This is a genomic window from Gaetbulibacter jejuensis (assembly GCF_039524015.1).
Taxonomy (GTDB): domain Bacteria; phylum Bacteroidota; class Bacteroidia; order Flavobacteriales; family Flavobacteriaceae; genus Gaetbulibacter_B; species Gaetbulibacter_B jejuensis.
The window spans coordinates 57,672-115,342 of sequence record NZ_BAAAGF010000002.1 but is presented as its reverse complement, the minus strand read 5'-3'; the positions used below and the strand labels follow the sequence as shown (position 1 = coordinate 115,342).

58 protein-coding genes (1 of these 58 only partly in view) are annotated in these 57,671 nt (G+C 32.9%); 27 read left to right on the top strand and 31 right to left on the bottom strand.

Annotation, left to right across the window (positions count from 1 at the left end):
• Together dnaJ and ABD011_RS07100 are read right to left on the bottom strand one after the other, a co-directional pair.
• On the bottom strand, nucleotides 1-1,123 hold the 5' portion of the coding sequence (dnaJ, locus tag ABD011_RS07105) for a molecular chaperone DnaJ (RefSeq protein ID WP_343796981.1). It extends 2 nt beyond the left edge of the window; only the first 1,123 of its 1,125 coding nucleotides appear in the window; its start codon is at nucleotides 1,121-1,123; its stop codon straddles the left edge of the window (only 1 of its three bases is visible, at nucleotide 1).
• Nucleotides 1,124-1,128: 5 nt separating this feature from the next.
• Entirely contained in the window at nucleotides 1,129-1,668 is a 540-nt protein-coding gene (locus ABD011_RS07100) for a nucleotide exchange factor GrpE (RefSeq protein WP_343796979.1), read from the bottom strand.
• A gap of 157 nt (nucleotides 1,669-1,825) precedes the next feature.
• Between ABD011_RS07100 and ABD011_RS07095 the strand changes: the two genes are divergently transcribed.
• Complete coding sequence (locus ABD011_RS07095) at nucleotides 1,826-2,470, top strand: YceI family protein (protein WP_129761608.1); 645 nt, start codon at nucleotides 1,826-1,828, stop codon at nucleotides 2,468-2,470.
• 58 nt (nucleotides 2,471-2,528) lie between these two features.
• On the opposite strand, the gene ABD011_RS07090 is transcribed toward ABD011_RS07095, so the two are convergent.
• From ABD011_RS07090 to ABD011_RS07075, 4 genes are all read right to left on the bottom strand, one after another.
• Complete coding sequence (locus tag ABD011_RS07090) at nucleotides 2,529-3,434, bottom strand: TIGR01777 family oxidoreductase (RefSeq protein WP_129761607.1); 906 nt, start codon at nucleotides 3,432-3,434, stop codon at nucleotides 2,529-2,531.
• A gap of 81 nt (nucleotides 3,435-3,515) precedes the next feature.
• Nucleotides 3,516-4,184, bottom strand: a complete 669-nt coding sequence (gene mnmC2, locus ABD011_RS07085; protein WP_343796975.1) for a tRNA (5-methylaminomethyl-2-thiouridine)(34)-methyltransferase MnmC2 — start codon at nucleotides 4,182-4,184, stop codon at nucleotides 3,516-3,518.
• 2 nt (nucleotides 4,185-4,186) lie between these two features.
• A complete protein-coding gene (locus ABD011_RS07080; protein WP_343796973.1) occupies nucleotides 4,187-4,624 on the bottom strand; it encodes a hypothetical protein in 438 nt (145 codons plus the stop codon).
• The gene (locus ABD011_RS07075) at nucleotides 4,625-5,128 is read right to left on the bottom strand and encodes a DUF4920 domain-containing protein (protein WP_343796971.1); all 504 of its coding nucleotides are present in this window, start codon (nucleotides 5,126-5,128) and stop codon (nucleotides 4,625-4,627) included.
• Nucleotides 5,129-5,398: 270 nt separating this feature from the next.
• Here ABD011_RS07075 and ABD011_RS07070 point away from each other — a divergent pair, with 270 nt between their 5' ends.
• On the top strand, nucleotides 5,399-6,463 hold the full coding sequence (locus tag ABD011_RS07070; protein ID WP_187347856.1) for a branched-chain amino acid aminotransferase: 1,065 nt from the start codon (nucleotides 5,399-5,401) through the stop codon (nucleotides 6,461-6,463).
• A 31-nt stretch (nucleotides 6,464-6,494) separates the two neighbouring features.
• Here the strand turns inward: ABD011_RS07070 and ABD011_RS07065 are convergent, their stop codons facing one another.
• Nucleotides 6,495-6,881 carry a pyrophosphohydrolase domain-containing protein gene (locus tag ABD011_RS07065; protein ID WP_131507820.1) on the bottom strand — a complete coding sequence of 129 codons (387 nt, stop codon included), beginning with the start codon at nucleotides 6,879-6,881 and terminating at the stop codon, nucleotides 6,495-6,497.
• Nucleotides 6,882-7,219: 338 nt separating this feature from the next.
• Between ABD011_RS07065 and ABD011_RS07060 the strand changes: the two genes are divergently transcribed.
• The 4 genes from ABD011_RS07060 to ABD011_RS07045 all read left to right on the top strand — a co-directional run bounded on the left by ABD011_RS07060 (nucleotide 7,220) and on the right by ABD011_RS07045 (nucleotide 11,291).
• Nucleotides 7,220-8,245: an SRPBCC family protein gene (locus ABD011_RS07060; RefSeq protein WP_131507823.1), complete on the top strand. Its 1,026-nt coding sequence runs from the start codon at nucleotides 7,220-7,222 to the stop codon at nucleotides 8,243-8,245.
• A complete protein-coding gene (gene crcB, locus ABD011_RS07055; protein ID WP_131507825.1) occupies nucleotides 8,246-8,611 on the top strand; it encodes a fluoride efflux transporter CrcB in 366 nt (121 codons plus the stop codon).
• Between the two features lie 100 nt (nucleotides 8,612-8,711).
• On the top strand, nucleotides 8,712-9,812 hold the full coding sequence (locus ABD011_RS07050; protein ID WP_343796966.1) for a right-handed parallel beta-helix repeat-containing protein: 1,101 nt from the start codon (nucleotides 8,712-8,714) through the stop codon (nucleotides 9,810-9,812).
• Between the two features lie 21 nt (nucleotides 9,813-9,833).
• Nucleotides 9,834-11,291 (top strand): T9SS type A sorting domain-containing protein, encoded by a 1,458-nt coding sequence (locus ABD011_RS07045; protein ID WP_343796964.1) that lies wholly within the window; start codon nucleotides 9,834-9,836, stop codon nucleotides 11,289-11,291.
• Between the two features lie 33 nt (nucleotides 11,292-11,324).
• Here ABD011_RS07045 and ABD011_RS07040 read toward each other — a convergent pair whose 3' ends face one another.
• Nucleotides 11,325-11,924 (bottom strand): DUF1684 domain-containing protein, encoded by a 600-nt coding sequence (locus tag ABD011_RS07040; RefSeq protein ID WP_343796962.1) that lies wholly within the window; start codon nucleotides 11,922-11,924, stop codon nucleotides 11,325-11,327.
• Between the two features lie 234 nt (nucleotides 11,925-12,158).
• Here ABD011_RS07040 and ABD011_RS07035 point away from each other — a divergent pair, with 234 nt between their 5' ends.
• Both ABD011_RS07035 and ABD011_RS07030 read left to right on the top strand, forming a co-directional pair.
• Nucleotides 12,159-13,391 carry an MDR family MFS transporter gene (locus tag ABD011_RS07035; protein WP_343796960.1) on the top strand — a complete coding sequence of 411 codons (1,233 nt, stop codon included), beginning with the start codon at nucleotides 12,159-12,161 and terminating at the stop codon, nucleotides 13,389-13,391.
• Between the two features lie 27 nt (nucleotides 13,392-13,418).
• Nucleotides 13,419-14,384, top strand: a complete 966-nt coding sequence (locus tag ABD011_RS07030) for a YpdA family putative bacillithiol disulfide reductase (protein WP_343796958.1) — start codon at nucleotides 13,419-13,421, stop codon at nucleotides 14,382-14,384.
• A gap of 11 nt (nucleotides 14,385-14,395) precedes the next feature.
• On the opposite strand, the gene ABD011_RS07025 is transcribed toward ABD011_RS07030, so the two are convergent.
• The gene (locus tag ABD011_RS07025; RefSeq protein WP_129761596.1) at nucleotides 14,396-14,839 is read right to left on the bottom strand and encodes an Lrp/AsnC family transcriptional regulator; all 444 of its coding nucleotides are present in this window, start codon (nucleotides 14,837-14,839) and stop codon (nucleotides 14,396-14,398) included.
• 172 nt (nucleotides 14,840-15,011) lie between these two features.
• Here ABD011_RS07025 and ABD011_RS07020 point away from each other — a divergent pair, with 172 nt between their 5' ends.
• The gene (locus ABD011_RS07020; protein WP_343796955.1) at nucleotides 15,012-15,353 is read left to right on the top strand and encodes a hypothetical protein; all 342 of its coding nucleotides are present in this window, start codon (nucleotides 15,012-15,014) and stop codon (nucleotides 15,351-15,353) included.
• A 53-nt stretch (nucleotides 15,354-15,406) separates the two neighbouring features.
• Here ABD011_RS07020 and ABD011_RS07015 read toward each other — a convergent pair whose 3' ends face one another.
• From ABD011_RS07015 to ABD011_RS07000, 4 genes are all read right to left on the bottom strand, one after another.
• Nucleotides 15,407-15,817: a hypothetical protein gene (locus tag ABD011_RS07015; RefSeq protein ID WP_343796953.1), complete on the bottom strand. Its 411-nt coding sequence runs from the start codon at nucleotides 15,815-15,817 to the stop codon at nucleotides 15,407-15,409.
• An 84-nt stretch (nucleotides 15,818-15,901) separates the two neighbouring features.
• Complete coding sequence (locus ABD011_RS07010) at nucleotides 15,902-16,318, bottom strand: immunity 22 family protein (protein ID WP_343796951.1); 417 nt, start codon at nucleotides 16,316-16,318, stop codon at nucleotides 15,902-15,904.
• A gap of 111 nt (nucleotides 16,319-16,429) precedes the next feature.
• A complete protein-coding gene (locus tag ABD011_RS07005; protein WP_343796949.1) occupies nucleotides 16,430-17,521 on the bottom strand; it encodes a toxin-antitoxin system YwqK family antitoxin in 1,092 nt (363 codons plus the stop codon).
• Nucleotides 17,522-17,804: 283 nt separating this feature from the next.
• Complete coding sequence (locus ABD011_RS07000) at nucleotides 17,805-21,248, bottom strand: methylmalonyl-CoA mutase family protein (RefSeq protein ID WP_343796947.1); 3,444 nt, start codon at nucleotides 21,246-21,248, stop codon at nucleotides 17,805-17,807.
• A gap of 541 nt (nucleotides 21,249-21,789) precedes the next feature.
• Here ABD011_RS07000 and ABD011_RS06995 point away from each other — a divergent pair.
• Nucleotides 21,790-22,890, top strand: a complete 1,101-nt coding sequence (locus tag ABD011_RS06995) for an OmpA family protein (protein WP_343796945.1) — start codon at nucleotides 21,790-21,792, stop codon at nucleotides 22,888-22,890.
• A 31-nt stretch (nucleotides 22,891-22,921) separates the two neighbouring features.
• Here ABD011_RS06995 and ABD011_RS06990 read toward each other — a convergent pair whose 3' ends face one another.
• Entirely contained in the window at nucleotides 22,922-24,052 is a 1,131-nt protein-coding gene (locus ABD011_RS06990; RefSeq protein ID WP_343796943.1) for a TlpA family protein disulfide reductase, read from the bottom strand.
• A 172-nt stretch (nucleotides 24,053-24,224) separates the two neighbouring features.
• Here ABD011_RS06990 and ABD011_RS06985 point away from each other — a divergent pair, with 172 nt between their 5' ends.
• The gene (locus ABD011_RS06985) at nucleotides 24,225-24,932 is read left to right on the top strand and encodes a DUF4197 domain-containing protein (RefSeq protein ID WP_131507848.1); all 708 of its coding nucleotides are present in this window, start codon (nucleotides 24,225-24,227) and stop codon (nucleotides 24,930-24,932) included.
• A gap of 16 nt (nucleotides 24,933-24,948) precedes the next feature.
• Here the strand turns inward: ABD011_RS06985 and ABD011_RS06980 are convergent, their stop codons facing one another.
• Nucleotides 24,949-25,455: a hypothetical protein gene (locus ABD011_RS06980; RefSeq protein WP_343796940.1), complete on the bottom strand. Its 507-nt coding sequence runs from the start codon at nucleotides 25,453-25,455 to the stop codon at nucleotides 24,949-24,951.
• A 256-nt stretch (nucleotides 25,456-25,711) separates the two neighbouring features.
• Here ABD011_RS06980 and ABD011_RS06975 point away from each other — a divergent pair, with 256 nt between their 5' ends.
• From ABD011_RS06975 to ABD011_RS06960, 4 genes are all read left to right on the top strand, one after another.
• Entirely contained in the window at nucleotides 25,712-25,888 is a 177-nt protein-coding gene (locus ABD011_RS06975) for a Lacal_2735 family protein (protein WP_129761583.1), read from the top strand.
• Between the two features lie 202 nt (nucleotides 25,889-26,090).
• Nucleotides 26,091-28,490 carry a TonB-dependent receptor gene (locus ABD011_RS06970; RefSeq protein WP_343796937.1) on the top strand — a complete coding sequence of 800 codons (2,400 nt, stop codon included), beginning with the start codon at nucleotides 26,091-26,093 and terminating at the stop codon, nucleotides 28,488-28,490.
• Between the two features lie 10 nt (nucleotides 28,491-28,500).
• Nucleotides 28,501-29,859 (top strand): hypothetical protein, encoded by a 1,359-nt coding sequence (locus tag ABD011_RS06965; RefSeq protein ID WP_343796935.1) that lies wholly within the window; start codon nucleotides 28,501-28,503, stop codon nucleotides 29,857-29,859.
• Nucleotides 29,860-30,017: 158 nt separating this feature from the next.
• Entirely contained in the window at nucleotides 30,018-30,245 is a 228-nt protein-coding gene (locus ABD011_RS06960; protein ID WP_129761580.1) for a Lacal_2735 family protein, read from the top strand.
• Here the strand turns inward: ABD011_RS06960 and ABD011_RS06955 are convergent.
• The 5 genes from ABD011_RS06955 to ABD011_RS06935 all read right to left on the bottom strand — a co-directional run bounded on the left by ABD011_RS06955 (nucleotide 30,214) and on the right by ABD011_RS06935 (nucleotide 34,405).
• Entirely contained in the window at nucleotides 30,214-31,008 is a 795-nt protein-coding gene (locus tag ABD011_RS06955) for an ABC transporter substrate-binding protein (protein ID WP_343796932.1), read from the bottom strand. The genes ABD011_RS06960 and ABD011_RS06955 overlap by 32 nt on opposite strands.
• Nucleotides 31,009-31,041: 33 nt before the next feature.
• Nucleotides 31,042-31,854, bottom strand: a complete 813-nt coding sequence (pyrF, locus tag ABD011_RS06950; RefSeq protein ID WP_335974602.1) for an orotidine-5'-phosphate decarboxylase — start codon at nucleotides 31,852-31,854, stop codon at nucleotides 31,042-31,044.
• Nucleotides 31,855-31,886: 32 nt separating this feature from the next.
• Nucleotides 31,887-32,498, bottom strand: coding sequence for a hypothetical protein (locus ABD011_RS06945; RefSeq protein ID WP_343796928.1), 612 nt, complete (start codon nucleotides 32,496-32,498; stop codon nucleotides 31,887-31,889).
• Nucleotides 32,499-32,552: 54 nt separating this feature from the next.
• Complete coding sequence (prfA, locus tag ABD011_RS06940) at nucleotides 32,553-33,629, bottom strand: peptide chain release factor 1 (protein ID WP_129761577.1); 1,077 nt, start codon at nucleotides 33,627-33,629, stop codon at nucleotides 32,553-32,555.
• Nucleotides 33,630-33,706: 77 nt separating this feature from the next.
• Complete coding sequence (locus ABD011_RS06935) at nucleotides 33,707-34,405, bottom strand: hypothetical protein (RefSeq protein WP_343796925.1); 699 nt, start codon at nucleotides 34,403-34,405, stop codon at nucleotides 33,707-33,709.
• 214 nt (nucleotides 34,406-34,619) lie between these two features.
• On the opposite strand from ABD011_RS06935, the gene ABD011_RS06930 reads away from it, so the two are divergent.
• Both ABD011_RS06930 and ABD011_RS06925 read left to right on the top strand, forming a co-directional pair.
• Entirely contained in the window at nucleotides 34,620-34,907 is a 288-nt protein-coding gene (locus ABD011_RS06930) for a hypothetical protein (RefSeq protein WP_262732575.1), read from the top strand.
• Complete coding sequence (locus tag ABD011_RS06925) at nucleotides 34,904-35,566, top strand: ATP-binding cassette domain-containing protein (RefSeq protein ID WP_343796922.1); 663 nt, start codon at nucleotides 34,904-34,906, stop codon at nucleotides 35,564-35,566. Before ABD011_RS06930 ends, ABD011_RS06925 begins: the two co-directional genes overlap by 4 nt.
• Here ABD011_RS06925 and ABD011_RS06920 read toward each other — a convergent pair.
• The 5 genes from ABD011_RS06920 to ABD011_RS06900 form a co-directional block, all read right to left on the bottom strand.
• Nucleotides 35,563-36,519, bottom strand: coding sequence for a DUF3078 domain-containing protein (locus tag ABD011_RS06920; protein ID WP_129761573.1), 957 nt, complete (start codon nucleotides 36,517-36,519; stop codon nucleotides 35,563-35,565). The two genes, ABD011_RS06925 and ABD011_RS06920, sit on opposite strands and share 4 nt — an antisense overlap.
• Nucleotides 36,520-36,551: 32 nt before the next feature.
• A complete protein-coding gene (locus ABD011_RS06915) occupies nucleotides 36,552-37,730 on the bottom strand; it encodes an AIR synthase related protein (RefSeq protein WP_134201099.1) in 1,179 nt (392 codons plus the stop codon).
• Nucleotides 37,731-37,766: 36 nt separating this feature from the next.
• Nucleotides 37,767-38,462, bottom strand: coding sequence for a Curli production assembly/transport component CsgG (locus tag ABD011_RS06910; RefSeq protein ID WP_343796919.1), 696 nt, complete (start codon nucleotides 38,460-38,462; stop codon nucleotides 37,767-37,769).
• A 226-nt stretch (nucleotides 38,463-38,688) separates the two neighbouring features.
• Nucleotides 38,689-38,832 carry a hypothetical protein gene (locus tag ABD011_RS06905; protein ID WP_161566749.1) on the bottom strand — a complete coding sequence of 48 codons (144 nt, stop codon included), beginning with the start codon at nucleotides 38,830-38,832 and terminating at the stop codon, nucleotides 38,689-38,691.
• Nucleotides 38,833-39,012: 180 nt separating this feature from the next.
• Nucleotides 39,013-41,199, bottom strand: a complete 2,187-nt coding sequence (locus ABD011_RS06900) for a glutamine synthetase III family protein (RefSeq protein ID WP_343796917.1) — start codon at nucleotides 41,197-41,199, stop codon at nucleotides 39,013-39,015.
• A 250-nt stretch (nucleotides 41,200-41,449) separates the two neighbouring features.
• On the opposite strand from ABD011_RS06900, the gene ABD011_RS06895 reads away from it, so the two are divergent.
• Complete coding sequence (locus ABD011_RS06895; protein WP_131507874.1) at nucleotides 41,450-42,466, top strand: glutamine synthetase beta-grasp domain-containing protein; 1,017 nt, start codon at nucleotides 41,450-41,452, stop codon at nucleotides 42,464-42,466.
• A 70-nt stretch (nucleotides 42,467-42,536) separates the two neighbouring features.
• Here the strand turns inward: ABD011_RS06895 and ABD011_RS06890 are convergent, their stop codons facing one another.
• Complete coding sequence (locus tag ABD011_RS06890; RefSeq protein ID WP_343796914.1) at nucleotides 42,537-43,487, bottom strand: calcium/sodium antiporter; 951 nt, start codon at nucleotides 43,485-43,487, stop codon at nucleotides 42,537-42,539.
• Nucleotides 43,488-43,627: 140 nt separating this feature from the next.
• Between ABD011_RS06890 and ABD011_RS06885 the strand changes: the two genes are divergently transcribed.
• Both ABD011_RS06885 and ABD011_RS06880 read left to right on the top strand, forming a co-directional pair.
• On the top strand, nucleotides 43,628-43,987 hold the full coding sequence (locus tag ABD011_RS06885) for a BlaI/MecI/CopY family transcriptional regulator (RefSeq protein WP_129761568.1): 360 nt from the start codon (nucleotides 43,628-43,630) through the stop codon (nucleotides 43,985-43,987).
• Nucleotides 43,988-43,989: 2 nt separating this feature from the next.
• Entirely contained in the window at nucleotides 43,990-45,846 is a 1,857-nt protein-coding gene (locus tag ABD011_RS06880; protein WP_343796910.1) for a M56 family metallopeptidase, read from the top strand.
• 49 nt (nucleotides 45,847-45,895) lie between these two features.
• Here the strand turns inward: ABD011_RS06880 and ABD011_RS06875 are convergent, their stop codons facing one another.
• A complete protein-coding gene (locus ABD011_RS06875; protein ID WP_343796908.1) occupies nucleotides 45,896-47,851 on the bottom strand; it encodes an endonuclease in 1,956 nt (651 codons plus the stop codon).
• Between the two features lie 550 nt (nucleotides 47,852-48,401).
• Here ABD011_RS06875 and ABD011_RS06870 point away from each other — a divergent pair.
• On the top strand, nucleotides 48,402-48,554 hold the full coding sequence (locus tag ABD011_RS06870; RefSeq protein ID WP_131507882.1) for an SsrA-binding protein: 153 nt from the start codon (nucleotides 48,402-48,404) through the stop codon (nucleotides 48,552-48,554).
• Here ABD011_RS06870 and ABD011_RS06865 read toward each other — a convergent pair whose 3' ends face one another.
• Genes ABD011_RS06865 through ABD011_RS06855 form a run of 3 tightly spaced genes read right to left on the bottom strand, consistent with a single transcriptional unit; the run spans nucleotide 48,555 to nucleotide 52,539 of the window.
• On the bottom strand, nucleotides 48,555-51,068 hold the full coding sequence (locus ABD011_RS06865; RefSeq protein ID WP_343796905.1) for a TonB-dependent receptor: 2,514 nt from the start codon (nucleotides 51,066-51,068) through the stop codon (nucleotides 48,555-48,557).
• Entirely contained in the window at nucleotides 51,052-51,969 is a 918-nt protein-coding gene (locus ABD011_RS06860; RefSeq protein ID WP_343796903.1) for a FecR family protein, read from the bottom strand. The genes ABD011_RS06865 and ABD011_RS06860 overlap by 17 nt, the downstream gene beginning before the upstream one ends.
• A 45-nt stretch (nucleotides 51,970-52,014) precedes the next feature.
• Nucleotides 52,015-52,539, bottom strand: a complete 525-nt coding sequence (locus ABD011_RS06855; protein ID WP_343796901.1) for an RNA polymerase sigma factor — start codon at nucleotides 52,537-52,539, stop codon at nucleotides 52,015-52,017.
• 97 nt (nucleotides 52,540-52,636) lie between these two features.
• Here ABD011_RS06855 and ABD011_RS06850 point away from each other — a divergent pair, with 97 nt between their 5' ends.
• The 6 genes from ABD011_RS06850 (at nucleotide 52,637) to ABD011_RS06825 (ending at nucleotide 56,812) form a co-directional block, all read left to right on the top strand.
• Nucleotides 52,637-53,713, top strand: coding sequence for a hypothetical protein (locus ABD011_RS06850; protein WP_343796899.1), 1,077 nt, complete (start codon nucleotides 52,637-52,639; stop codon nucleotides 53,711-53,713).
• 179 nt (nucleotides 53,714-53,892) lie between these two features.
• Nucleotides 53,893-54,267 carry an OB-fold putative lipoprotein gene (locus ABD011_RS06845; RefSeq protein ID WP_262732564.1) on the top strand — a complete coding sequence of 125 codons (375 nt, stop codon included), beginning with the start codon at nucleotides 53,893-53,895 and terminating at the stop codon, nucleotides 54,265-54,267.
• A 16-nt stretch (nucleotides 54,268-54,283) separates the two neighbouring features.
• Nucleotides 54,284-55,039, top strand: coding sequence for a T9SS type A sorting domain-containing protein (locus tag ABD011_RS06840; RefSeq protein ID WP_343796895.1), 756 nt, complete (start codon nucleotides 54,284-54,286; stop codon nucleotides 55,037-55,039).
• A 4-nt stretch (nucleotides 55,040-55,043) separates the two neighbouring features.
• Nucleotides 55,044-55,892, top strand: a complete 849-nt coding sequence (locus ABD011_RS06835; protein ID WP_343796893.1) for a DUF5777 family beta-barrel protein — start codon at nucleotides 55,044-55,046, stop codon at nucleotides 55,890-55,892.
• A 9-nt stretch (nucleotides 55,893-55,901) separates the two neighbouring features.
• A complete protein-coding gene (locus ABD011_RS06830) occupies nucleotides 55,902-56,264 on the top strand; it encodes a hypothetical protein (protein WP_343796891.1) in 363 nt (120 codons plus the stop codon).
• Nucleotides 56,265-56,269: 5 nt separating this feature from the next.
• Entirely contained in the window at nucleotides 56,270-56,812 is a 543-nt protein-coding gene (locus tag ABD011_RS06825) for a YceI family protein (protein ID WP_343796889.1), read from the top strand.
• Here ABD011_RS06825 and ABD011_RS06820 read toward each other — a convergent pair.
• Nucleotides 56,809-57,633 carry an endonuclease/exonuclease/phosphatase family protein gene (locus ABD011_RS06820; protein WP_343796887.1) on the bottom strand — a complete coding sequence of 275 codons (825 nt, stop codon included), beginning with the start codon at nucleotides 57,631-57,633 and terminating at the stop codon, nucleotides 56,809-56,811. The genes ABD011_RS06825 and ABD011_RS06820 overlap by 4 nt on opposite strands.
• Nucleotides 57,634-57,671 lie beyond the last annotated feature (38 nt).

Here is a 57,671-nt window from a genome sequence, read left to right as displayed (position 1 = left end):
AAGAAAACATATCTTTAACTTTTTCAAAAAATGACTTGTCACTGCTTTCCGGTTTTGGAGCAAAGTGCTCATCTTCTCTCATGTTTTCAAAAAATTCTTTTTGCTGTTTATTAAGCGTTTTTGGAGTCCATACATTCACATGAACTAGCAAATCCCCTTTACCATAACCGTTAATACTTGGTATTCCTTTTCCGCGTAAGCGAAGGATTTTACCAGATTGAACACCAGCTTCTATTTTTATTCTTACTTTACCAGTAACAGTATCAATCTCAGTAGAGGTTCCTAAAACCGCATCAGGAAGACTTACATATAAATCGTAATGCAAATTGTCACCTTCACGTTTTAAGGTTGGGTGCTCTTCTTCTTGTATAGCAACCAACAAATCACCAGAGATACCATTACCTGGAGCATCGTTACCTTTTCCTGTAACTTTAAGCTGCATACCATCTACCACACCAGCAGGAATTTTTACTGAAACGGTTTCTTCTGCAACTTTTAAACCTTGTGCATCAGCATCAGCAGGTTTTCTATCAATAGTTTGACCAGCTCCTCCACAGGTTTGACATGGTGCAGAGGTTTGCATTCTACCTAAAATGGTATTGGTTATTCGAGTAACCTGACCTGTTCCATTACAAGTACCACAAGTTTTATAGGTTGTTCCTGGTGCTTGAATTTTACGCTTTACTTTGATTTTTTTCTCAACACCATTAGCAATCTCTTCTAGTGTTAAAGTCACTCTAATTCTTAAGTTACTTCCTTTAACGCGTCTTTGACCTCCACCAAATCCGCCTCCAAAACCAGAGAAACCACCTCCACCAAAAGCACCTCCAAAAATATCACCAAACTGACTGAATATGTCATCCATATTCATGCCTCCACCACCAAAGCCTCCTGCGCCTTCAAATGCTTGGTGACCAAATTGGTCATAACGTGCTTTCTTGTCAGCGTTACTTAAAACTTCATAAGCTTCGGCTGCTTCTTTAAATTTAGCTTCAGCATCTTTATCATCCGGATTTTTATCAGGATGGTATTTTAATGCCATTTTACGGTAAGCTTTTTTTATTTCTGCTGCAGTAGCCTGTTTACTGACTCCTAATACTTCGTAATAATCTCTTTTTGCCATATCTTTTATTGTCCAATAACCACTTTAGGAAAACGTATTACCTTATCTCCTAGCTTATATCCTTTTTCAACAACGTCTATAATTTTTCCTTTTAAATCGTCGCTTGGAGCAGGAATTTGGGTAATAGCTTCATGGTCATCTGCATTAAACATATCTCCTTGTTCTACTACAATAGCACTCAACCCTTTTTGCTCTAGGGTTTTTAATAGTTTTTGGTAGATGAGCAATACGCCTTTTCTTAAATCTTCAGCTTCTTTATCTTCTTCAATATGCGTTAAAGCTCTTTCAAAATCGTCTAAAACTGGCAACATTGCCAACATTACATCCTGACTTGCAGTTTTAAATAAATCTAGACGCTCTTTGGCAGTACGCTTTTTGTAGTTTTCAAATTCAGCAAAAAGACGCATAAACTTGTCTTTTTCTTTTGCTAAATCTTCATTTAGTCTTTCTTCTATGCTAAGTTCTTCTATCTGAGCTGTATCAGTAGTTACTTCTTCTTGTATTTGTTCTTTTTCAGCGTGTTCGCTTTTATCTTTTTTACTCATTGTTAAGTGCGCTTTATTCTTCGAATAATAGTTGGCAAAAGTACTGCCATTATTATTAAAATGTCAAAATGTCACTAAATATTTTTTACGCTTTTTTAACAAAAGTGTCTTTTTAAATATTTAAATTTGTTCTTTAACACAAAAACTTAAACTTTATATGAAAACTAATTTTTTAAATATTTTATTTGTAGCGTTTTTAGGACTTGCAGTTGTTGGTTGTAAAGATAAGGCTAAAGAAGCTGAAACTACAGATGCTGAAACAGTAGCTGAAACTACTGCAGAAGCCACTAAATACTCAGTGGATGCTGCTGCTTCAACTATAACTTGGAAAGGTTACAAACCTACAGGAAGCCATGACGGAACTATTGCTGTTGAAAGCGGTGTAGTTACTGTAAAAGATGGAGCTATTGAAAGTGGTACGTTTTTAATTGACATGAATTCTATTACTGTTACTGATATTCCTGCTGAAGAAGAAATGAACGGTAAATTAGTTGGTCATTTAAAAAATGCTGATTTCTTTGACGTAGAAAAATACCCTTCTGCTGGTTTTGAAGTAACTGGTTTTGAAAACGGAAACTTATCTGGAAACTTAAAGTTAAAAGAGAAAACTAATAACATTACTATTCCTGTAACGGTTACTGAAAGTGGAGATTCTGTTACTATCACTAGTGAAACATTTACTATTGACCGTTCTAAATGGGACGTAAAATACGGTTCAAAATCGTTCTTTGATAACTTAGGTGATAAGTTCATCAACGATGATATTGAATTAAAAATTACTGTTAAGGCTAATAAGTCTTAATTAATTTTCAAGATAAAATTTGAAGCCACTCTTTTTGGAGTGGCTTTTTTTATATGTTTTATTTTAATAAATCTTCAAGTGTTGGCTGTAAATGATGATGCTTAAAATGGAATCCTTCACCTTCTATTTTCTTACTACTCACTCTTTGACTTTCAAAAAGCAGTATATGCATCTCTCCTAATAAAAGTTTCATAATGGATTTTGGAATATTAGGTAATAACAAAGGTCTCTTTTTTTGTTTTGCAATAGCTTTAATCAGCTCATTATTAGTCACAGGATTGGGAGCTACGCCATTATAAACGCCTTCAAGTTCTTCGGTAAATGTATACACAAAAAGTCTAGCTAAATCCTTTACATGAATCCAAGATTGCCATTGTGTGCCTTCGCCAAAAGCTGCTCCAGCTCCAAACTTTACAGGTTTAACCATTTCTGGTAACGCACCTTCCTTAGCATCTAAAACTAAGCCTATTCTAACTTTGGTTACTTTTATATTTAACGCTTTAAAAGCATCAACTTTATCTTCCCAAGCATTGACCACCTTTCCTAAGAATGTTGGCGAAACTTCATCAAAAGTTTCTTCATAATAATTGGTTAAAGAATCAGGATAGACACCTATAGCACTTGCCGAAATAATTTGTTTTACACTGATATTTTCATTTGCAAGGGTTGATTTCAACAACTCTAAGGACTGAATTCTACTGTCTAAAATTTGTTGCTTGTAGCTTGGTGTCCAACGTTTAGAAATTGAGGCTCCTGCTAAATTAATTATAGCATCTACACCCACAAAACACTCACTATCAATTTCATTGTTTTTAGGATTCCAATAAAATCCTTTATAGTTACTTGCTGTACTTATTTTATTTTTAGAAGTTGTTAAATAATGAACTTCAATACCTTTTTTATGGCATTGCTTCACTATTGCTTTTCCTATCAAACCTGTTGCGCCTGTAATTAAGACTCTCATTTACAATTTTTTAATAAAATTACGAAATAGTTTACCCTTAGACTTGGTATTTAATTAAGGTTTAACAGATTTAACTAAACTTTAAACTTCTAACTTAGTAGCTCTAAGCATTTCACGTTTTCCTGGTGGTCCAAGAAGTTTTTCAACACTAAACCCTACAGCTTGCATTGCGCGTCTTACACTTCCTTTTGCGGAATAGGTAACTAATACACCTTTGGTTTTTAATGCCTTATACATTAATTCAAAAATACCTTCTGTCCAAAGTTCTGGTTGCACTCTTGCTCCAAAAGCATCAAAGTATATGAGATCATATTCTGCTACAGCATCAATTTCTTTAAAAAACTTCTGTTGTTTGGTTAATGAGAATTTAGGCGTAATATGGTGTAATATTTCCCAATCGCATTGGTGTAGTTTAGAGAATAAAGTGTTGTTAGTTTTTAACTGTTCGGTATAATTTAGAGCATCAACTTCTTCTTGTGTTACAGGATAAGCCTCTACTCCTGTGTAATTGATATGAAGGTTGCTTTTTTCACTTTCTAAAAGTGTAATAAATGCATTTAGTCCTGTACCAAAACCTATTTCAAGGATAGAAATTGGTTTATGGCTATCTAAAAAACAAAAAAGACCATGCAGTATAAAAACATGCATAGCCTCTTGTATAGCACCATGAACAGAATGGTATTGTTCGTTCCAATCTTCAATTTGAATGGTTTTAGAACCGTCTGCTGTGGTAATAATTTTTCGCTTCAAAACTAGTTGATAAGCAACTTTTTTATTCTAGGTATTGGACCTGTACAACTGGTTTGGTGACATGCCACACACAAGTTTACAGCGTTATTGAACCTTTCTTTGATATCTACTGTAGATTCGTCATTGAATATTTCCTTTTCTGTTGCTATAAATAACTTTGAAAAGCTCTCGAAAGTTTCATTTCTATCAGATGCTTTGGTCATTTCAGCAGAATGGATTTTAAGAAAATCCATTGGAAATTGTGTTGGTGTTTTTCCATCCAAAATATCTTGTTTTACCTTCATGTTATGTTCATACATTTGATTCATGAGGATAGCCATTTCAGACGGTTCGTACATATCATACACAATCTCCTCTTTTTGCTCAATGGTTTCTTTTTTATCAGACTCACCACACCCAAAAAGCACAAAAGTCAAAGCTATGCAAGCAAATAGTCTCATTTACTCTTCTTTTAACAATACACCATCAGCTAAAAAAGCATATTCTTTTTTAGGCTCAGTTATTGCTTCAATTTCTTCAGTTGTTTTTCCTCCATCTTCAGCAATATGGCGTAATTGATCTACTGAAGTTTCAGTAACAAAAGCTTGTCCGTTTATGATTACTTCTTTACCTGCAATATTTTTAGGCACAAAAAAAGCATAGTCTTTAAACTTCACCATAACTTGGCTATCATCTTCTAGTTTTAATTTCATCCAACAACCTTTAGCTTGACATACTTCTTCAACAGTAGCAATCATTTTAGAAGGAATACTATCTCCTACACTCATGTCTTTATAATGCTTTGCCATAGATTTAGCAGCAACGGCATCATCAGCAACTATTTCTTTTCCAAAAGAAGCGTAAGTCACTTCTTCTTTTACAGTATCATTTACAGGTTCTTTCTTTTCACTTTTACACGCTGCAAAAGCAACTAACACAACCAAAAGGGCAGCTATTTTTCTCATAATTTTAATAAATTTTAATAACGCCACTAAGATACTTGTTTTTTTTGTTAGAATGTTTCTAAACTTTTTAATTTAAAGTATGATACAAAGAGTATTGCGTAATAATCACTTATAAAAGTTAAAATCACAATTACTTTTATAAAATCAAAAGTGTATAAAAATCAATACTTTTTTAGCCAATTGAAAAAGTTTAAACGAGTTCTTAATCCAATACTAAATTAAATACCATTATATTTTCATAATTTTGCAAAATATACTCAAAACATATCCATGGAAAATATAATCAACAATATCCCTGTAACTAAGTGTGAAAAAAGCAAGATAAGTGATGTAGATTTTAACAATTTAGCATTTGGTAGTGTGTTTTCAGATCATATGTTGGTTTGCGATTATAAAAATGGCGCTTGGGAAACTCCTACAATTGTGCCTTACCAACCTATTACTTTAGACCCTTCTGCTAAAATATTTCATTACGGACAGTCTATTTTTGAAGGCATGAAAGCCTATAAAGACACTAATGAAGACGTGTGGTTATTTCGCCCAATGGACAATTGTAAGCGTTTAAATATTTCAGCAAAACGCTTGGCAATCCCTGAATTACCAGAAGCGTATTTTATGGAAGGCTTAAAAGCACTTTTAAAACTGGATAGCAATTGGATTCCTACAAACTCTGGCGGTTCTTTGTACATAAGACCTTTTATTTTTGCTTCTGGAAATGGTTTTCATGCGTCGCCTGCCAATGCGTATAAGTTTATTATCGCAACTGCACCTTCTGGCGCTTATTTTTCTGGTAAAGTTAAAGTGGCTATTGAAGAAAAATACTCGCGCTCAGCTAATGGTGGTGTAGGATATGCTAAAGCTGGTGGTAACTATGCAGGTCAATTTTACCCAACTCAGTTAGCAATACAAAAAGGATATAATCAAGTTATTTGGACTGACGATAACACTCACGAATATATTGAAGAAGCTGGCGCAATGAATATTTTTGTTAGAATTAACGACACATTAATGACTGCACCTACTAGCGATAGAATTTTAGATGGGATTACTCGTAAGAGTATTATTGAAATTGCAAAGGCCGAAGGTATAAATGTTGAAGTCAAAAAAATATCGGTGAACGAAGTTGTTGAAGCTGCCAAAAATGGATCACTTAAAGAAATGTTTGGCTCTGGTACTGCTGCTGTTGTATCGCCAATAGCTGCTTTTGGATATAAAGGAACTGATTACGACCTGCCAGAACTAGAAAACAGCTACGCTTCATTATTGAAAAAACGAATTACAGACATACAATATAACAGAACTGACGACCCTTTTGGTTGGAGAGTTAAGGTTTAAAAAAAAGAGAAGCAACATTGCTTCTCTTTTTTTATTTATCTAAAATAGATGCGATATCAGGTTTAAAATAATTAGGGCCTTTCAATACTTTACCATCTTCTCTATAAATAGGTTCTCCATCTTCACCAAGCTTACTCATATTACTGCGTTGTATTTCTTCAAAAACTTCTTCTATTTTATATTGCAAACCGTGTTCAATAATGGTTCCGCATAAAATATAAAGTAAATCACCAAGCGCATCTGCAACCTCAACTAAATCATTGTTATTTGCTGCTTCTAGATACTCTTCATTTTCTTCTCTCATCAGTTTATAACGCAACATATTTTTTTCTAAACCTAAATCGGCTTTTGGGGTTTCTCTATGTCCTATTTTAAATGCTGAGTGAAAAGCTTTTACAGCTTCAATTTTATCTTTCATTAGTATATTAGTATTATTTTATGCTTTTTTTAAAAATTTTTGAAATATAAATATTTAATTTTACATAAATTTAATTTTATGTTTACTAAAGGGCAATGGGTTTTTGGAATTTTATTTGCAATAGCATTTATTATTGTATTAATTTTTACCTACAAAAAAGACCTTAAGCTACATAAACGTTATTACAAAGGCGTTATTTGGGTGCTAATAGCTTTTATTTCTTTCATCTTTTTTATATCCACAATTAAATTTGTATTCATGTAGTTTCTTGATGCTATATCTATAATAATAGTATCGCTTTTTTAATTATCTTTGGTAAAACAACTTTAAAACCAAAGATGAAAGCTTTAAAATATATATTCTTTTTACTTCTTATACTCATTATAGGTATTGCTATTTACATTGCTGTACAGCCTAATTCTTTTGAAGTTAAAAGAGAACGTACAATCAATGCGCCTGCTGCTGTTATTTACAATAATGTTATTGATTTTAAAAACTGGGAAGCATGGTCGTCTTGGGTTGAAAAAGATCCAGAAACAGTAATTACTCTTAGCGAACAAACCAAAGGTGTTGGAGGTGCCTACTCGTGGGTGGATTCTCATGGAGAAGGTAACATGAAAACCTTAGCAACTAAACCTAATGTTTCTATTGATCAAGAACTACAGTTTGGGGATTTTGACCCTTCAAAGATACAATGGGAATTTACTCCTACCGAAGACGGTAAAACCAACGTAGTATGGAAAATGAACAGCGAAAATGTTCCGTTTATCTTTAAAGCTTCTGCATTAGCTTCTGGTGGTTTTGACAACATGATTGGTCCAGACTTTGAGCGTGGTTTAGAAAAACTAGATAGTTTAGTTGTTGAGTCTATGAAAGTCTATTCAATTAAAGTAAATGGAGTAACGCAGCACAGTGGTGGATTTTACCTTTATAATACCACGTCTTGTAAAATTAGCGAACTAGACACCAAAATGCAGGATATGTTACCTAAAGTTGGTGCTTATGCTATTACACATAATATTACTATGGCTGGACCTCCTTTTGTATATTATCACAAATGGGACGAAGCCAATAATGCTGTAATGTTTTCGTGCTGCATACCTACAACATCTCAAGTAATTACTGCTGATGATAGTGATATTTTAACAGGACAGTTACAACCATTTAAAGCAGTTGAAACAACTCTTACTGGTGATTATGCTAACTTAAAAGAAGCTTGGGATACTACTATGAAATATATCACCGAAAATAATCTTGAATTCACCGATGAAAACGGACCAATGCTTGAAACGTACTTAACCGATCCTACAAGCACACCTAATCCTGCTGATTGGATAACTAAAATATATATTGCTGTAAAATAGATGAAAAACCTACTTCTTGTTTTTGTTGGTGGTGGTTTTGGGAGTGTTTTAAGATACATCCTAAGCAAATATCTTAACAGCACCGAAACAGGAATTCCTTATGGTACATTTGCAGCAAATATTTTAGGGAGTTTACTCATTGGCATTATTTTAGGATTAGCAGTTAAAAACAATACACTGTCTTCAAATCAAACACTGCTTTTAGCCACTGGTTTTTGTGGTGGATTCACCACATTTTCAACCTTTGCTTACGAAAACCATGTCTTTTTAAAATCAGGTGATTTTACAAGTTTTGCGCTATATACAATTGCTAGTTTTATAGTTGGATTTTTAGCAGTTTTTGCAGGCATATACCTAACTAAATAATTAACATCCAATCACATAATTAAATATACGACATATATCGTATGTTTTTTCTTACTGACAATTAGGACTTTTGAAATGTTATTAATCAAACCTAATTATCATGAAAAAACTATTTACTGTATTATCAATTTTTGTACTTAGCTACACCCAAGCTCAAAACATTCTTATTGTTGATAACGACCCTGTTATTGACACGTCTCCTGCTCATATGTTTAATAACATTACTGATGCTATTTCAGCAGCTAATAATGGAGACATTATTTACGTACAACCGTCTTTAACAAGTTATGGAGCTGTTACTATCAACAAAGAAATTACTCTTTTTGGTTCTGGTTATGCACCGGAACTAAATGATGGTAGAAGATCTGAATTATCTAGTGTTAGAATTGATGCTGATAACATTAAAATTAGTGGGTTTTACATCAGTACTTACATCACTTACAACTCAAGCACATCTACATCTGATAATATTATTATTGAAGATAACTTTGTTAACCAAACCATATTTGTAGGCTCTACAAATGCTGGCCATACCACTACCAACAACAACTGGATTATAAGAGGTAATGTCATTAATTTTGGTATCACACTTCATGCAGACCCAACAAAATGTATAAATACCGTAATTACCAATAACCACATTACATTATTAAACGGTAATGCAACTGCTAGTTACGCCTTACGATACTTTAACGACACAACCATTTTTAACAATAACATTGTTAGAATCAACCATACATGGGGAAACACAAATATTTTCCCAAACATGACTGGTGATGTGACTGCTTTCAATAATATATTTATCTCAAACGGAATAAACACTTTATTTACACCAACCACAGGTAGAACACTAACTCTTAACAACTCAATTAGCTATATGTCAACTGGTGGTACGCTTACGCTTGCAATGCCTGGAACAGGTAATTTTGACAACCAAAATCCATTTTTTACCAGTGTAGCATCATCGGCTTTTGATATTGCTCCTGAAGATGATTTCACGCTTTCTCCAAGTTCAGTTGGGCTTAACGCTGGTTCTGACGGAAATGACATAGGTATATACAATAGTGATTACGATTTTGATATGCGTGGTTACCCAACCGAATTACCATACTTAACAAGCTTTACTATCAGCAACAACTTAATTGAAGCTGGTGAAAACATCAACGTAAACGTAAAGGCAAACGCTAATAAGTCTAATTAATAATCAAAAAATAAACTGATTATGAAACGACTTATTCACATAACTTTTTTGCTTACCGCTTACCTATCGTTTGCTCAAGGTGATATTTCTGAAATAGAATATTACTTTGACACCGATCCTGGTATTGGCAATGGCACAAGTATAGATATTGATCCAGATGCTGAAGTACTTAATCAAAACTTCAGTATTCCTACAACAGGATTATCTGCTGGCAACCACAAACTATTTGTACGCGCTGTAAAAGATGATGGCAGCACTAGCTATTACTATTCTCAAAGCTTTAGTGTTAAAGCAGCTAATGCAACCTTTAACACAGCAAACATTGATGGTTTTGAATATTATATTGATACAGATCCTGGTATTGGAAACGGCACACAATTATCTTTAGCTGCTATGGAGACTATTGACCAATCGTTCAATATTCCAACAGCTGCTTTAAGTTCTGGTAGTCATAAATTATTCATTAGAGCAAAAAATAGTGATGGAACTTATGGCGCATATGACAATGTAGCTTTTAGCATTAACCATAGTCCTGCTGTATTAAACAATTATGATATTACAGCTGCTGAATACTATTTTGGTACTGACCCAGGAACTGGAAATGCAACAGTAATTACAATACCTACAGACGAAACCTTGGATGAGAATTTAGCATTTCTTACAAACACATTACCGCAAGGTAGTCACAGAGCCTTTGTAAGAGTAAAAAATGTAAACGATGTATGGTCTTTATATGACCATATAGTATTTTCTGTTGTACCACTAGCAGAGATTAATATAGCTAATATTAACAGCATAGAATATTATTTTGACGCTGATCCTGGCATAGGTTTAGGTAATCAAGTAACAATCACTGATACTGAAACCGTAGACCAAAATCTTGCTATTCCTACAACAGGTTTACCTACAGGAAGCCACAGATTATTTATACGTGTTGGTAATACTGCTGGTAACTATAGCACTTACACACATACAGTATTTTCTGTAAGAACACCTACGTTTTTCAATAACGCATCTATTGTAGCTGCTGAATATTTTATTGACGTAGATCCTGGAGAAGGTAACGGAAACCCAATAACGACATCAGGAGATAGTATTGACGAAAATGTTATTGTGGCTACATCTGGTAGTTTAGCTCAAGGTGATCATTATGTGTACGTGAGAGTACAAAATGCAGATGGTGCTTGGTCACTTTACGACAAGCAATATTTTGAAGTAAGTGGTACATTAGGTATCGAAACTGAAGAATTATCCAAAATAAGTATCTATCCTAATCCAACTTTCAATGTAGTAAATATAAAACTACCTAACCACATTATTATAGAAAGTATTGAAGTAATTGACATAAACGGAAGACTTATATTTCACTCTCAAGAGTCGCTCTCTAAAATCGATTGCAGCTCGTTTTCCAATGGAGTATATCTATTACAATTAAAAACCAGTAGTGGAGCACTCTCCAAACGAATAATAAAACAATAATCTTAAATAAAAGCGTCGTTTAAAATGGCGCTTTTATTTTTTATATGCCTTCACACCTGCTTGTATGTTAGTATCTAAGTAATTTACTCTTGGTACAATTGGGCAAGAGTAGTTCTCATTGTAAGCACAATAAGGGTTATAAGCTTTGTTAAAATCAACCACAATAGTGTCGCCTTCAGGAATTTTTAAATCAATATAACGTCCGCCTCCATAGGTCGTCTCTCCATTTGTGTTGTCTAAAAAAGGTAAAAACAAATAATCTTGCTGATCTTCGCTAGTAATAGAATCTTCGCCTTGGTATACATTCAACTGATAAGTTTGCCCTTGTAACTCAAACGTCAAAATACCATAAACACGCTCTCTAGATAAACGGTCTGTATTCGTTTTCATATTAAACCACTTAGAGTCTGGTGTACGCTTTAATTGAGCAGTAACTACATAAGCTGAGTCAAACTTAAAAAAATCAAGTCCCTTAAAATTCTTTTTAGCTCTTCCTTTAAGTGGCGAACTTGTTGCATCTCTAAAATCAGCATTCATCTTCTTTTGAAACTCGGTCTCACCAACAATCGGTTCTTTTCCTTGATGACAACCTAAGACTAATACCAACACTAAAAATGCAATAACTTTTCTCATTTGGGTTAATTTTTTCAATTCAAAAATACAACTTAAACTTTTTTTACCTAGCTTTGAAGAGCAATAAAGAAAAAATCATGTTCAACTGTAATACAATTGTAAAGCAAAAATATACCTCTTCTCAACGAAGTCGGGCTTGCTATATATTGTAGTGATAGTTGAATACAATTAATCAATATAGAAAAGTCTGACGCTAGCGTCGGACTTTTTACTTTTATAACAATCAATCAAACAATGAAATTTATTTATTTTTTAAACAACAAGTTATTACAACCCTACCTAAACACATTTAGTGGGTTGTCTAAAGAAGTATGGTGGTTATCGCTCATTACACTCATTAACAGAGCTGGTACCATGGTTATTCCGTTTTTATCGTTATATCTCAATAAAAGCTTAGACTTTAGTCTTTCTGATGTTGGTATGATTATGAGTGCTTTTGGTGCAGGTTCGGTAGTTGGGTCTTGGCTTGGTGGCAAACTCACCGACAAAATTGGGTATTACAAAGTAATGGTAATTAGTTTAGTATTGTCAGGACTTCTATTCATTGGCTTACAATTTATAAGCACCTACTATGGTATCATGCTAGGTATATTTTTACTCCTTGCAGTAGCCGATATGTTTCGTCCTGCAATGTTTGTAGCATTAAGTGCTTACAGTAAGCCTGAAAACAAAACACGCTCAGTAACACTTATTCGTTTGGCTATTAACCTTGGATTTTCTGCTGGTCCTGCCATTGGCGGATTAATTATTGCTACATTGGGTTATGGTGGTTTGTTTTGGGTAGATGGTATTACTTGTATAGCTGCAGGTTTCCTATTACTCAAGGTACTCAACCCTAAAACTGCCAAAGTTCAGGATAACATTGTTTCTCAAAACCCTAAATCGGCTTATAAAGACGGAAAGTACATTATCTTTTTAGTAGCTATGGTATTATTTAGTATTGCCTTTCTTCAGTACTTCTCAACAATGCCACTGTACTACAAAGACGTACATGTACTATCAGAGTTTAAAATAGGATTACTCATGGGAATGAACGGTTTATTAATTGCTGTATTTGAAATGCCTCTAGTAAAATGGCTCGAATCTCCTAAATACACCAAAACAGGTTTAGTAGCCTTTGGAGCTGTATTAACACTTATAAGCTTTATTGTGCTTAATGTTACTGCTTGGGTTGGTGTATTGGTTATTGGGATGTTGTTTATGACCATTGGCGAAATGATTGCCTTCCCATTTTCTAATGCTTTTGCCTTAAAACGTGCAAAACAAGGCAACCAAGGCGAATACATGGCTTTATACAGTATGGCGTTTGCTATAGCACATATCTTTGGGCACAATTCAGGAATGCACATGGTGGAATTAGTAGGCTTTACCAACACATGGTACATTGTGTCTTTAGTGATGGTAATATGTATTGCCATACTTTTAATGTTAAAGCGTAAAATGAGATTTCAAAAAATAGAAGAATAACCTTAATTTAGTAGCAACACAATACTAATGACACAAACAGATATACTAATTATTGGAGCAGGTCCTATTGGAATTGCCTGCGCTTTGGAATGTGAGAAAAGAGGTTGGAATTATATCGTGCTCGAAAAAGGCGCACTCACCAACTCTTTGTTTAACTACCCTTTAAACATGACCTTTTTCTCCACTTCGGAGCGTTTGGAAATCGACAACATTCCATTTATAAGCAATAACCCAAAACCAAATAGAGACGAGGCCTTGGAATATTACCGTCGTGTAGCAACATCTAACACGCTCAACATAAACCTGTATGAAGAAGTAACAGCCATACAAAAGCAAAACAACCAATTTCAGGTTACCTCAAACAAAACCAACTACAGTGCAAAAAAAGTAGTGATCGCCACAGGGTTTTACGACATCCCAAAACTTTTAAATGTTCCTGGTGAGTCCTTACCTAAGGTATCGCACTACTACAAAGAAGCTCATCCTTTTAGTTTGCAAGATGTTATTGTGGTTGGTGCTAGCAATTCTGCAGTTGATGCTGCACTTGAAATTTGGCGTAAAGGTGGAAACGTTACTATGGTAGTACGTAAAGGAGCTATTGGCGAACGTGTAAAATATTGGGTAAGACCTGATATCATTAACAGAATTGAAGAAGGTAGCATTAAAGCCTATTTTAATTCCGAAATCAAAGAAATTACACCACATCAGGTAATCATTTCCACACCTAAGGGCACTGAAACCATTGCTAACGACTATGTAGTGGCACTCACAGGCTACCAACCTAACTTTCAGTTTTTAGAACAAGCAGGAGTTACCTTGTCTAATGATGGAAATTTCTTTCCTCAGTACAATCCTGATACCATGGAAAGCAACGTACAAGGACTCTACCTTGCAGGTGTAATTTGTGGAGGAACCGAAACCCACAAATGGTTTATTGAAAACTCAAGAGTACATGCTAAACTAATTGCTGAGCATATGGAAACTAACCTATAACGATAAGGCCATTACTTCAATGGCTTTATCGCTCCATTCTTTACCACTTGCGAAAGTACTATTTGCGTTTTGGTTTCTCCATATATAATCAACTGGTCAATAAAGGTTTCTAAATGCTTTTGGTTTTTAAGTACCACTTCCATTACAATATTTTCGTTTCCTGTAATACGATAGCAGTTCAACACCTCATCATAAGTTTTTACCTTCTCAAAAAAAGGCTTTAGCTTTCCCATAAAAGCACGTAAGGTAATAATAGCTTTTAATTGATAACCTGCTTCAAAGTAAGAAACTGATGTGTAATAGTCTTCAATAATACCTGCATCTTCCATCTTTTTTATACGCTCCGAAACTGCTGGCGAGGTAATACCAACTTGCCTACCAATTTCAGCATTAGACTGTCTTGCATTGTCCTGCAAACACTTTAAAATCTTCCAGTTTAATCTATCTATACTCATTTAAAGAGAAATTAAAAAATAACTTAATATTTAAAGCAAATATAACATATTGCTTTAATATCAAAAGTAGAATCTCAATTCTTGTGCTTAATTTTGATATAAATTGCTATTATATACTATGTTACCTCATTTACCATCTCATCTATCAGAATTGCCTATATATCAAAAGGCTATGGATATTTTTGTTCTATCTAGAAGCATCTCTACCTACTTAAACCACGATTTGTCGTATTTGCATAAAGATGGTTCAGAAAACGAACACATCTACTTCTCTGGAGACATCGTACAACAGTCTATTTCTTTAGCACCTGAAATCGCTAAAGCCGAACAAGAACGTCACACAGATAAAAAACACAAACACATGGCATCGGTAAGACAGCTTACCAATCGTTTGTACAGCAACTGTCGTCGTTTAGAAAAATGTAACAGTAACGGTAAAGACTACATCCCATTATTAAGACGCGAACTTAAAACCTTTAAAAAGCTTCAACATACTTGGATGCTGACGTTGTAATATGTAGGTTTAATTAACAACAATAGCTTACTAACTCTATTATATAAAGCAATTTAGTGTCGTATCAACGAGTCTTCAATACCCTCATCATATTTAAGGATAAACTTATCTATTTTACTTTCATCAATAGCACAGTTCTTTAGAACTTCGGCTGCTAAAAGTTTTTTAACCAATAATTTTCTAGAAAAAATATAAGACTTTGAAGTAAACGACTTTTCCTGTTCAACAAAAATAACTTTGGTATACAATCCACCATTATGCCCTACTCCTGTCCTTATAAACTTCAAGAAAATGGTTTGCTCTCCATCAGTTGTTATGAGCTCAACATTGTTGGCATCTCCATCATAGTCCAAGCATTCAACTTTATCAATAAGTACTTTTCCTTTTTTGAATTTGATATTTTGTGAGTTAATACTACCTACAAAACACACTGAAGTTAAGGCAATCAATAAAATGATTTTCATTAAAATATAATAATTTAAATTAATATGGGCTCAATACGCAACAAGTGCTATTGCCTGCTTAAGCAACTAATATAATAAATCTTTTTATTTAGGTTCATATTCCTTTTTAAAAACAAACTCAATAGGCGAACCAGCTTTAGTTGCTCCAGTGTATTCAAACAACATCTCATTGGTTGGGTGCTCACCAGTTTCTCCAAACAAAAATAAAATAGAATGTCTAGTACTTAAGTCTCTTGTTTGTAGTTCAGCAATTAGTGAATCAAAAAAATAATCAGCATCCAATAAGTCTTTCTTATACGCCATTAATGTCGATAGGTCCAAGTGGTTAAACCACCAACTTTCCATAAAATCCTCATCATAATAACCTAACCCAGTGTCAGTCCCAAATGCGGACTCTGTCATATCATCATCGTCGTAACTTATAGTTAAATAGTCTTGGTAAAGTGAAGTTTCAACTTCAAAAGTTCCAATCCAAACGCAAATTATTTTTTTTGTTATCAAGGTTTAAAATGGGTGATAATGGTTTTGTTATAAAATGAAGTAAATATCTAAACTACTAATGAAGCAAATACAAACCAAAAACAACGCATTAAATAATATATTGATAGCATCTTATTCTTTAGCTACTCCATCTACAAATGTTTTTGTTTCGGTTAGTTTACCGTTTTCATCATAATAATTTACAGTACCATTACCATGTACCAAGGTGCCTTTGTCTAGTTTATTGCCTTTATTATCATAACAAGAAATAATATCCATAAACTTACCATCATCCCATAGTCTTATTTGGTAAAGAGCATTGTTTCTATGATAAATTTTCCACTCTCCTGTGGCTTTACCGTTAGTAAAATTCCCAAATTCCTGTAACTGCCCATTATCGTGATAATGTTTCCATTCGCCATCTTTTTTATAATTTTCACGTATTCCGACAGCTGATAATTGGCCATTTTCATGATAGGACTTCCACACTCCTTGTGATCCTTCAGCGTCAAAAGTTCCTATTTCATATAATTGGCCATTGCCATAATAATATTTCCATTCACCTATTTTTTTACCATTTTCCGTATATCCTATTTCAGATAATTGACCGTTTTCATGATAATGTTTCCATTCACCAGTAGTTTTATCATTTTCATAATGCCCTATCCCAGATAGCTGACCATTCTCATGATAAGCTTTCCACAGACCTTCATATTTACCAGCTTCAAAAACTCCTATTTCAGCTAATTGACCATTTTCATGGTATATTTTCCATTCCCCTACCTGAATATTATTTTCAAAGGTTCCTACGGCAGCCAGCTTACCATTCTCATGGTATTTTTTCCATACGCCATCTAGCTGTTCATTAGCATTATATAGTACTACTTTTTCTAATTGACCTGTTTCATAATAATACTTCCATTCACCTATTTCAATGCCATTTTCAAAATGTCCTTCACCAAATAATTTACCACTTTCTGTATAGCTTTTCCACACACCAACAGTATTACCGTTTTCAAACTTTCCTGCCAATGCTAATTTTCCATTCTCATGATAAAATTTCCATTCGCCAACGCGTTTATCATCCTTATAGTAACCTGTTCTAGATACTGTTCCATCATCATAATATTCCTTGTGCGGTTCTTGAGCATAAAAAACATGAGTAGTAACTACTAGCATTAATAAAAATAATAAGGACTGTTTTTTGTTGTATAAGTATTGCATAGGGTTTGTTTTGGGTTAACAATTGTACATTCAAAAAATCTAATATATAGCAAATGAATTAGTTATTTGGTAAATTTCCTACAAAATCAAATTATTTTTTGGTTAGTAAAGTGTAAATGGGTGGTAATAGCCTTATGCAAGATTAAGTAGTTATATAAATTACTCGTGTAGCAAATTAAAAACACCAATACAAATTTACAAACAACCCTTTACGTTAGGTTAACTCCATAAAAAATCCCGAGTAAACACTCGGGATTCTTATATCTTAAGGTGTAAAAACACACTACATATTACGTCTATACTGTCCGCCTACTTCAAATAAAGCTTCAGTAATTTGCCCTAGAGAACACACTTTACAAACATCCATTAAGGCTTCAAAAATGTTTTCGTTATTAATCGCTTTATGCTGAAGCGCTTTTAGCAACACCTTGGTATCATTACTCTTATGTAAATTCTCAAGAGTTTGTATTTGGTATTGCTTCTCCTCTTCTGTTGCTCTTATAACTTCAGCAGGTTGTACCGTTGGCGACCCTTTACTACTCAAGAAGGTGTTTACACCAATAATTGGAAAATCACCATTGTGCTTTAAAGTCTCATAATACAGGCTTTCCTCCTGAATTTTACTACGTTGGTACATGGTTTCCATGGCACCAAGTACACCACCACGTTCTGTAATTCTATCAAACTCTAGTAATACCGCTTCTTCTACCAAATCAGTAAGCTCTTCTATAATAAACGACCCTTGTATTGGGTTTTCGTTTTTAGCAAGTCCTAACTCCTTATTAATAATCAACTGAATAGCCATTGCTCTACGCACACTCTCTTCGGTTGGCGTAGTAATTGCTTCGTCATAAGCATTTGTATGCAACGAGTTACAGTTATCATAAATAGCATATAGTGCTTGAAGTGTCGTACGAATATCGTTAAAGTCAATTTCTTGGGCATGCAAACTACGACCCGAAGTTTGTATATGGTATTTCAACATCTGCGCTCTTGGGTTGGCACCATACTTATGCTTTAAGGCTTTTGCCCAAATTTTACGTGCCACACGACCAATAACAGCATATTCAGGATCGATACCATTAGAGAAAAAGAACGATAAGTTTGGTCCAAACTTATTAATATCCATGCCTCTACTTAAGTAATATTCCACGTAAGTAAAACCATTAGATAATGTCAATGCCAATTGCGTAATAGGGTTGGCTCCTGCTTCTGCAATATGATATCCAGAAATAGACACCGAATAGAAATTACGCACATTATTTTCAATAAAGTACTCTTGTACGTCTCCCATTAAACGCAGTGCAAATTCCGTAGAGAAAATACACGTATTTTGCGCTTGATCTTCTTTTAAAATATCAGCTTGTACAGTACCACGAACTTGTGCAATGGTACGTGTTTTTATATCATGGTAAACATCCTGTGGCAATACTTGATCACCAGTGACGCCTAATAAAAACAGGCCTAAACCATCATTTCCTTCTGGTAGCTCACCATTATATTTAGGACGCTCTACGCCTTTTTCCTTGTATATTTTGGCAATCTTTGCTTCAACCTCTTTCTCTAAACCATTTTCTTTGATGTAAAGCTCACATTGTTGATCTATCGCAGCATTCATAAAGAACCCTAACAACATTGGCGCAGGACCATTAATAGTCATACTTACCGAAGTCATCACATCTGCTAGGTTAAAACCAGAGTAAAGTTTTTTAGCATCGTCTAAACAACAAATAGATACACCTGCGTTTCCTATTTTACCATAAATATCAGGACGTAAGTCTGGATCGTTACCGTAAAGCGTAACACTATCAAAAGCTGTTGATAGTCGTTTTGCTGGCATACCTTGACTTACATAATGAAAACGTTTGTTGGTACGCTCTGGACCACCTTCTCCTGCAAACATACGCGCAGGATCTTCTCCTGTTCGTTTAAAAGGATACAATCCTGATGTATACGGAAATTCTCCAGGTACATTCTCTTGAAGTGTCCATCTTAAAATATCACCCCAAGCTTGATACTTTGGCAAAGCGACTTTTGGAATTTGTGTATGTGATAAAGACTCGGTATGCGTGTCTATTTTAATTTCTTTGTCTCTTACTTTAAATGTATAAACAGGGTTTTTGTATTTATTGACCTTCTCATTCCAACCTATTACAACTTCCCAGTTGTAAGGATCTAAATTCATTTTCACACGGTCAAACTCTTTGATTAATAAGTCTAAAAACGCTTTATCGTTATCACTCTTAACCAATTCAAGAATCTCATCCTGATTAATGCCTTTGTTATCTAAAAATGCGTATTCCTTTTCGTTTGAAATTCCTGCTACCGAACCAATAGTTTTATAAATACCATATAGCTTTTGAGCTACCTCAACTTGCTCGTTAGCTGTTTTATCATACGCACGATTGTTTTCTGCTATCTCTGATAAGTAACGTGTTCTGTTTGGTGGAATTACAAAGATTTTCTCACTCATTTCTTTTGAAATTTCAAAAGTCGAGTTCAGGTCTGCATCTGTTTTTTCAACGACCTTATCCATTATCGCTTTGTAAAGCGTGTTCATTCCAGGATCGTTAAACTGCGAAGCAATCGTTCCAAAAACAGGTAAATCATCTTGATTAGTATCCCACAATTGGTGGTTACGCATGTACTGTTTTTTCACATCACGAAGCGCATCCAATGCACCACGCTTATCAAATTTGTTAATCGCAACCAAGTCTGCAAAGTCTAACATATCAATTTTCTCTAACTGTGTTGCTGCACCAAATTCTGGTGTCATCACGTACAAGGACACATCGCTATGCTCTAAAATTTCAGTATCACTTTGCCCAATACCAGACGTTTCTAAAATAATGATATCGTAGTGCGCTGCTTTTAATACTTCAACAGCTTCGTTTACATATTTTGATAAGGCTAAATTAGATTGACGTGTTGCCAAACTACGCATATAAACACGTGGTGAATTAATCGCATTCATACGAATTCTATCTCCTAAAAGCGCACCACCTGTTTTACGTTTTGACGGATCAACCGAAACGATACCTATGGTTTTTTCTGGGAAGTCAATTAAAAAACGACGCACCAATTCATCTACCAAACTAGATTTTCCGGCGCCACCAGTTCCTGTAATTCCTAATACAGGCGTTTTAGACGTTTTATTTTTCTCATGAATTTCATCTAAAGCTTCTTTAGCAACTTCTGGGAAGTTTTCAGCAGACGAAATAACACGTGCAATAGCTTTTGGGTTTTTCTCTTCTAAAGTCGCTACTTCACCATTTAGTTGGTCACCAATAGCAAAATCTGATTGCTGTACCAAATCGTTAATCATCCCTTGAAGTCCCATTTCACGACCATCATCAGGCGAATAGATTCTAGCAATACCGTAATCCATTAACTCTTTAATCTCTGAAGGAAGGATTACTCCTCCTCCACCTCCAAAGATTTTAATATGTCCTGCTCCTCGCTCTTTAAGCAAGTCATACATATATTTAAAATATTCATTGTGACCTCCTTGATAGGAAGTTAAACAAATAGCATTGGCATCTTCTTGAATAGCTGTATTTACTACTTCTTCAACACTTCTGTCATGTCCAAGATGAATAACCTCAACACCTGTAGATTGGATAATACGACGCATGATGTTTATTGAGGCATCATGTCCATCAAATAAAGAGGCTGCTGTAACAATACGTACTTTATACTTTGGTTTATATGGCGGAATTTGTTTCATTGACAAAAAATCTAATTATAAGAGGCACAAATTTACGGAATATTCAAAAAAATACTCGATTTATACCAAAATATCTAATACAAAAATTGAGAGTAGGTATATAATCATCAATAGCATCTAGAAAATGAATTAAGAGGCCTTATTAAAGTCTTCGTTCTAAAAAATCATCAAATCACTTATCACATCAAAGCAACAAACCCCTAACTCTATAAATTATAACCTTTTACAATTACACTCCACTTAAAGCTAGAGTCTAGTGCGAATTTTAATACAAAAGCAACCAATTGATTTACAATTGCATAAAAAACATTTTTTAACACTTCCGACTATTTTTTTAATTAAAAACTATCAAAAGCAAACATTTATTAAATTTTATTAAACAATTTAACACTAAATGTGAGCAATAATTAATTCAATAGTTATAAAAATAGATAATTAGTGATTTAAAAAAGTGACGCATCAGTTATTTATGGGTCTAATGAATGCGGTCATTAAAAAAACCGTAAAAATTAAACTATAACCATTAACTAATTTTTATTCTATGAAACAAAAATTATTATTAGGCTTATTCCTTTTAGCAGGTATAAGTTTTTCTCAGGCTCAAGGCCTACCGGAAAATCCTGAACCAGGTAAATGCTACGTTAAGTGTATCACTAAGGACGAATTTAAAGAAGTAGAAGAAACACTACAAGTTTATCCTGCTTACACTACATTACAAGTTGTTCCAGCTGTTTACAAAACTGTTGAAGAAACTGTATTGGTTAAAGAAGCATCAAAAAAGTATGTTTACACACCAGCAGTTTATGAAACCGTTGAAGTTCCTTATGTAAAAAAGGAAGGAAGAACTGACTTAAGAGTTGTACCTGCAACCTTTGGAAAAGACTCTAACACATATGAGGTTTACCCAAAAACTTCAGGGTGGGAATACAAAATACTAGAGGATTGCCCTTCAGTTAACAAGGAAGACTGTGTTGCTGCTTGTTTTGTGGAGTATCCTGCACAATTTAGAGATGTGCCTTTTACTACTTTAGCTAGTGACGCAACTACTAACGGAATTCCTGTTGATGAGCAATCAACAACTTACAAAAAGCGTGTGATTAAGACTCCTGCAAGAATGGACGAAATTGAAATTCCAGCGGAATACACAACTATTACACGTCAAGTAGTTGAAACTCCAGCTACAACAACTAGCGTAACTGTGCCTGCTAAATACGAAACAGTAACTAGAACAGTTTTAGCTAAAAAAGGTGGTATTACAACTTGGGAAGAAGTTGAATGTGAATTATTAAACCCAACTGTTTTACCAATATTTTATGAACTTGCAAGTGCTCGTTTAACACCTGCATCTAAAAAAGTAATAGACGAAACATTATTACCATTACTAAACGACTCTAACGTAAGCATAGAAATTATGTCGCACACTGACTCTAGAGGTAACGATGACTACAACAAATCTTTATCACAGCAACGTGCAAACTCTGTAGTAAACTATTTAGTATCTAAGGGTGTTTCTAGAAGCCGATTAACAGCAAGAGGTTTTGGAGAGTCTAGACTTACTAACCGTTGTTCTAATGGTGTTGATTGTTCAGAAGCTGAACACCAAAGAAATAGACGTACTGAGTTTAGAGTAATTAACAACTAATTTCTTTTTTATAGAAATAAAAAAAGCTCCTTTAAGGAGCTTTTTTTGTTAGCGTATATAACTTATAACTAGTTGTTTTTGCTTCAGCTTTAATCCCATAATTATCTAACAAATCAGATTGCATCAAATCATAAAACTTGTAATGAATAGACCAATCGTGCTCAGCAGTATCAGTAATATCTTGAACCGTTACAACTGGCATCTCTAAAACCTGTGATAGTTGGTACAAAACCTCCTTAAAAGTTACATTATCTGCTTGTATTTGATGCTCATCGATTAAATATTTAGCTGTATCTCTTCCCCAATCTATCTGATTAACATCCCAAAACCTGATAGCTTCTATATCAAACACCATAGCTTCACCTTTCACTTCGGAATAGCTTATCTCTAAGTCTAAAGCATCTATAATTTCAGTTATATGATTGCCATAAGGACTATTACTTTTTGATACGTACACTTGAAATTGACCACCTAAATCATCAGGCAATTTCAGTTGACTTTCATGAACTTTTAAATTGTAAGCTATGATAGCTCTGATACTTCCCTTGAACTCAACATACTCTTCGTGTTCTTGTATTTGTAAAAAATAGAAAGATTCATTTTTTAATCTTTTAATTTCAAAGTCTGCATTAGGCTGATATTCAGCGTCTACTTTTTCAACTTTTATATCTTTCTCCTTAAAAAACTTGTCTACATGCTTTTTCTTTGTGTTACTACGTAAAAACCTTGTTAAATCAGATGCTTTAAAATCGGTTGGACTACCTTCCCACAACACACCTCCATCTGCATTCATAAGAATTCCGTGAGGCAATAGCTTTATATTATGAGTTTTAAATGTTTCTCCTTCATAATCCACAAAAACTGCTAAATCAGTTGGACGTTTTTTTAGATATTTTCTAACCAATTCAGGGTTTTCTTGCGAAATAGAAACCACATAAAAATCATTAGGATATTGCTTTTGAAGCACGCCCAAATACTCTTTAGCATACACACATGGTCCACACCAAGTTGCCCAAAAATCAATAAAATACAGTGTATTTTCAGAACTCTTTGCCGATTTTGAGAGTTGAACTCTTTCTGAAACATTTATTTGCCCAAAACAAAAAAATGGTAAGAAAACAAAAGCGAGTAAAAAAGGTTTAAATAAATAATCAATTTTCATAGTAAGTAACAATATAACACTAATGTCATAACAACTATTGTGCTAAAATAGTGTTTTAATTATATTTTTTCATTTTAATTAAATGACTACTAAATATTTGGTGTGTTAATATTTTCAATAATACTTGTATTATAAAAAACTGCTTTTGTAAATTTGACCAAAAATCACACCTATGAAAAAGTCACTTTTTGTTTTACTTGCAATTTTCACTCTTAACTCATGTGCCGAATTACAAAACGTAATTGACCAACTTCCTCAAGATGGTAGTGTACTTAGTAATGCTGATATCGCTTCTGGATTACGCGAAGCGCTAGACCAAGGTATCGACAAACAAGTAAGTAAATTGACTCAAAAAGACGGTTTTTTCAAAAATGAGTTGGTAAAAATTGTATTACCTGAAGAACTTCAAAAAGTAGATAAAGCCCTACGTGATATTGGTTTAGATAATCTTGCTGATGAAGGCTTAAAAGTATTAAACAGAGCTGCTGAAGATGCGGTTAGCGAAGCAACTCCTATTTTTGTGAGTGCAGTTAAAGACATTACCTTTAATGACGCTAAAAACATTTTACTTGGTAATGACGATGCTGCTACTCAATATCTAACAGGCAAAACCCAAACTGCATTGTACGACAAGTTTCACCCTGTAATTAATAATTCGTTTACTAAAGTTGGTGCTGACCAAATTTGGGCAAATCTTATTAATAAATATAACAGTATTCCTTTTACTAATAACGTAAACCCTGATTTAACTGATTATGTTACAGGCGAAGCACTAAAAGGTGTTTACACAATGATTGCTGTTGAGGAAAAAGAAATCAGAAATAAAGTGTCATCACGTACTACTGATTTGCTTAAAAAAGTATTCGCTTTACAAGACTAAGCAATTCTTAAAGCACTTATTTTACCTTTTTATACAAACCATCAAAAGCAACGGTTACTGAATTGTCATTGGTAATAGTTTCCCATAATTGCCTAACAGTTCCGTCGTCATTAGCAGTCCAAGTCACACGATGGTAATAAGGTTGACCAGCTTTGTTTGTAGCAACATCCGATTTTAAAATCATTTGATTTCCTACCCTATTTCCTTTTAAGTGCAAACTCTGTCCTTGGTTATCAATCCAAAGTTGTTCCCATTGTTTGGCTGTAGTGTTATAAAAGTTATTGCTAGTACCTGTATACCCTTTTGTTGCACTTGTCCAGTTTTCTCGTAAAACACAATTGTCTTGTATTTTATCTATAACATTTATGCCTGCAGGTGTTCCATCAGGTTTTGTCACTTCCCAATTACCAATCCAAAAATCAAACTCTGTATGCTTTTCGGTACAGCAATTACACGCATTGTTTTGTGCATTTATATAAACCGGATAAAAGACAAGTATTAAAAAAAGCAGTAGTTGTTTCATAGTGAGAGTTTTAGTTCTTTTAAATTTATTAAATGATTCTTAATCCAAACCTAATATTAACATAACATTAGTCTTTAGATTAAGCCGCATCTTTGCAGTGTTAGCAAAAGAGAATATCCTTCACTAAAATTAAATTAGAAAAGTTAGTTTGAAAAATCGACCTGCTCCTAGGGTCGATTTTTTTATTAACAATTTTAAACTTTAAGTTGTCGATTAACTTTTTTTTGAATATATTTAATACTCTAAAGCTGTAGGAATGAAAGATTTATCCAAAATAAAAAAGCACCAGCTAAAGTTGCAAATTCGCTACAAGCAACTTATTGAACAAGCCTACAATTTACGTCAAACAGATTCTGCAACCAGTGACATTTCTGAATATAGAGCTATAAAATTACTTGATAAGCTCAATAAGTTGAAATATTTAAACAGATAATTCACTCCCACTTTTTACTATACTTATAAAAACATTAATTTTATAAGAACTCCCTATTTTATACTATCTATAATTAACAAATCAACTAATAAATAGTTAAAAAAATTACAGATACAAAAATCAATTATTATGTTTAGTTTTTATTTGGATTAATTCTAAATAGACTTAACTTTGCAGCGTTTTAACGCCTCAAACATAATAAATGACTCGTTTTTTTAGCTTTGTTTTCTTTTTATTTTCTGCTCTTGTATACTCTCAAACCAGCACTATTACAGGCACAATAACTTTAAGAAATGGCGCTCCAGTAATTAATGCACATGTATATATAAAACAACTCAATAAGTTTAGCACCACAAATGATAATGGAGTTTTTGAATTTAGAAAAGTTCCTTATGGAGTTCATAAAATAGAAGTAACATCAATAGAGATTACTGACACAACATTTAGAATTGAAGTAAACACCGAAAATAAAATTGTAAATTATACTGTAGAGTCAAGTAAAGACGTAGAACTTTCAGAAGTTCTAGTTGTTGGTAAATCAAAAGAAAAAATTGTTGAGACGCAAGGATTTGCTGTTGACGTTATTAAAACTAAAGAAGCTGGTATTAGAAACATACAAACAAACGAGCTTCTTAATCAAACCGTAGGTGTTAGAATACGACAAAATGGAGGTTTAGGTTCTGCTGTTAACTACAATATAAATGGATTGTCAGGTAATGCTGTACGCATATTTATTGATGGTATCCCAATTTCCACTTATGGCTCTTCTTTCAATTTAAACAGCATTCCTCCTTCAATGATTGAGAGAATTGAAGTTTACAAAGGTGTTGTTCCTGGGCATTTATCAAATGATGCTCTAGGAGGCGCTATTAATGTTGTACTAAAAGAGGATGCCAAAAACAGCTTTACTGCATCCGCTTCTTATGGTTCATTTAACACCTCTCAATTAAATTTTAATGGGCTTTACCGTTTTAAAAATTCAGGCTTTACTATCAAAGCTTCTGGTTTTTTTAATTATTCAGATAATGATTATGAAGTTTGGGGATCAAATGTATACAACATACAACCCAATGGACAATTACAGTATGTTCGTGCCAAACGTTTTAATGATGCCTTTAGATCTTATGGAGGAATTATTGAAGCAGGTTTTACTGATGTTAAATGGGCTGATAAATTCTTAATTGGTTTTACAGGTTCAGACTCTTACAACGAAATACAACATGGTGCTTTTATGACCATTCCTTACAAAGGTCGTTTTACTGAAGCTGATGCAAGCATCGTAAGCTTAACATATTCTAAAAAAGACATCTTAACTAAAGGCTTAGACTTTAACTTACATGGACTTTATGGAGAACGAAATCGAGTTATCAATGACACCGTAAAATGGAACTATAATTGGTATGGCGAAAAAAGCTTAGACCTGAATGGTCAACCTATTTTAAGACCTCAAGGCGCTCAACAAGGCGAGCCAACTATTGCAAACATTAATCGAAAGGTTTCCTCTATACGAACTGGTCTTTCCTATAGTTTAAATAAAAACCATAAGTTTTTATTAAACCACCTATTCTCAGCTGTAGATAGAAAGGATGATGATGAAATACGCTCTGTTCTAGAAAGAAGGTTTATGGGTACTCGTTATTTACACAAAAATATAACCTCATTGAGTTATGAACTTAATGCATTCAACAACAAGCTAAAAGCTTCTGTTTTTGGAAAAAACTATCAACAACATATTGAAAGAACAAACCCAACGGTTGAAACTATTGATGACGAACCAACTTATGTTGAAGATGTTGTAAGTAACAACACCAGCATTCAAGGTTATGGTGTCGCTACATCCTACCAAATATCACCTTTAATTACAGTTTTAGCTTCAGCAGAAAAGGCTGTACGACTCCCAACCGAAAACGAAGTATTTGGTGATGCAGGAGATAACATTATTGAAAACCCAAACATAAGACCTGAAACAAGCAACAATATTAACTTAGGCTTAAAACTTGGGACATTCACCATAAAAAAACACGACTTATCATTAGCTACCAATGTATTTTACAGAAACATTAAAGATAGAATTGGCACACAAGTACAAACATCATTAAATAGTAATGTTCAAGTTTTACCTTTTGAAAATCAAGGTGATGTTATTTCAAAAGGAATAGATGCCGAGTTAAACTATACATACAACAACAATTTAAGAATAGTACTAAACGCTTCAAAATTAGACCTTACTTATAAGAATCAATTTAACGAACGAAAAGTACCAAACGAGCCAACATTTACAATTAACACAAACGCTCAGTACCAATTTAAAAACATTCTTCAAGAAAAAGCTGAGCTAAACGTGTTTTATAATTTCATGTTTGTTGACACCTTTAATTACTTGCTAGAACCTTACGGAAACAACGCTGGAACAGATTTTTTTGATGTTCCTCAACAATTTATTCATGATGCAGGAGTAAGCTACATGTTTCCAAGTAAAAAGGTAGTATTAAGCTTAGATATGAAAAACATATTCAACAAAAGAGCTTTTGACAATTTTGCAGTTCAAAAACCAGGAAGAGCCTTTTACATAAAATTAAATTATACAATCAATAACCTTTAATATATATACAATGAAAAGAAATAGCTTTAAACTTTTAACTTTTGCAGTAGCATTAAGTACGTTATTTTTCACAACTAGCTGTAGTAGTGACGATGATAATGGTGGCACTCCAGATGGTTCAGGTCAAACTGAAGACAGATGGATTACCGTTGCTGGAGCCATAATGGGAACAAATGATGGAACTCCAGGAGATGGTAATGGAGGTACTTTGGTATACTCTATAAGCAAACAAGATGCACAAGACCCAAATAAAACATTTGATGTTTTTGAAAATGGATATTTAGTTCAATCTGCTAGAACAGCACGTTTACAATCTTCAGTTGATGGTTCTACTTTTTTCAATATTGCTTATGGTGGTAGCAATGGTGGTGAGTTCCAAAAATATGTTGTTGGTGGCGGACAAGACTTTAGTCCTATTGGTGGTACTGTAAATATTTCACAATATGCAGGGACAAACCCAAGATGGGCAAAACTTTTTGATGGAGATCAAACAGGTGTTGCTGTTAATGTTACTTCACCACAAGTAAATTCAGACAATGATGGTAACTACCTATACACAAGAGGTACTGCAACTGTATTATCTTTAGATCTAGTTAACGCTTTAATCTCAGAAACTAAATCGTATGAAATTCCTCTTTCTGCGGAAGAAGAAGCTTTAGGTCATTACATTTTTAGATTAGATTCACCAGTATTAAATGCAGCAGGCGACAAATTGATTATTGGTACTTGGATGCGTAAAACTAATCCTGAAACAGGAAATAGCGAATCTGATTATGAACGTTTAGGCTCTAAGTCAATTGTTGTTGATTATCCTTCTTTAGACAACCCAACAATTATTACTTCTACTGTAGGTTATGGAGATACAAGTGGGTACAGAAGTTTTAATGCTTTTGTTGCTGAAGATGGAAACGTTTACCAAGCGACTCAAAGAGATTCTGGAGGTTCTCACATTTTAAAAATAAACCAAAACAATGAGTATGATAACACATTTGTATTCAGTCTTGACACTGCTTTAGGCGTAACTGGATCATATATTCAAAACTGGAGATATGCTGGAAATGGAATTGCTTTTGTTCATTATACTCATGATGGAGCACAAACATCATCACTTTCAAATCAACAACAAAGCTATTTAGCTCGTGTAGATTTGAACTCTTCAACCGCTCAACAAGTAGATTTACCTTACCATGTAGACTTATACGCTTTTCAATATCAAGGCTTTGTAGTTGATGGTAATGATGTGTATGTAACAGTTGCTCCTGTAGGTCAAGATGGAAACATCTACATCATCAATAGCATTACTGGTGAAGTAACTGAAGGTGCAAAACTAATTAACAAACCAGGAAATCACTTTATTGGTGCTTTCTAAAATTATTGCTTTTTAGTCTTAAAAAAATCCGTAGATGAATTTCTCTACGGATTTTTTTATTCAATAATTTTTCGCTCTTAATTTATATTTCACAATTATTTAACCTTTACCGCTAGTCTAAAAGGTTCATTGACTCGTATTTATATAAAAACAAGTTTATGAACACACATTTTTGTAAAGTAGGAAGAATTAGACCAAACCTTGGGAAGGTTTTGAATCTAAAAGAATTAGAAAGTACGTATTTAAACTTTATTGAGGAAGCGTATAACGTTACCCAAACCGACTCTGGTTTGAGCGACTTTTTATACCATGAAGCTTCTAAACTCAAGAAAAGAATATTGAGCTTAAAACGTTCTAATTCAAATACTCTTGATGCAGCTTTTTAAAGTAATCAAAAGCTTTAATGAGTCTTGAACCATACCACGAAAACAGTTCACCATCTACCAAAATCACTTTAATATTTGGGTACGATGCTTGGATAGCTATGGCATCACTTTCCTTAAAAGGATAAGGCTCTGTAGATAAAAAAACATATTCTGCATCCTTAAACTTTTCATCTTTCAAATCCACTTCAGGATAACGCTGTAACGCGCCAAAAACATTCTCAAATTTATTTATTGAAAGCATATAATCAATAAACGTTTGTTGTGCAGCCACCATCCAAGGGTTTTTCCAAATTAAATAAGCAACTTTAGGTTTAGGTTTGTTATCTATAGTTTTTAAAAAATCTGCTTTTTTTGCAGTTATCGTTTTAACCAATTCTTGTGCTTTTTGTTCTACAGCAAACAATTCACCATACATTATAATTAGCGCTAAGCAATCATCAATGGTGTAAATATCACTTATGTGCACTTGAGCAACTACAGAACAGTTCTCAACAATATCTTGGGTATTTTCTTCCTTATTACAAAGAATTATATCTGGTTGAAGCGCTTCTATTTTATCAATATGAACTTGTTTTGTTCCTCCTACTACAGCAACATTAGTCCTTATATGCTGAGGATGCACGCAAAACTTAGTAACACCTACAAGATATGCTTCCAACCCTAAATCGCATATTAACTCTGTAAGACTTGGCACCAAAGAAACTATTCGCTTTGGTGTTGTTTTAAACTGAAGCGCTCTATTGAGTTGGTCTTTATACATCATGATAAGATACTTAAATTAGAAATAAGCTAACTTCTAATTTAAGATACTCTCCATTTGTTCTTGAAGTTCTTTAGCTTTTGCAGCAGAAGCCTGAGCAAAATCTTCTCCATTAGACGCATATATAATCCCTCGTGAAGAGTTTATAAGCAAACCTACATTGTTGGTCATTCCATAGTTACAAACCTCTTGTAAGCTTCCACCTTGAGCACCAACTCCTGGCACTAAAAGAAAACTCTCAGGAATAATCTTGCGTATTTCAGCTAAATATTCAGCTTTTGTAGCACCAACCACATACATTAAGTTTTGGGAATTATTCCAAGTTTTTGAGGTTTCTAAAACGTGTTTGTACAACTCAACCTCATCAACCTTTTTGGTTTGAAAATCAAAAGCACCTGCATTAGAAGTTAACGCCAAAAGTATAGTGTGTTTATTTTCAAAGGCTAAAAATGGCTCTACAGAATCCTTTCCCATGTAAGGTGCTACGGTTACACTATCAAAAGCAAGGTCTTCAAAAAAAGCTTTAGCATACATGGTACTTGTGTTACCAATATCACCACGTTTTGCATCAGCAATAGTAAAGATTTCAGGATGCTTTACGTTAAGATACATTATGGTTTTTTCAAGCGCTTTCCAACCTTTAAGTCCATAAGCCTCATAAAATGCTGTATTAGGTTTATAGGCAACACACAAATGGTGTGTAGCATCAATAATGGCTTTATTGAATGCAAAAATAGGATCTTCCTCTTGTAGTAAGTGTTGTGGTATTTTGTTTAAATCAACATCTAATCCTATACATAAAAAGGATTTCTTTTTTTTGATTTGCTCAGTGAGTTGGTGTGTTGTCATTGGTTATTACTATCTTTCCTTCAGAAAGAAATTTAATTTATAAAATATGAAATTTCAATTATTGTATTATTATCGTTATTAAATCTTAAGAAATAGCTTTCATAAATTTTTTCATTTAAAAACTCAACATAATAATTATATTCATCTTCTTTTGTCTCTGAATACTTTTTATCCTTCAAACATCTTTCAATGATTTCTCCATCAAACTCTTCTATTAAAGATGTTATCCAAACTATTTTATTGAAGAGTAACTTTTTATCTTTTTCAAAATCCAGTTTTCCCTTATAAGTGAATTTTGCTGTCAGCTCAAAATGATCACATCCTCCTCTTATAATGCTTAAATCCCAATAATCACTTAAAGTAATTTCAGCTCTTTTCTCTTTTTCAAACCAAACATAATCACTTAATTCATCTATGCCTTTTAAAAATTCATCCGTTTGTGTAGCTTGATCAAAAATACATTCTTCAGAACTATCTTTTACATCTTCTTGTAAATTTAAGTCAGAAACTAATTCTTCAACCAAATTAATTGAATCAATAGATGAGTTGTTAATTGACACAACTGTTTTTTCTTTTTGAACAGACTTATCATCAACACATGAGAAAAATAAAATAACTACTAGTATTTTGAACAAAGACCTCAATGCAAAGAGTTTTATTTTAGCTATAAAAAAAGCCTCAAAAAAAGAGGCTTGTTGTTATATGGTTTCATCACTAGCTTTCAACTTTTCAGTGTTTTCAGCCAGCATTAATTCGTCTATTATTTTTTGGATATCTCCATTAACGATGTTCTGTAAATCGTAAAGTGTTAAACCAATTCTGTGGTCAGTAACACGTCCTTGTGGATAGTTGTAAGTTCTAATTTTAGCACTTCTATCTCCAGATGTTACCATACTACCACGTTTTGCTGCATCTTCTTCTTGCTTTTTCGCAAGCTCTAAGTCATACAAACGCGAACGTAATACTTTAAAGGCTTTTTCCTTGTTTTTGTGCTGTGACTTTTGGTCTTGACATTGCGCTACCAAGCCTGTTGGGATATGCGTTAAACGTACAGCAGAATAGGTAGTGTTTACCGATTGTCCTCCTGGTCCTGACGAACAGAAATAATCAATACGTACATCTTTTGGGTCTATCTCCACATCAAACTCTTCGGCTTCTGGGAATACCATAACCGTTGCAGCGCTTGTGTGTACTCTACCTTGTGTTTCGGTTTGCGGTACACGTTGTACACGATGTACACCTGCTTCAAATTTTAAAGTTCCGTAAACATCTTCACCAGACACTTCAAACTGGATTTCCTTAAACCCACCATTTGTTCCTTCGCTAAAATCAACAGTACTTACATTCCACCCTTTACCTTCGCAGTATTTAGTATACATTCTAAATAAATCTCCTGCAAAAATACTAGCCTCATCTCCACCTGTTCCTGCACGTAATTCAACCACTGCATTTTTAGCATCTTCAGGATCTTTTGGTATTAGTAAGAATTTAATTTCGTCTTCTAAAACAGGTATTCTTGCTTTAGCTTCATCATACTGCATTTTAGCCATTTCAACCATTTCTTGGTCACTTCCATCAGCAATGATTTCTTCAGCTTCAGCGATATTATTTACAAGTTCTTGGTACTCATCACGCTTGTCAACAAGCACTTTAAGATCTTTGTATTCTTTATTGAGAGCAACATAGCGTTTTTGGTCTGAAATAATATCAGGTTGAATGATTAGGTCACTAACCTCATCAAAACGCTGTTTTACTATTTGTAATTTATCTAACATTTATCTTCTTAAAATTGTGCCGCAAAAATACGATAATTTATGAATTTAAAATGTTTAAATCTGCTCGATATACATTGCTAGATAACTCTATCCTTTTCACTCAAGCTTTTTGCTATATATTTTTTAGAATATATTATAGTAAAACAAAGTCCCATAGTATAGAAAAAACGCTCAAAGTAAGACAAATTATCATAACCAAGGTAGTACCCAAAGGATGAAAATATGTCTGAAAAAAGAAACAAAGCTAAAAGAAATGCAAAATACTTAGCACCTTTAAAGTCAGTACTATTATACCTAAAAGCTATAATCAGAACAATCATTAAACATAAACCATGAATATAAAACAATAAGCTTAGACCTGCTTCTAGATTTTGTTCAATAGAATCAATAAGTAATTTAATTATACCGAATCCTAAAAAAGACACAAATATATAAGACAACCAATCTAAGCGGGTTATTTTGACATTTCTCTGAAGCGGAATTACATGCCACATTAACACAACATAAAAGAGAAGTTTAAATATGTTAACTAAAAAAGAAAACACAATGTTTTCATAATATATAAGTGAAATATTGGCTAATAATGCCAATATAAATGCCAGAGATAGTTTAAAATTTAAGTAGCATTTGTTATACAAAAACACTACAAATAAAAGAAACACAACAACACAATTAGTTTCATCAAAATATTTTAATCCGAATTTATATATAGATAAAAAATTGAATAAAATTAAGATGATGGTAGTTATAAATACTCCTAAATTTGTTTTAAGCATTATAAAAATAGTATGAAAAAATTACTGTAACCTTTCTTACTTAAAAGAAACTTTAAACATACAACACTTACTCTTTTATCCAAGTGTTTTTTAATAAAAAAATTTCTTTAAATTGAATTTACAATGATTTATGAATCCTTAAATTTTAATATGCACTATTAGCTACGAATACTGCTTCAAAATATTTTTATTAAAAATACGTTTTCTTAGTATTATGCAGCAATTTGGAGCTATACTTTCTTTTTACAGACCTTATTTTATTTGGTCTTTTCTTGTTAATATTGGCATTACTATATTTAATCCACACATTGTTCCTGCTGTAATTACTAAACTCTTCCTTACTGTGTTTTTGTGGTATTTAGTTACCGAAACTAATGCTAGACGAAAGCTTATTTTCTACAAAAACTTAGGTATTTCATCTTTTAAACTTTTCTCGTCCCTTTTTATAATAGATATATCTATAATGATTGTTTATATTATACTCATTAAAGAGTTTATATGACGTTAGAGGTAGGCAATGTTGAGCTTTATTTTAAAGATAAATGCATTTTAAACGGTATTTACTTAAAAGCCGAAACTGGAAAAGTCACAGGTGTACTTGGTAGTAATGGTTCAGGAAAAAGTTGCTTATTAAACATTATTTTTGGCTCGTTACAATCAAAATATAAACTCATACGAATTGATGGAAAGCCAATTACACCTGCTTTATATAAAACAAAACTCGCAAGCTTTTTACCTCAATTTAATTTTACTCCAGATTGCGCCAAATTAAAAACTGTCTTCAAACTTTTAAGAATAGACTGGAATGATTTCGTAGCAGAATTTGAATCGTTTTCGTCTTACAAAGACAAAAGGTTCAATAAACTTTCAGGTGGAGAACGTCGTGTAATTGAAACTTACCTAATACTAAAAGGAAAAAACAAAATTGCTTTATTGGACGAACCTTTTTCGCACTTATCGCCTTTACACATTCAAAAAATTATAGGCTTAATTTCTGAAGAAAAGCACGAAAAGATAATCATCATAACGGATCACATGCATAAAAATGTAATTAACACAAGTGACAACCTATATCTAATAAAAAACGGATGCAGTAAGCCTATTAATGATCTCAAAGAACTTGAGACCTACAACTATGTAAGCACAGGAAGTCTAGATTAAAAGTCTACAACAACGCCAACGCCTAAAAGTTGTTTCCATTGTACTCTAGCTCCTTTTTCAACAAACTCGTCTTCTACTTCGGTTGGTTCAATGATTTTTACATCATTATCGTATTTTAGATGAGACCCTAAAGTTGCTCTCACATAATTGTTTACTTTAAAATCGAAGACAACTTCCCAATCGACATCTACATTTCCAAAACTATTGAGATAGTCTGTGTAAAAACTCACTAAATTCACTATTGATATATTTTCCAGCAATGTCGTTTCGTAGGCATTAGTTATTAAAACTCCCATTTCGGTTCGTACTCGTTGACCAGGAATAAGTACATTACCTTCGTCATCAAATTCAGCAGGTGTAACACCAAAAGAACCAGCATTAGCTAAATCTTCATCCAGAACAAATGTTGATTTAAAGGTTAATGGCGATAAATACAAATTAAGCTTCTCCATATTTTTACCATACTCTGCTCCAACACCAAAAAACAAATAACCAGGTGCCATAAACTGAGAAATAGGATTATTTCTGTCAGGATAGTTATATCCATTGGTAATTTGTGTTTTAAAGTTAAACCTTGCAGAATAAAACCAGTTATTTAGGGTATCTTTTCTATAGCCTAAATTTGACGCTAACTCAATAACATCTTCTGTTTTTCTTACTTTTTGACTCTCTTGCTTATTAATTCCGTAACGTACAGAACCAATACTCTTCCAAACAAAATTTTTATGTCTATAAGTTAAATTAGAAGTTACACCTACAAGCGCAGATATTGAGTTACTACCACCAGCACTCCAGTTTACAAATGCCACTTCACTTAAATCTAAACCTGCCCTATTTACCAATTCCCATTTGGGAGCAATCTCTTTAATTTTCTTCTTGAAAAACAATGAATCTGGTTGTGAGTATGAAAATTGAAATACTAATAAAAAGATAAGGTAAAAAAGGTTTTTCATTATATCATAGGGTTTAAGCGGATGTGAAAATTTTAGTAGTTAAAGGTTCCGTATTCACTCTCAATAGTTAGTTTTTTAGTTGAAGACGCTTCAACTCTTCCAATAATTTGAGCGTTTACGTTAAATGATTTTGAAATTGTAATAATGTCTTGTGCAACTTCAGGAGATACATATAACTCCATTCTATGTCCACAATTAAACACTTGGTACATTTCTTTCCAGTCTGTATTTGATTGCTCTTGAATTAACTTAAACAACGGAGGAATTTCAAACATATTATCCTTAATTATGTGAAGGCTGTCTACAAAATGAAGGATTTTAGTTTGTGCTCCACCAGAGCAATGTACCATTCCGTGAATGGAATCACTATTGTATTTTGACAAAATATTCTTAATAATTGGAGCGTAAGTACGTGTTGGCGACAGTACTAATTTACCTGCATCAATTGGCGAATTTTCAACAGCATCAGTTAACTTCACATTACCAGAATACACTAAGTCTTTAGGCACAGAGGCATCAAAACTTTCAGGATATTTTTCTGCTAAATAATTATTAAAAACATCATGTCTAGCCGATGTTAATCCATTACTTCCCATTCCGCCATTGTACTCTTTTTCATAAGTTGCTTGACCAAAAGACTCTAAACCAACAATAACATCACCTGCTTTAATATTAGCATTATCAATGACATCTTCACGTTTCATTCGAGCAGTAACAGTAGAATCTACAATAATGGTTCTTACCAAATCACCAACATCAGCAGTTTCTCCACCTGTAGAATGAATGGTTACTCCAAAGTTTTTTAATTCAGAGATCAGCTCTTCAGTTCCATTAATAATAGCCGAAATAACTTCTCCTGGAATTAAGTTTTTATTTCTCCCTATAGTTGAAGACAGCATAATATTATCAGTAGCACCAACACATAGAAGGTCATCAATATTCATGATAAGTGCATCTTGCGCGATACCTTTCCATACTGAAACATCTCCTGTTTCTTTCCAATACATATAAGCTAAAGACGATTTTGTACCAGCTCCATCTGCATGCATAATCAAGCAATGACCTTCATCGTTTGTTAAATAGTCTGGTACAATTTTACAGAATGCTTTAGGAAACAAGCCTTTATCAATATTCTTGATAGCGTTATGCACGTCTTCTTTAGAAGCTGAAACGCCTCTTTGCGCATATCTTTTACTTATATTTTGACTCATGGATTTGTTTTGAGCCACAAAAATAAGGATTGTAATTTATTTTTTACCCCAATTTTGTTTCTCAATTATAGAATTGGTGTTAATAACTGTTGGTAATTTGGCTAAAATCTTTTCTCTTTTCTTTGTTCCTCCTAAATAAAAGTTAATTCCGAACCCAATTCTCCAGTATACATCATCAGCATCACCAAACTCAAAACCGTCAAGTTCATCTGTAAAAACATGATTATAGTCAGCGTAAAGTTTTAGCCCCAAACCTTCAATAACTATATATTCTACGCCAAGTCCTGCTTGTGCCTTCATATCTGTACGTTCAAAATAATTAGCCGCATTATAACCTGCTCCTGCAAACACATAAGGTGTGAATTTTTCATAAGGTAGCATTGTATACTCTAAGTTCAAATCGAAAGACATAAACCCTTCATTAAAAATATCTTTATATGCAAGATTGAATTTGTTGTACCCGAAATTGATATTTAAATAAGGAAAGATATAACGTTTATAACCAACATGAAAAAACACTTCAAATAACGGATCGGTAAAATAATCTCCATTCATTACTGAAGTTCCTCCTGCAACATCAATAACATTATCACTTCTGTAGTCATAAAATTTTAGCTTTTTAAAAGCTTTACTGTTATCAAGGTTTTCGTTTTCCTGACCAAAAGATATAGTCGCGTAGAAAGTTAGGAATATTAAGACAAGCGTCTTAATACATTTGAATTTTGCTATCATCAATTTAATATTAATTAAACGTTCTTTAATTAATAACAAAAGAGATTTAAAGTTCTAATTATGAGGCAATAAGGAGCGCAATATAACAAAATAAAATTCAAAGAATCAACTTATTAGGTATTTCTGAAACAAAAAAAGACAGATGATTTTAAAATCACCTGTCTTTTTCCTATTAAATGAGTGTGAAACCCATTTAATAAAACAGTTAAGTATTTACGAAAGAATATTATGACTCTTTCGTTATTTTCATTTCTGTCTTAACAACACTTGTGTCATGTGTTAATTCGTCATTCTCTACATTAGAATCATCTTGAGAAAATAATAATGTAGCAAACATCAAAGCAGCCACACTTAATAGTAACTTCTTCATTTTACAAATAATTGATTAATAGCGTCACAAACTTACTAAATTAAGTAGCTGACCTGACTATGTTTAACCAAATAATCGATTATTAGTAAAATTTAGCGTTGAAATGCTATCCTATTCATTTTCATGTACGTATACCTACTTATCAATTTTTACAGAAAAGAGCCACAAACACAGTATTTACTACTTAGTAAAAAGTAGCTCTCTATATTTTGTAAGTGGCCAAAGCTCATCGTCAACAAGTAATTCTAACTTATCACAATGGTATCTTATATCATCAAATATTGGTTTAACTTTATTACAGTAAGCATGTGCTTTCTTTTCTATATCTTCAATTTTATTTGAGGTTTTACGTTCTTCTGTCATTTTTGTAACATTAGAATTTATTGATGCAATGTGCCCAGAAATTTCTTCGATTAAATTCAACTGTTCTTGAGCTAGCTTTTTATAGCTTGTTCCATAAATTTCTTTTAACCCTTTTACATTATCAATCAAGATATTTTGATAACGTACAGCAGTAGGAACCACATGATTTCGAGCTATATCTCCTAATACACGACCTTCAATTTGAATACGCATAATGTATTCTTCCATTTCAATTTCATATCGTGCTTCAGATTCTACTTTATTCATAATACCCAACTCCTCAAAAAGGTCGATTGCCTTTTTGGTTACTTTAGCTTTTAATGCTTCAGGAGTGGTTTTATTATTACTTAAACCTCTTTTCTTAGCTTCTTTTTCCCATTCGTCACTGTAGCCATTACCTTCAAATAATATGTTTTTTGATTTTTTAATATACTCTCTAAGAATATTAAATACAGCCTCGTCTTTTTTAAGGTTTTTCTTATCTATAAGCGCATCTACTTCTTTTTTAAACTCTATTAACTGTTTTGCCATAATAGCATTGAGCGTGGTCATTGGGTTTGCACAATTCGCTTTAGAACCTACAGCTCTGAACTCAAACTTATTACCTGTAAAAGCAAAAGATGAAGTTCTATTTCTATCAGTATTATCCAATAAAATCTCAGGAATTTTCCCAACCACATTAAGTTTAAGGTCTGTTTTTTCTTCTGGTGACAGTTTACCATCGGTTACATTTTCTAATTCACTAAGCACTTTAGTTAGTTGTTCCCCAATAAATACCGAAATAATTGCTGGTGGAGCTTCGTTTGCTCCTAACCTATGATCGTTACTTGCCGAAGCTATTGCTGCTCTTAATAACTCCTCATTATCATTAACCGCTTTTATAGTATTGATAAAGAAGGTTAAAAACTGAAGATTACTCATTGGTGTTTTTCCTGGACTTAATAAGTTAACTCCTGTATCGGTTCCTAAACTCCAGTTGTTATGTTTACCTGACCCATTAACTCCCGCAAAAGGTTTCTCGTGCAGCAACACCTTAAAATTATGACGTTCGGCAATCTTACCCATTACATCCATTAATAATGAATTATGGTCTACTGCAAGGTTAGCTTCATCATATATTGGTGCCAACTCAAACTGATTTGGTGCCACCTCATTATGTCTAGTTTTTACAGGAATTCCCAACAACATACACTCGTGTTCTAAATCGCGCATATACGCCATAGCTCTATTAGGTATTGTACCAAAATAATGATCGTCTAATTGCTGCCCTTTGGCCGAAGAGTGACCTAACAAAGTTCTTCCTGTTAAAACAATATCTGGTCTGGAAGCTGCCAAACCACTATCTATTAAAAAGTATTCCTGCTCCCAACCTAAAGACGCATTTACTTTTTTCACATTTTTATCAAAATACTTACACACATCTACAGCTGCATTGTCAACTGCTTGAAGCGCTCTAAGCAATGGTGTTTTATAATCTAGAGCTTCACCTGTATATGCTACAAAAACTGTTGGAATACATAATGTCGTGCCATAGATAAATGCTGGCGAAGTTGGATCCCAAGCGGTGTAACCTCTTGCTTCAAAAGTATTTCTTATTCCTCCATTAGGGAAACTAGATGCATCTGGTTCTTGCTGTACAAGTTGACCTCCTCCAAATTTTTCAATAGCTTGACCTCCTCCTAATGGCTCAAAAAAGGCATCGTGTTTCTCAGCTGTAGTTCCTGTTAAAGGCTGAAACCAATGTGTATAATGCGTTGCTCCTTTAGAAATTGCCCACTCTTTCATTCCTGTTGAAATATGGTCTGCAACAACTCTATCTATTTTTGTCCCTTTATTTATAGCATCCATAACGCTCATGTAAGCTTCTTTAGTAAGGTATTGTCGCATTGAAACCTCATTAAAAACATTAGCTCCAAAGATTTCAGAACGTCTTTCTGTTTCTTTAATCTCTAAAGGTTTTCTTGTTAATGATTCTTTTATCGCATGAAATCTTAATGTGGACATAACGTATGTTTTTGTTTGTTAATAAAGTACAAACTTATAGTTATGATGAATTTTAAAAAAGCGAATTAACATTAGATTATTAACAATTTAACAATTAAGACGCTTTAAAATGATTATTTATTAAAATCACCCCTTAAATTTAAGGGTGTAAATAAAAAAATATCACTTGTTAATAAATTAACCCCTCAAAAATGACACTTAAAAACAAAAAAATTATATTTGTAGCTTAATTACAAAAACTATTTACACAATGGCAAAATCTAAACTTGAGTACATATGGCTGGATGGTTACTATCCTACTCAAAACATGAGAAGTAAAACAAAGATTGAAGAAGACTTTAGCGGTAAACTAGAAGACTGTCCTATTTGGTCTTTTGACGGAAGTTCAACACGACAAGCAGAAGGCGGATCTTCTGACTGCTTATTAAAGCCTGTTGCAATTTTTCCTGATCCTGAAAGAAAAAATGGATACTTAGTAATGACTGAAGTTTTAAATGCAGATGGTACTCCTCACGAATCTAACGGAAGAGCTACAATTGATGACGATGATAATGACTTTTGGTTTGGATTTGAGCAAGAATATTTCATTATGGACACTAAAACACAATTACCTTTAGGTTTCCCTGTAGGAGGTTACCCTGCGCCTCAAGGATTGTATTATTGTTCAGTTGGTGGAAAAAACACTCATGGTAGACAGCTTGTTGAAGAGCACGCTGATTTATGTATTGCTGCTGGTTTAAACTTTGAAGGTATCAACCAAGAAGTTGCTTGTGGTCAATGGGAATTCCAGTTATTTGCCAAAGGTGCTAAATTAGCTGGTGATGAATTATGGGTTGCACGTTATCTTTTAGATAGATTAACTGAAAAATATGGTTACTATATAGAATACCACCCAAAACCATTAGGAAAAGATATGGATTGGAATGGATCTGGTATGCATGCTAATTTCTCTAACACCACTTTAAGAACTTGTGGTAGCAAAGAAACTTATGAAAAAATATGTGAGGCTTTCAGACCTGTTGTTAAAGAACACATTGAAGTTTATGGTGAATTTAACGACCAACGTTTAACAGGAAAGCACGAAACTGCAGCTATAACTGATTTTAGTTATGGAGTTTCAGATAGAGGAGCTTCAATTAGAATACCTATTATTACCGTTGAAAAAGGTTGGAAAGGTTGGTTAGAAGACAGACGTCCTGCTTCTAATGCTGATCCATACAAAATTGCTGGTAGAATTGTAAAAACAGTTAAGTCAGCAAATGTTTAATTAGACATTATCTTGTTTTGTTCATAAAAACAATCACAAAAGCTTACATTAATTTGTAAGCTTTTGTTTTTTATACCACTGCGTAATAGATAAATATCAAATACGCACCAAACAACAAAAAGCCTTTTAAACGTCCAAGTTCGTAACGTTTAGGTAAAAACACTAACGGAATTAATACAGCAGCAAAACCTATCATCCAAAAGATATTGGTTGATAAAATTTCTGGAGTATTTGGATTTACTGCTATTGGTTTTATAATAGCTGTAAGCCCTAAAACCGATGCAATATTGAAAATATTTGAACCTATTAGGTTTCCTAAAGAAATTGCTTTTTCCTTTTTAAGTGCTGCGATAACTGATGCTGCTAACTCAGGAACACTTGTACCTATTGCAATAACAGTAACCGAAATAGCATACTCACTTACTCCAACCGCTGAAGCTAAATCTTTTGCGCCTTTTACCAACCACTCACTACCAAAATACAACGCAGCAGCTCCTATTAATAACCAAAGTATAATTTTAAAATTGGATGTTTCTTTAAGCGAATCGTCTACCTCATCTAAATTAACTTTAGTTTTTCTTCTAGAATCTTTAATAAGCACAACAAGAAATACTGTAAGCATAACAATAAAAAGCACACCTTCCATCAAGCTTAAGTAATCATCATTTTTCAGAAAAACATAAAGCAACACAGACATTAGCATCATCATTGGCCAATTCAATCTGTAAAAGTCTTTATCTACTAATAACGGAGAAATAATTGCGGTTATACCCAAAACCAAACCAATATTGGCAATATTTGAACCAATAACATTTCCTAAAGAAATATCAGAAGAACCATCTAAAGCAGCTTGCAAACTCACTAATAATTCAGGTGCAGAAGTTGCAAAAGACACAACTGTCATACCTATTACAAGCTTGGATAATTTTAATTTAAATGAAAGTGCAACCGATGAGCGTACTAAAAACTCACCTCCTACCACTAAAAGCAATAACCCTAAAATAACCCAAATTACACTCATAAAAACTATTTTTTGGCGAAGATACTATTTAGTTTCAATCTGTGCTAAAAACTAAAAATTTCGTTAAAAAACTATATTTGTAGTTGTATAACTAGAAAAATAGTTATAAGTTTGAGTATTCAATCAAATTAAAATCCACTATGCAAAAGTTGACCAATAAGGAAGAAGAGATTATGCATGTACTCTGGAAACTTGAAAAAGCTTTCGTTAAAGATGTACTTGCTGAAATAAAAGACGACAAACCTCACTACAACACACTATCAACCATAATTAGAAACCTTGAAGAGAAAGGTTATGTAAGTTATAATGCTTATGGTAAAACGCATCAATACTACCCTATCATTTCTAAGGAAGCCTACAAGAAACGTTTTATGAACACAGCAATTGAAAACTATTTCAACAACTCATATAAGAATGTTGTATCGTTTTTTGCTAAAGAGGAAAAGATAAGCGTTGATGAGCTTAAAGAGATAATTGCTTTAATTGAAAACAAGAGCTAGTTATGGAATATCTTTTAAAATCATCAGCCATAATTGTACTTTTTTATTTGTGTTATAAGCTATTCTTACAACGCGAAACCTTCTTTACATCTAACCGTTGGTTTTTAATTACAGGGTTATTTACAGCAATCGCTATTCCATTTATTGTTATTCCTGTTTATATTGAATACACTCCTGTAGCTCAAAATTTTATTGCTGTTGGAAAAATTATTGAAACGCAACAAACCGAACAACCTTTTAACTACATGCAACTACTCCCATTAGCTTACAGCATTGGAGTTGTAGTATTGTTACTAAAGTTTGGAATAGAATTATTCTCTTTATTCTCTTTATTAAAAAAGAACAGCCTTGAAAAAAGTGAAAATCATTATTACATAAAAACAAGTAAAAGCATCGCTCCTTTTTCATTTTTCAACTATATCGTTTACAACCCTTCTCATTTTAACCCTGAAGAGCTTAAACATATTATCAATCATGAAAAAGTGCATTCAAAACAATTTCATTCAATTGATATAATAATTACCCATCTTGCTACTATACTCTTTTGGTTCAACCCCTTTATGTGGCTGTACAAAAAAGCGCTACAGCAAAACCTAGAGTTTATTGCAGACCAAGAAGCTCAGCATGTTTCATCATGTGAAAAAAGCTATCAAATGCTATTAGTAAAAGCAAGCACAAACAGCAATCAATTGGCATTAGCCAACAATTTTTATACTTCATTAATCAAAAAACGAATAGTTATGTTACACAAATCAAAATCGAACAAATTAAGAGCCTGGAAATATATATTAATACTTCCTGCTTTAGCTTTATTTTTAATGAGCTTCAATACTAAAACTGTTTATATCGAAAAAGTAATTCCTATTGAAACACCAATAATTGATTACGCTACAGTTGAAGGTTTAGACGCTACTGAACAACCTAAAATTGCTACAACACAAAAACAAACAAAAGCAATAACTACGACTGCTAAAGGCACATCAACTAAAAAAGCAGCTACTGTAAAATCAAAAACCGCTAAAAGCACAACATCTATTTTAGCAGATACTGAAATGTTTTTAATTACTAAAGATTTCACTGATGCTGATTTTGACAATTTAAAATCTAAGCTGGAAAGCAATGGTGCTTCGGTAAAATTCAAAGGCATAAAACGCAACAAAAGCAATGAAATAACTGCCATTAAAATTGATATTGAATACAAAAATTCAAATGCTAATTATCATGTTAAAGGAGACGAACCAATAGCAGATATTAAAATTGCACTTGACGAAGACGGTAAAAGTGTTGCAATTGGCCATGTAGAAAACAGCTTAAAAAACATCCATTTTGTATCTGATGATGGTAAAGTAAAATTCAGCCAAAACAATGGTAACAATGTAGTTTTCATTTCAAAAGATGATGATAACGTACATGCTGACAAAAAAGTTATTGTAAAACAAAACGTTAAAACAACCACCAACGGAAAAAGCAATACTGTTATTGAAATTAAAACCGATGATGACAATGTTCAAGTTATAGAATTAAACGAAGACACAGATAACGAAGAGAATGTTTTTGTTGTTAAAAAAGATAAGGACAATGTTTGGGTAACAAAAGATGTAAAAACTATTGTATTAACTGATGAAGATGGTAAAGATGTTGAAATTATAGCTTCTGAAAACGGTAACAATACTTTAGCTTATAGCAATGGTAATCCTTTATTTATTTTAGACGGAAAGGAAGTTTCAAGAAAGGAATTGAAAGACATTGATCCAAAAACAATAAAAGAGGTTGAAGTTCTTAAAGGCGAAAAAGCTGTAGAAAAATATGGAGACAAAGCCAAAGATGGTGTTGTCATTATCATAACAAAGAAAAACTAGACACCCTTATACAAACAAAAAAGCCCAAACTTAAGTTTGGGCTTTTTTGTTATTCCACTATAATTTTCTTGACAATTGTTCGTTCCCCTGAGACTATGCTAAGCAAATACATACCAGGAGAAACGTTAATATTCAAATATGAATTCCCTCCTGAAATATTTTCAGTATAAACCTTACGACCATCAACAGCAAACACCCCGACACTTGCAGGATTATTAATTCCTGAAATATGAACACCTCTGCTTGTTGGGTTAGGATACACCTTTATTTGAGCAACATCTACATCGTCAATTCCAAGTTCTTGATTCCAAACTTGCCCTACCATATTTCCCCAAATATATTCCACTAAATCAGGTTGGTCTATAAATGGATTTCTATTAAACTGCCATTGATACACCACATTGTTTCTGTTCATTTCAAAATCGTCAGGCGGATCATTTCTGTGCCAATCTAAAAGCGTAGCTAAGTCCCCAAATTGTCCTGTCAATCCTTCTGGAAAACCATTTACAATTTCTAAACCATTATATCTAACAGCCATATAAAATACGCTTCTTGCAACATCTCCTTTAAAACCGCCTAAAGTTCCTGAAGGTCCATTGTACTCTCCATAAAATTGGTTTCCTCTACTACTATTTTCTGGTCCATCAACCGCTCGTAGTGCATGAGCATCAGAGTTTCCATGACGAAGAGAATCTGCTGTGGTGTTCCAAAATATATCAATTCCGTCACCAACTTCATCTTCTTCAATACTATCAAACCCTCCTCTAGACCTAGGAAAAGTATGTTCTCTATTCCAAGTTCCTACATTATTAGAAGTGGTTTGAAAATCTAATTTTGCCCTTCCTTGTTCTAGATACACTAACCAAACCTGGTTACTGTTTTCAGGGTTTTGGTCTGCTTCTTTTAAAATATCAATAACATCAGTATAGGTTTGAGCTCTAACCACACCTTCTTCAGCAATAATATCTTGTAACGCTTGTCTTAACGCAGTATCAGACAACTCGTCTAAACTATTGTAATATCCACTAGGCTGTGTACTTTCTACAACACCATAAGATGGGTTTATTGGAGTCCCAAAAGGAGCAACAGTAAAATCATTATCAATAACTCTAATTTTTATAAAATTATTGAACGGGATATAAGGAGGTTCTAGACCTAAAAATCGAATTAAGAGTTCTTCATCACCTTCATCAATAGCATCGTCAATAATAGTTATTGAAGTGGTTACAGCGTTTTGTCCATTTGGAATAGTAACAGTTGTGGTTCCTGTAAAATCTGAAGTATCAAAAGTTCCATTGTTTAAAGTAAAGTCAAACTGAAAATCTGCAGTAACGTTTTCTTGCGCTGTAAAAGTAATATCAAACGTGTCACCTTCACCATACTGCGTTAGCGCAGTTGAAATACTAATCGCATTAAACACAACTCCTCCACCTTCATTTAAAGCTCTTGGAGTTGGTGTTGTTGCTGTATACGAGCCATCGTCATTTCTTTGAATAGAATTTGTATTGTTTGAAGCACCTTCGCTAATCTGTTCAGTTAAACCTAAAAGCGCCATTAAATTAGTATCATCACTATCATTAGTATCATAAGCCAACGCATCAATTAAATTAGTCTGAGTTGCTAGAGTACCTTCAGGAAAATCGGTATCGTCCCCTAAATAAATAGCAACTGCATCAGCTCCATTTTGAATAACATTAGGTGAAATTAAGAACTGAGGAAAAGGAGTTACAGTACTACTACCTATTAACAACAAGCCATTAACATCAGTAACTGCACCATCTAAATCAATAGTCATATAACTAGAATCTCCTCCAGAAGAAGAACCATTAAAAAACACCAAAACATAACCGTCTAAAGAAAAGTTTGGTGTATCAGACTTTAACTCAATAAACTCTTGGTCATCTATTCCTGGTGTATCACAGTCCAACTCATTAATCACAACTTGACTAAATAATGTTGTACATGCAAAAAAAAGTAAAATGACTGCTAGTAATTTTTTTTTCATATTAGGGAGTTTTTGCAAATGTACGCATCAATTTAACTAGAATACATTTTGGGGTTTACCAAATCATTAATTTTAACATAAAATGAGCTAAAAACTACATCTATCTTTATTGGTTCGTATTTATATTTTAACTAACTCAAAAAGATGAAAAGCTAAAAAAACAGCCTTTTTATAACCAAAATCCCCTTGGTTTTATTTTTCACCTTCAAAAAAGCCCTACAATTATTACAATTTAAAACAAAAAGCTATTTAAAAATTACAATATAAAACTTCATTTAAGACAAGTCACATATAAATTGAAACATATATGATTTTTTTACTTATCAATTAGAAGTTAATTTCATCGATTTTCATTAAAACACTTGGAGGATAGATTTCTAAAAATATATATTGAAAACTCAATCGAAAAAACAAAGAATTTTTAACAACCAAAAACCAAGAAATTATGATGACAATTGCTAAAATTTTAATTGATATTATTTTCAGTTAAGTACAACCCTAACAAAAATATAAAACTTAGTTCTAGAATAAGTTTTACTATTTTTGCTAAATGAAAAAGCAAGTCTTCAAAACCTTGGCAACAGTTAACAAAGCTTTACTACCAAGCTTCACTAAGCGAAAACTCGACATTACCAAAGCCAGTAAACTCCAATTAGCAATTATTGCTTGGAGAGCTTATGTTACAAAAAATGCTTTGGATTAATTAAAAATACACTCTAAAAACTGCATTGGGAGTTATACCCAACGAGTGTTGAATAGATTGTGTTACCGAATTATTTTCCAAACTGTAAAACTTATTGATTTGGTTTTCTTTGTTGAGAACATTCCATACTGAAAGTCCTAAATGGGAATTTACTTTTTCAGAAATCTTCAAATTATATATAGCAGAAACATCTACTCTTAAATAGTCTTGTAGGTTACTGTTGTTTGATGCTTCGTAATTAATTTCACCATCACTTATTGAATTTAATACCATAGGATTTGTTGTTGGTTTACCTGAATGCCAATTTAAGCCTGCTGAAACCTTAAATCTATTTGAAGAATACGTTGTGCCAAAAGCAATTGCGTGCCTAATATTATAATTACTAGGAAAAACTGTTTCTTGCAAAGATTTGAATTCATAATTGTTATCCATAAAGGAGTAACTTAACCAAGCACTTACTTTATCAAATCCTTTTCTAAGTAAAACATCAAGACCTTTTACCTCATAGCTTCCTGAAGTTCTAGAAAGTTCATATTGATTTTGAAATCCTTGACTGCGTGAAGTTATACCATCAACATTTTTATAATACCCTTCTAAACTTAATAACCATCCTTTTTTTGAAAAACTAACTCCTGTAGAAACTTGTTTACTTGTAATTACAGGAATATTGTCATCGTTAGAAAGTTGCCATCTGCGTTTTTCAATTCCAAAAAAATCGTTCTGAACATTTATTACCTGAGACGTGTTTTGGTGTTTAAACTCTCCAAGAATTTCAAACGTAAAGTCTTCAAGAAAACGCTGACTAAAACTGAGTCTTGGCTCCCAAATTGTTTTTTTTAACTTGTCAATATAATTAAACCTTACTCCTGCATTTATATTCGTATTTCTATTAGTTGAAGTATAACCAAATTGCGAAAACACACCGTGAGTTCTAACAACCTCTGAGACCAATAGTTTGTATAGCGGATTATCAACATCATCTAGATTAGTTACTTCAGTTTCTACAAAATGGTACCCGCTCAATAACTGCATTTTTGGGTTTAGCTTGTAATTTGAGATTAACTTTAAGCTCGTTTCAGACACCACGTTCTCTTGTAAATATCTTTGCGAATCTAGTATATTTACATTTACGGCTTTTAATTTGTAATCTGTTTCATAAATCTCAAGAGCGGTTTTAAGCTTAGTATTCCACTCTCTATCATATCGTATTGCACCAGCAATACTATTTTGGGTTAAGCTACTTTCTCTTGAGTCTTCAACACCATTTACCATAGCATTTTCATTAAATAGCAGCCTGTTTGATACTGTTATAAAATTAAGTCTTAGTTCATCTTTTTCACTTATTTTATAAATCCATCGAAGCGATGCGTCATAAAAGTCAAACTCTTTATCAGAATTAATAATATCTCCCATATTTGTTTCCACCTCAGTATTTTGCGAAATACGATCAAAAAACTCATTGTAAGTTGGTGTTTTCACAAAATCACTAATTGATTTTCTAGCAGCAAATTGAAAAGACGATTTTTTTCCTATTGGCACATCGGCAAATCCATTAACATCAGTAAGATTAGCTCCTAAGCTTCCTTTAAACTTTGTATTCAGTTCTTTTTCGGTTTTCATATCAATTGTACCCGAAACTCCATCTGTTAAAACCACATCAGTTCCATTTTTAACCAAACTAACGCTTTGTGTAATTTGAGGGTTATACATAGAAATAAGCCCGAAAAAGTGACCAGATTGGTACATTTTTATATTATCCCAAAGCAACAAATTTTGGTCATGTGCTCCACCTCTAATACTTATATTTGATACTGTTTCATTAATACTCTGAATACCAGGAAACGCTTGTACTGACTGCAAAACATCAGTATCTATAACACCTGGTAAAATATCAAACTCGTTAAAGTTTATTTGATATGTTCCGTTATTAAGTTTTTTAATACCATGAGTAATAAAGTTTGAAATAATTACTTCTGAAAGTGATTCAAAATTTGGGATTAACTCAACAGTTTCACAAGTCCTAGAAAGAAGCTCTTTAATTGGCTTTTGTAGTGTTTTATAACCCAGATACCTAACAGTTATAGTTTTTGCTTTTAAAGGCAGCTCCAACTCAAAAAAACCATTATTATCACTAACAGTTAAAACAGATTCGCTCTGTATTGTTGCATTACCTAAAGGTTGGCCTTCTTTGTTTTTTAAATATCCACAAATGATAATAGATTGTTTTGCAGTTACTAAAACAAACTGGTTATTAGTAAGTGAAAAGATTAATTGGGTATTATTTTCAAGGTATTGTAATGCTTCTTGTAAAGATATATTTTGAGATGGAGGAGCAATAAAAATATTGTCCACTAAATCTTGGGCATAATTGAATTGTACGTTATAGCTCTGTTGTAAATTTTGAATTATTTGAACAAGCGATTGTTGTTCTTTACTATCTTGAGCATTTATGGTAAGAACAGTAAAAAATAGAAAACAAAATAGTAAAAACCCTTTTTTAATTCTTCTTTGCATGAATTACAACAAGGTTATCAGAGCTCAGTTCAAAGGTCATATCCATAGGTTGAGTAATGGATAATAATGCACTTTCTAAATCATTATGCATAAAGCCTCCTGTAAATATACGATTAACATTTACATCTTTAAACGTAACCTCAATATTATACTGTCTCTCTAACTCCGCCAAAACTTCTTTAAAAGGCACTGAAACAAACTCACTAATATTTTCTGTCCATTTTGGTTTTATTGAAGTAGTAGTCGTTTCAGTAAACATATTATTAAGGATTCTATAACTATCTCCTGCTTGTAAAAGTCTTGATATGGTATCTGAAACAACCTTAACTTTACCTTCATAACAAACCACTTCAAAGTAGTTGCTACGTTGTTTAACATTAAACTCTGTTCCAACAACTGTTACCAGTCCTTCTTGGGTTTTTACATCAAACTGACCTCCTTTTGAAACTTTAAAATAAGCTTCACCATCCAATTCAACCAACCTGTTTTCCTTCCAATCTTTTTTATTGAATGAGATAGTCGAATACGCATTTAAACTAACCAAAGAAGCATCAGGCAATTCAATGGTAGTCTTTTCACTAGCTAATGTTTCTATTTGAGTATTCGGATTAAAAACAAACAAAAAATAAATACCGAAAGCAATGACTAATACACTAGCTATTCGCATTAAGTATTTTCTAGCATTAAGCTTGTAAACAGGTTTTTTATTTTGAGCTTCTAAGGCTTTGGCTTTAAACACTTCAAAAGAATCTACTTTTGAAAAATTTGATGCTTTAAAAGCTTTTGCAGAAGTTATTATTTCGTTATAAAAATCAGCATCTTCTAATTTTGAAAAAGCTTCATGCTCTTCATCTGTCAGTTCATTTCTTAACCATTTCTGTAATAGGTAGTCTTTATCCATTAACCATCATTTTATATATAACAACTTAACCCTAATTAATCCTGATTATTTAATTTTAAAATCACCCAATCCTTCTTTCAATTTGTCAAATGCTGAATAAATTCTATACTCAACAACTTTTTTGGTAACACCTAACATTTCAGCTATTTCAGCATGTTTTTTACCTTCAACTTTACTTAGCAAAAAAGCGACTCGTTGCTCTTCGGTTAAACTCTCCAGTACAGCTTGGTAACGCTCAAAATACTGTTCCTTCTCAAGTAAAAATTCGGGAGTTTCGTTTGTATATTTCTTAGGTGTTTCTTTTTCAAATTTCATCACCACTTTTTGATGCTTTATTTCATTCAACATCATGTTATTAGCAACAGTGAATAAAAAAGATTTTGCTTTACTTAATGTTACTTTTTTACAATTATCCCATAATTTCATAAAAGCATCTTGTGCTTTATCACTAGGGTTGTACTGAGCTCCATATTTATAATATAAAAAGTCGTTTAAGTCTTTTGAATACTTATTATAAACACGTTCAAAAACAGTTTCTTCGCAGATATCTTCTTTTAAATCTTTTGACAATTTGAGCACTTTAATTGCCTAAATGTATATAAATATTTTTTAAAGTGTTCAGGAGTTTTTAAAACTGAGTTGTTTAATAATAAACATTGCTTATAAAATGAAATTACAATTAAAAACCTTTTTTCTATCACTACTAGCTTTAGCTATTTTAGCTACATCATGCCGAAAAGAAGAAGTAGTATTTGAGCAAGCTCCAGAAGAAGAAACTCTAGTAGCCGGATCAGTCGTTGCCAATTTAATGCAACGCACTGCTATGAATGATGGCTCTAATGATAATATTATTGATAACGCCAATTGTTTTAATGTTGAACTTCCTGTAACGGTTATTGCCAATGGACAAGAACTTGTAATTAACACTACTGATGATTATGAAGCTATAGAAATCATTTTTGATGATAGCGACGATGATATTGACTCTCTTGAAATCATTTTTCCTATTACAATCATTTTTTCTGACTTCAGTCAAACTACAATAAACAACATAAGTGAACTACAAAACTTTGCAAATGACTGTAATGGTGAAAACCAATATGACGATGACATTGAATGTTTAGATTTTCAATACCCTATTACAGCTTCTTTTTTTAATACAAACAATGAAATTATAAACACTGTTACTTTCACAAATGACTTCATGTTGTTTGATTTTATTGATGAAATAGATGAAGATGATTTAATTACTATTGGGTTTCCTATCACTGTTGTTTTACAGGATAACACCGAGATTACGATTAGCAATTTTACTGAACTTGAAACAACAATAAACGCTTATGCTGAAAGTTGCGATGAAGATGATGACAATGATTACAATGATGACGATTGCGACAATTGTTCTCCTGTTGAATTAGTGAATATACTTACAAGTTGCAATAGTTGGATTGTTGATAAACTAGAACGAAATGATAATGATTATGACGATTTATATGATGGTTATACATTTCAGTTTTATGAAGAAGGCACTGTTTATGCTTATTATTTAGGAACTACATACAACGGAACATGGTCAACTAACGGAAGTGGAAACGATATAACTGTCATCATAAACATTACAGGTTTACCATATTGTAATAACGATTGGGTTCTACATGAAATTCAACAATATTCTGGGGAAACTAAAGTAGATCTTAGAGTTGGTGGTGAAGATAGATTGAGGTACGAGAGTACTTGTAATTAAAAATACACTTAGTAATTGTATTAGCCAAAGGAAAAGATTAATTGAAAAAGAAAAGTTCCACTATTACTTGTTTTTCCTAAAAGCACAACTAAGTTCTTAGATTGATGTTTAAACTGCTTCAACAATGTTGGAGCAGTTTATAAAAAAGCAAAGTCTAGGTTTTAAGCTAATGAGACAACATGAAAAAATGGATCGCCATAGTAATACTCATCATTATTGCTCTTATAGCATATAATTACATCTATCAAGACCATAGAGATATTGGAAATGAAGAAGCTGAATTTGTATTTAAAGCTTCAAATTTTTCAGCCGAATTTTCTATAAACCCCAAAGCATCTGAAAGTAAATACCTAAACAAAACCATTGAAGTGGATGGAACTGTAACTGACTCTGACAAGAACAGCATCACATTAAACAACAGTATTTTTTGTCAATTCAATACACCTCTAGACAACATCGAACGAGATAAAAACATAAAAATAAAAGGACGTGTTATAGGCTATGACGATTTACTAAACGAAATCAAATTAGACCAATGTATAATTATTAATTAACCAAAAATAAATTCAAATGAAAAACAATTACACACTCAAAACAATTATTGCCCTAATGTTCTTTACCGCATTTTGTTTTAATGCAAATGCTCAAGTGAGATTAACAGTTGTTAACCCATCAACAGGAGAAGTTACTATGCACAATTATGGAGGAACTACAGTAGACATTAGTAATTACCAATTATGTAATTTCCCAAGTTACAACCAATTAAGCTCTTTAACAGTTACTCAAGGCTCATTAAACTTAGCAGCTGGTGCTGATGTAACCGTAATAACCACAGTAATCAGTAATCCTAATGATGCAGAGTTAGGTTTATACAATTCTGCTAGTTTTGCATCATCCGTTGCTATGCAAGACTATATGCAATGGGGTTCTGCTGGACATCAACGAGAAGTCGTTGCGGTAAATAAAGGAATTTGGACAGCAGGAACTTTTGTTAATGTTGCGCCTCCATTTGAATATACTGGAAATGGTGGGCAAAATGGAGCTCCTTTTTGGGATACTTTATTAGGACTAGAGGATTTTGAAAACATTTCAAGCTTTAGTCTAACACCAAATCCAACAAACACTGTTTTAAACCTTAATTTTTCTCAAAGTGCTTTTTCAGGAGAAGTCGCAATTTACAACCTTTTAGGTAAGCAAGTAAATTCAAAAAACATAAGCAATACAAACCTAGCAACATTTGATGTCTCTTCATTAAATAGTGGTATGTATATTATTACAGTTACTTCTGAAAGCAATAAAGAGAGTAAACGTTTCATTAAAAACTAAAAAAGTGCTCTATAGAACTCTTTTAATAGTATTATTCCCATTTCTTGCATTTTCTCAAGATAGTTTGCTAGACGAAATCGATACAGACTCTTTAGAAAATCAAAAAACTATAGCGGTTTTTAAAGGGCTCAAAATTGTAAATTTTGAGTCCACAAAACTGGTAGCTAAAAACGAATTCACTTTTGTAGTTGCTCACAGATTTGGAAGTATAGAAAATGGTTTTGACACCTTTTTTGGTCTTGATGATGCTGTCACTAGATTGAATTTTATTTATGGAATTTCAGATGCATTTAACATTAGTGTTTCTCGTAGTTCTTATCAAAAAATTTATGAAAGCGCAATTAAATATCGCTTAGTATCACAACACGACAATGGATTTCCTTTTACTATCGTTGGTTATAATTCTATTCTTGTAAATACCGCTTTAGAAAAAGACAATTTACCTAAGTTAGAGTTCAAACACCGTTTAGGCTATACAGTACAATTATTAGCTTCAAGGAAAATAAACCATAATCTTTCATTAGAGATTGCTCCTACTTTTTTCCATGACAATTTTGTACAATTTGACGAGCAAGACAATTCACAATTTGCTTTAGGTTTTGGTGGTCGTTATAAACTTGCTAGCAGGTGGACTTTAAATGTAGATTATGGTTGGCATCTCAACAGAGCTTCAAATTCTCCTTTTAAAAATCCGCTTTCAATAGGTGTTGATTTAGAAACAGGAGGACATGTGTTTCAAATGCATTTTACCAATGCACAACCAATGAACACTAATGGGTTTTTAGGACAAAGTACAGGCGATTGGAGTGATGGTAATATTTATTTCGGATTTAATTTAAGTAGAGTTTTTTAAGAATTTAAAATGAAAAAATTAACACTAATTATAACCTGTCTTTTTATAGTCGCCAATAGCTGCACCAACGCTAGTGAAGAAGAATTAATTGATACTACTCCAATAATAGAGAACATTAACTACGTAAATGATGTTAAACCAATAATTGACAACAACTGCATTTCGTGCCACAACAACCCTCCTATCAATGGAGCTCCAATGTCTTTATTAACTTATGAAGATGTAAAAAATGCTGTTGAAAACAGAGGTTTAATTAGTAGAATTTCATCAGAAGATACTGGATTTTTAATGCCTTTTGGTGGTCCAAGATTACCTCAAAATCTAATAGACATTGTTATACAATGGGAAACCGATGGACTCTTAGAAGAATAAACGTTATGAAAAAAACACTATTAATAATACTCCTTATTAGCTTCCAAAGTTTTTCTCAAGGTAAATTTTTGACTAAAACAGGTATACTAAACTTTGAAGCCTCTGTTCCTTCATTTGAAGAAGTTGCAGCAACCAATAACTCAGTAACAGCAATACTTAATACAGAAAATGGTGAATTTGCTGCTTTAGCTTTAGTAAAAGGGTTTAGGTTTCAAAACGCATTAATGGAAGAGCATTTCAATGAAAATTATGCTGAAACCTCAAAATTTCCAAAGGCAACATTTAAAGGTAATTTAGTAGATTTTTCTCTTTCAGAAATTGAAACCGAAACGCAAATTAAAATTGAAGGCGAATTAAGCTTTCATGGAGAAACCAAAAAAATTGAAAATATTTCAGCAACAATTCAAAAAAAAGGAAGCACAATTACTTTAAAAGGAAACTTTAAAGTTTTAGCTTCAGATTTTAACATAAAAATCCCCAAAGTAGTTAAGAACAAACTGTCCAATGAAGTCCTTGTAAGCTTTGATTTAAAACTAATTCAGAACTAAAAACTCGCTTCTATTAGTACTGGTAAATGATCTGAAGGGTATTGCATATTCCAATTATCACTTAACACTGCATATTTGTTTATTTTAACGTCAAATGAAACGAAAACATAATCGATTCTTCGCGTTACAGGTTGGTCAAAATGAAATCCATTAAATGTACCTTCTGGACCAAAATCTAATTCTGTATCTATTTTAGAATCTTTTAAAGTTTGTGTAATATAATCAACACTTTCGTGATTAGGCTCCATATTAAAATCGCCAGTTAAAAAAACAGGGTGATTTTCTGTATTTAAGCTTTTAATTTTATCTAAAATTAAAACAGCGCTTTTTGAACGTGCTTCCTTACCTACATGATCAAAATGCGTATTAAACACCCAAAATTTCTTCATGGTAGTTTTATGTTGAAACAAGGCATAGGTACACACACGATTACAAACTGCATCCCAACCCATTCCTACTCTATCTGGTGTTTGCGACAACCAAAATGTTGAAGATTCTAAAACTTCTAAGTCATCCTTCCTATAAAATATTGCTGAATATTCACCTTCATCTTTACCATCATCACGACCAACACCCACAAAACTATAATTGGTCAATAAAGCATCTAAATCCTTCATTTGATTTGGCATTGCTTCTTGTACACCTAAAACATCTGGTTCATAAAACTTGATTTGATTCATCATAAAAGGCTTTCGGTTAGCCCAACTATTTTCACCTTCTTTCGGGTAATCTAACTTTATGTTGTAGCTCATAATTTTCAGCTCTTGAGATGTAGCCGAAAATGAAATTATTATAGCTATAATGGTAAAAAAACGTTTCATAATCATGAAATAAAAATCTTTATATATGTTTAAATCTA

Coding starts and splice junctions, on each gene's coding strand:
- ABD011_RS07100 (WP_343796979.1), bottom strand. CDS start 1,668: ATGAGTAAAAAAGATAAAAGCGAACACGCTGAAAAAGAACAAATACAA.
- ABD011_RS07095 (WP_129761608.1), top strand. CDS start 1,826: ATGAAAACTAATTTTTTAAATATTTTATTTGTAGCGTTTTTAGGACTT.
- ABD011_RS07090 (WP_129761607.1), bottom strand. CDS start 3,434: ATGAGAGTCTTAATTACAGGCGCAACAGGTTTGATAGGAAAAGCAATA.
- ABD011_RS07080 (WP_343796973.1), bottom strand. CDS start 4,624: ATGAGACTATTTGCTTGCATAGCTTTGACTTTTGTGCTTTTTGGGTGT.
- ABD011_RS07075 (WP_343796971.1), bottom strand. CDS start 5,128: ATGAGAAAAATAGCTGCCCTTTTGGTTGTGTTAGTTGCTTTTGCAGCG.
- ABD011_RS07070 (WP_187347856.1), top strand. CDS start 5,399: ATGGAAAATATAATCAACAATATCCCTGTAACTAAGTGTGAAAAAAGC.
- ABD011_RS07065 (WP_131507820.1), bottom strand. CDS start 6,881: ATGAAAGATAAAATTGAAGCTGTAAAAGCTTTTCACTCAGCATTTAAA.
- ABD011_RS07060 (WP_131507823.1), top strand. CDS start 7,220: ATGAAAGCTTTAAAATATATATTCTTTTTACTTCTTATACTCATTATA.
- crcB (WP_131507825.1), top strand. CDS start 8,246: ATGAAAAACCTACTTCTTGTTTTTGTTGGTGGTGGTTTTGGGAGTGTT.
- ABD011_RS07050 (WP_343796966.1), top strand. CDS start 8,712: ATGAAAAAACTATTTACTGTATTATCAATTTTTGTACTTAGCTACACC.
- ABD011_RS07045 (WP_343796964.1), top strand. CDS start 9,834: ATGAAACGACTTATTCACATAACTTTTTTGCTTACCGCTTACCTATCG.
- ABD011_RS07040 (WP_343796962.1), bottom strand. CDS start 11,924: ATGAGAAAAGTTATTGCATTTTTAGTGTTGGTATTAGTCTTAGGTTGT.
- ABD011_RS07035 (WP_343796960.1), top strand. CDS start 12,159: ATGAAATTTATTTATTTTTTAAACAACAAGTTATTACAACCCTACCTA.
- ABD011_RS07030 (WP_343796958.1), top strand. CDS start 13,419: ATGACACAAACAGATATACTAATTATTGGAGCAGGTCCTATTGGAATT.
- ABD011_RS07025 (WP_129761596.1), bottom strand. CDS start 14,839: ATGAGTATAGATAGATTAAACTGGAAGATTTTAAAGTGTTTGCAGGAC.
- ABD011_RS07020 (WP_343796955.1), top strand. CDS start 15,012: ATGGATATTTTTGTTCTATCTAGAAGCATCTCTACCTACTTAAACCAC.
- ABD011_RS07015 (WP_343796953.1), bottom strand. CDS start 15,817: ATGAAAATCATTTTATTGATTGCCTTAACTTCAGTGTGTTTTGTAGGT.
- ABD011_RS07005 (WP_343796949.1), bottom strand. CDS start 17,521: ATGCAATACTTATACAACAAAAAACAGTCCTTATTATTTTTATTAATG.
- ABD011_RS07000 (WP_343796947.1), bottom strand. CDS start 21,248: ATGAAACAAATTCCGCCATATAAACCAAAGTATAAAGTACGTATTGTT.
- ABD011_RS06995 (WP_343796945.1), top strand. CDS start 21,790: ATGAAACAAAAATTATTATTAGGCTTATTCCTTTTAGCAGGTATAAGT.
- ABD011_RS06990 (WP_343796943.1), bottom strand. CDS start 24,052: ATGAAAATTGATTATTTATTTAAACCTTTTTTACTCGCTTTTGTTTTC.
- ABD011_RS06985 (WP_131507848.1), top strand. CDS start 24,225: ATGAAAAAGTCACTTTTTGTTTTACTTGCAATTTTCACTCTTAACTCA.
- ABD011_RS06980 (WP_343796940.1), bottom strand. CDS start 25,455: ATGAAACAACTACTGCTTTTTTTAATACTTGTCTTTTATCCGGTTTAT.
- ABD011_RS06975 (WP_129761583.1), top strand. CDS start 25,712: ATGAAAGATTTATCCAAAATAAAAAAGCACCAGCTAAAGTTGCAAATT.
- ABD011_RS06970 (WP_343796937.1), top strand. CDS start 26,091: ATGACTCGTTTTTTTAGCTTTGTTTTCTTTTTATTTTCTGCTCTTGTA.
- ABD011_RS06965 (WP_343796935.1), top strand. CDS start 28,501: ATGAAAAGAAATAGCTTTAAACTTTTAACTTTTGCAGTAGCATTAAGT.
- ABD011_RS06960 (WP_129761580.1), top strand. CDS start 30,018: ATGAACACACATTTTTGTAAAGTAGGAAGAATTAGACCAAACCTTGGG.
- ABD011_RS06955 (WP_343796932.1), bottom strand. CDS start 31,008: ATGATGTATAAAGACCAACTCAATAGAGCGCTTCAGTTTAAAACAACA.
- pyrF (WP_335974602.1), bottom strand. CDS start 31,854: ATGACAACACACCAACTCACTGAGCAAATCAAAAAAAAGAAATCCTTT.
- prfA (WP_129761577.1), bottom strand. CDS start 33,629: ATGTTAGATAAATTACAAATAGTAAAACAGCGTTTTGATGAGGTTAGT.
- ABD011_RS06935 (WP_343796925.1), bottom strand. CDS start 34,405: ATGCTTAAAACAAATTTAGGAGTATTTATAACTACCATCATCTTAATT.
- ABD011_RS06930 (WP_262732575.1), top strand. CDS start 34,620: ATGCAGCAATTTGGAGCTATACTTTCTTTTTACAGACCTTATTTTATT.
- ABD011_RS06925 (WP_343796922.1), top strand. CDS start 34,904: ATGACGTTAGAGGTAGGCAATGTTGAGCTTTATTTTAAAGATAAATGC.
- ABD011_RS06920 (WP_129761573.1), bottom strand. CDS start 36,519: ATGAAAAACCTTTTTTACCTTATCTTTTTATTAGTATTTCAATTTTCA.
- ABD011_RS06915 (WP_134201099.1), bottom strand. CDS start 37,730: ATGAGTCAAAATATAAGTAAAAGATATGCGCAAAGAGGCGTTTCAGCT.
- ABD011_RS06910 (WP_343796919.1), bottom strand. CDS start 38,462: ATGATAGCAAAATTCAAATGTATTAAGACGCTTGTCTTAATATTCCTA.
- ABD011_RS06905 (WP_161566749.1), bottom strand. CDS start 38,832: ATGAAGAAGTTACTATTAAGTGTGGCTGCTTTGATGTTTGCTACATTA.
- ABD011_RS06900 (WP_343796917.1), bottom strand. CDS start 41,199: ATGTCCACATTAAGATTTCATGCGATAAAAGAATCATTAACAAGAAAA.
- ABD011_RS06895 (WP_131507874.1), top strand. CDS start 41,450: ATGGCAAAATCTAAACTTGAGTACATATGGCTGGATGGTTACTATCCT.
- ABD011_RS06890 (WP_343796914.1), bottom strand. CDS start 43,487: ATGAGTGTAATTTGGGTTATTTTAGGGTTATTGCTTTTAGTGGTAGGA.
- ABD011_RS06885 (WP_129761568.1), top strand. CDS start 43,628: ATGCAAAAGTTGACCAATAAGGAAGAAGAGATTATGCATGTACTCTGG.
- ABD011_RS06880 (WP_343796910.1), top strand. CDS start 43,990: ATGGAATATCTTTTAAAATCATCAGCCATAATTGTACTTTTTTATTTG.
- ABD011_RS06875 (WP_343796908.1), bottom strand. CDS start 47,851: ATGAAAAAAAAATTACTAGCAGTCATTTTACTTTTTTTTGCATGTACA.
- ABD011_RS06870 (WP_131507882.1), top strand. CDS start 48,402: ATGAAAAAGCAAGTCTTCAAAACCTTGGCAACAGTTAACAAAGCTTTA.
- ABD011_RS06865 (WP_343796905.1), bottom strand. CDS start 51,068: ATGCAAAGAAGAATTAAAAAAGGGTTTTTACTATTTTGTTTTCTATTT.
- ABD011_RS06860 (WP_343796903.1), bottom strand. CDS start 51,969: ATGGATAAAGACTACCTATTACAGAAATGGTTAAGAAATGAACTGACA.
- ABD011_RS06850 (WP_343796899.1), top strand. CDS start 52,637: ATGAAATTACAATTAAAAACCTTTTTTCTATCACTACTAGCTTTAGCT.
- ABD011_RS06845 (WP_262732564.1), top strand. CDS start 53,893: ATGAAAAAATGGATCGCCATAGTAATACTCATCATTATTGCTCTTATA.
- ABD011_RS06840 (WP_343796895.1), top strand. CDS start 54,284: ATGAAAAACAATTACACACTCAAAACAATTATTGCCCTAATGTTCTTT.
- ABD011_RS06830 (WP_343796891.1), top strand. CDS start 55,902: ATGAAAAAATTAACACTAATTATAACCTGTCTTTTTATAGTCGCCAAT.
- ABD011_RS06825 (WP_343796889.1), top strand. CDS start 56,270: ATGAAAAAAACACTATTAATAATACTCCTTATTAGCTTCCAAAGTTTT.
- ABD011_RS06820 (WP_343796887.1), bottom strand. CDS start 57,633: ATGAAACGTTTTTTTACCATTATAGCTATAATAATTTCATTTTCGGCT.